Annotated in this window: 40 protein-coding genes and 3 tRNA genes (1 of these 43 running past the window's edge); 20 read left to right on the plus strand and 23 right to left on the minus strand. The window is 57.5% G+C overall.

Going from position 1 to position 57,671, the window contains the following annotated elements; translation table 11 throughout:
• Nucleotides 1–138 precede the first annotated feature (138 nt).
• From VK574_RS15700 to VK574_RS15740, 9 genes are all read right to left on the minus strand, one after another.
• Nucleotides 139–2,115 carry a TolC family protein gene (locus tag VK574_RS15700; RefSeq protein WP_472800804.1) on the minus strand — a complete coding sequence of 659 codons (1,977 nt, stop codon included), beginning with the start codon at nucleotides 2,113–2,115 and terminating at the stop codon, nucleotides 139–141.
• Nucleotides 2,112–2,816 (minus strand): ABC transporter ATP-binding protein, encoded by a 705-nt coding sequence (locus VK574_RS15705; protein ID WP_472800805.1) that lies wholly within the window; start codon nucleotides 2,814–2,816, stop codon nucleotides 2,112–2,114. The genes VK574_RS15700 and VK574_RS15705 overlap by 4 nt, the downstream gene beginning before the upstream one ends.
• Before the next feature lie 26 nt (nucleotides 2,817–2,842).
• On the minus strand, nucleotides 2,843–5,374 hold the full coding sequence (locus tag VK574_RS15710) for an ABC transporter permease (protein ID WP_472800806.1): 2,532 nt from the start codon (nucleotides 5,372–5,374) through the stop codon (nucleotides 2,843–2,845).
• Between the two features lie 12 nt (nucleotides 5,375–5,386).
• A complete protein-coding gene (locus VK574_RS15715) occupies nucleotides 5,387–7,861 on the minus strand; it encodes an ADOP family duplicated permease (protein ID WP_472800807.1) in 2,475 nt (824 codons plus the stop codon).
• Between the two features lie 33 nt (nucleotides 7,862–7,894).
• Nucleotides 7,895–10,489, minus strand: a complete 2,595-nt coding sequence (locus VK574_RS15720) for an ABC transporter permease (protein WP_472800808.1) — start codon at nucleotides 10,487–10,489, stop codon at nucleotides 7,895–7,897.
• Between the two features lie 45 nt (nucleotides 10,490–10,534).
• On the minus strand, nucleotides 10,535–12,991 hold the full coding sequence (locus tag VK574_RS15725) for an ABC transporter permease (RefSeq protein ID WP_472800809.1): 2,457 nt from the start codon (nucleotides 12,989–12,991) through the stop codon (nucleotides 10,535–10,537).
• A 1-nt stretch (nucleotide 12,992) separates the two neighbouring features.
• Nucleotides 12,993–13,712 (minus strand): ABC transporter ATP-binding protein, encoded by a 720-nt coding sequence (locus VK574_RS15730; RefSeq protein ID WP_348264820.1) that lies wholly within the window; start codon nucleotides 13,710–13,712, stop codon nucleotides 12,993–12,995.
• A 113-nt stretch (nucleotides 13,713–13,825) separates the two neighbouring features.
• Complete coding sequence (locus VK574_RS15735) at nucleotides 13,826–15,073, minus strand: efflux RND transporter periplasmic adaptor subunit (protein WP_472800810.1); 1,248 nt, start codon at nucleotides 15,071–15,073, stop codon at nucleotides 13,826–13,828.
• 202 nt (nucleotides 15,074–15,275) lie between these two features.
• Nucleotides 15,276–16,463 (minus strand): thiolase family protein, encoded by a 1,188-nt coding sequence (locus VK574_RS15740; protein WP_472800811.1) that lies wholly within the window; start codon nucleotides 16,461–16,463, stop codon nucleotides 15,276–15,278.
• Nucleotides 16,464–16,643: 180 nt separating this feature from the next.
• Between VK574_RS15740 and VK574_RS15745 the strand changes: the two genes are divergently transcribed.
• Nucleotides 16,644–18,185, plus strand: coding sequence for a hypothetical protein (locus tag VK574_RS15745; RefSeq protein WP_472800812.1), 1,542 nt, complete (start codon nucleotides 16,644–16,646; stop codon nucleotides 18,183–18,185).
• A 12-nt stretch (nucleotides 18,186–18,197) separates the two neighbouring features.
• Here the strand turns inward: VK574_RS15745 and VK574_RS15750 are convergent, their stop codons facing one another.
• The gene (locus tag VK574_RS15750) at nucleotides 18,198–18,575 is read right to left on the minus strand and encodes a DUF779 domain-containing protein (protein ID WP_472800813.1); all 378 of its coding nucleotides are present in this window, start codon (nucleotides 18,573–18,575) and stop codon (nucleotides 18,198–18,200) included.
• A 13-nt stretch (nucleotides 18,576–18,588) separates the two neighbouring features.
• Complete coding sequence (gene adh, locus VK574_RS15755) at nucleotides 18,589–20,118, minus strand: aldehyde dehydrogenase (RefSeq protein ID WP_472800814.1); 1,530 nt, start codon at nucleotides 20,116–20,118, stop codon at nucleotides 18,589–18,591.
• 548 nt (nucleotides 20,119–20,666) lie between these two features.
• Between adh and VK574_RS15760 the strand changes: the two genes are divergently transcribed.
• Together VK574_RS15760 and VK574_RS15765 are read left to right on the plus strand one after the other, a co-directional pair.
• Complete coding sequence (locus tag VK574_RS15760; protein ID WP_472800815.1) at nucleotides 20,667–21,176, plus strand: TadE/TadG family type IV pilus assembly protein; 510 nt, start codon at nucleotides 20,667–20,669, stop codon at nucleotides 21,174–21,176.
• The gene (locus tag VK574_RS15765) at nucleotides 21,173–22,624 is read left to right on the plus strand and encodes a pilus assembly protein TadG-related protein (RefSeq protein WP_472800816.1); all 1,452 of its coding nucleotides are present in this window, start codon (nucleotides 21,173–21,175) and stop codon (nucleotides 22,622–22,624) included. Before VK574_RS15760 ends, VK574_RS15765 begins: the two co-directional genes overlap by 4 nt.
• A gap of 104 nt (nucleotides 22,625–22,728) precedes the next feature.
• Here VK574_RS15765 and VK574_RS15770 read toward each other — a convergent pair whose 3' ends face one another.
• Complete coding sequence (locus VK574_RS15770; protein ID WP_472800817.1) at nucleotides 22,729–25,905, minus strand: putative bifunctional diguanylate cyclase/phosphodiesterase; 3,177 nt, start codon at nucleotides 25,903–25,905, stop codon at nucleotides 22,729–22,731.
• Between the two features lie 490 nt (nucleotides 25,906–26,395).
• Here VK574_RS15770 and VK574_RS15775 point away from each other — a divergent pair, with 490 nt between their 5' ends.
• The 9 genes from VK574_RS15775 (at nucleotide 26,396) to VK574_RS15815 (ending at nucleotide 39,439) form a co-directional block, all read left to right on the plus strand.
• Complete coding sequence (locus VK574_RS15775) at nucleotides 26,396–27,298, plus strand: hypothetical protein (protein WP_472800818.1); 903 nt, start codon at nucleotides 26,396–26,398, stop codon at nucleotides 27,296–27,298.
• A 100-nt stretch (nucleotides 27,299–27,398) separates the two neighbouring features.
• The gene (locus VK574_RS15780; RefSeq protein WP_472800819.1) at nucleotides 27,399–27,719 is read left to right on the plus strand and encodes a hypothetical protein; all 321 of its coding nucleotides are present in this window, start codon (nucleotides 27,399–27,401) and stop codon (nucleotides 27,717–27,719) included.
• A gap of 244 nt (nucleotides 27,720–27,963) precedes the next feature.
• Nucleotides 27,964–28,560, plus strand: coding sequence for an RNA polymerase sigma factor (locus VK574_RS15785; protein ID WP_472800820.1), 597 nt, complete (start codon nucleotides 27,964–27,966; stop codon nucleotides 28,558–28,560).
• 69 nt (nucleotides 28,561–28,629) lie between these two features.
• The gene (locus tag VK574_RS15790) at nucleotides 28,630–29,337 is read left to right on the plus strand and encodes a zf-HC2 domain-containing protein (RefSeq protein WP_472800821.1); all 708 of its coding nucleotides are present in this window, start codon (nucleotides 28,630–28,632) and stop codon (nucleotides 29,335–29,337) included.
• 103 nt (nucleotides 29,338–29,440) lie between these two features.
• On the plus strand, nucleotides 29,441–30,208 hold the full coding sequence (locus VK574_RS15795; protein ID WP_472800822.1) for a hypothetical protein: 768 nt from the start codon (nucleotides 29,441–29,443) through the stop codon (nucleotides 30,206–30,208).
• A gap of 391 nt (nucleotides 30,209–30,599) precedes the next feature.
• The gene (locus VK574_RS15800; RefSeq protein ID WP_472800823.1) at nucleotides 30,600–32,870 is read left to right on the plus strand and encodes a CHAT domain-containing protein; all 2,271 of its coding nucleotides are present in this window, start codon (nucleotides 30,600–30,602) and stop codon (nucleotides 32,868–32,870) included.
• 758 nt (nucleotides 32,871–33,628) lie between these two features.
• Nucleotides 33,629–37,573 carry an outer membrane beta-barrel protein gene (locus VK574_RS15805; protein ID WP_472800824.1) on the plus strand — a complete coding sequence of 1,315 codons (3,945 nt, stop codon included), beginning with the start codon at nucleotides 33,629–33,631 and terminating at the stop codon, nucleotides 37,571–37,573.
• Nucleotides 37,574–37,918: 345 nt separating this feature from the next.
• Complete coding sequence (locus VK574_RS15810) at nucleotides 37,919–38,977, plus strand: NAD(P)-dependent alcohol dehydrogenase (protein ID WP_472800825.1); 1,059 nt, start codon at nucleotides 37,919–37,921, stop codon at nucleotides 38,975–38,977.
• A gap of 66 nt (nucleotides 38,978–39,043) precedes the next feature.
• Nucleotides 39,044–39,439: a (R)-mandelonitrile lyase gene (locus VK574_RS15815; RefSeq protein ID WP_472800826.1), complete on the plus strand. Its 396-nt coding sequence runs from the start codon at nucleotides 39,044–39,046 to the stop codon at nucleotides 39,437–39,439.
• A 933-nt stretch (nucleotides 39,440–40,372) separates the two neighbouring features.
• Here the strand turns inward: VK574_RS15815 and VK574_RS15820 are convergent.
• On the minus strand, nucleotides 40,373–41,581 hold the full coding sequence (locus tag VK574_RS15820; RefSeq protein ID WP_472800827.1) for a hypothetical protein: 1,209 nt from the start codon (nucleotides 41,579–41,581) through the stop codon (nucleotides 40,373–40,375).
• Between the two features lie 2 nt (nucleotides 41,582–41,583).
• Nucleotides 41,584–42,807, minus strand: a complete 1,224-nt coding sequence (locus VK574_RS15825) for a hypothetical protein (RefSeq protein ID WP_472800828.1) — start codon at nucleotides 42,805–42,807, stop codon at nucleotides 41,584–41,586.
• A 333-nt stretch (nucleotides 42,808–43,140) separates the two neighbouring features.
• On the opposite strand from VK574_RS15825, the gene VK574_RS15830 reads away from it, so the two are divergent.
• Both VK574_RS15830 and VK574_RS15835 read left to right on the plus strand, forming a co-directional pair.
• On the plus strand, nucleotides 43,141–43,473 hold the full coding sequence (locus VK574_RS15830) for a PadR family transcriptional regulator (protein WP_472800829.1): 333 nt from the start codon (nucleotides 43,141–43,143) through the stop codon (nucleotides 43,471–43,473).
• Between the two features lie 10 nt (nucleotides 43,474–43,483).
• Nucleotides 43,484–46,240, plus strand: coding sequence for an ADOP family duplicated permease (locus tag VK574_RS15835; protein ID WP_472800830.1), 2,757 nt, complete (start codon nucleotides 43,484–43,486; stop codon nucleotides 46,238–46,240).
• A gap of 256 nt (nucleotides 46,241–46,496) precedes the next feature.
• Here VK574_RS15835 and VK574_RS15840 read toward each other — a convergent pair.
• From VK574_RS15840 to VK574_RS15855, 4 genes are all read right to left on the minus strand, one after another.
• A tRNA-Arg gene (locus VK574_RS15840) sits at nucleotides 46,497–46,573 on the minus strand.
• A 68-nt stretch (nucleotides 46,574–46,641) separates the two neighbouring features.
• Nucleotides 46,642–47,187 carry a hypothetical protein gene (locus VK574_RS15845; RefSeq protein WP_472800831.1) on the minus strand — a complete coding sequence of 182 codons (546 nt, stop codon included), beginning with the start codon at nucleotides 47,185–47,187 and terminating at the stop codon, nucleotides 46,642–46,644.
• The gene (locus VK574_RS15850) at nucleotides 47,177–48,262 is read right to left on the minus strand and encodes a YheT family hydrolase (protein WP_472800832.1); all 1,086 of its coding nucleotides are present in this window, start codon (nucleotides 48,260–48,262) and stop codon (nucleotides 47,177–47,179) included. Before VK574_RS15850 ends, VK574_RS15845 begins: the two co-directional genes overlap by 11 nt.
• A gap of 33 nt (nucleotides 48,263–48,295) precedes the next feature.
• Nucleotides 48,296–48,370: transfer RNA gene (locus tag VK574_RS15855), tRNA-His, on the minus strand.
• 63 nt (nucleotides 48,371–48,433) lie between these two features.
• Here VK574_RS15855 and VK574_RS15860 point away from each other — a divergent pair.
• A complete protein-coding gene (locus VK574_RS15860; protein WP_472800833.1) occupies nucleotides 48,434–48,982 on the plus strand; it encodes a DUF4112 domain-containing protein in 549 nt (182 codons plus the stop codon).
• Between the two features lie 60 nt (nucleotides 48,983–49,042).
• Nucleotides 49,043–49,119 (plus strand) — tRNA-Pro (locus tag VK574_RS15865).
• A gap of 132 nt (nucleotides 49,120–49,251) precedes the next feature.
• On the opposite strand, the gene VK574_RS15870 is transcribed toward VK574_RS15865, so the two are convergent.
• Nucleotides 49,252–49,587, minus strand: a complete 336-nt coding sequence (locus VK574_RS15870) for a hypothetical protein (RefSeq protein WP_472800834.1) — start codon at nucleotides 49,585–49,587, stop codon at nucleotides 49,252–49,254.
• 109 nt (nucleotides 49,588–49,696) lie between these two features.
• Complete coding sequence (locus VK574_RS15875) at nucleotides 49,697–50,686, minus strand: EAL domain-containing protein (RefSeq protein ID WP_472800835.1); 990 nt, start codon at nucleotides 50,684–50,686, stop codon at nucleotides 49,697–49,699.
• 1,030 nt (nucleotides 50,687–51,716) lie between these two features.
• Between VK574_RS15875 and VK574_RS15880 the strand changes: the two genes are divergently transcribed.
• A complete protein-coding gene (locus tag VK574_RS15880) occupies nucleotides 51,717–52,391 on the plus strand; it encodes a hypothetical protein (protein WP_472800836.1) in 675 nt (224 codons plus the stop codon).
• A gap of 296 nt (nucleotides 52,392–52,687) precedes the next feature.
• Here the strand turns inward: VK574_RS15880 and VK574_RS15885 are convergent, their stop codons facing one another.
• Entirely contained in the window at nucleotides 52,688–52,993 is a 306-nt protein-coding gene (locus VK574_RS15885; protein ID WP_472800837.1) for a hypothetical protein, read from the minus strand.
• Between the two features lie 366 nt (nucleotides 52,994–53,359).
• On the opposite strand from VK574_RS15885, the gene VK574_RS15890 reads away from it, so the two are divergent.
• Complete coding sequence (locus VK574_RS15890) at nucleotides 53,360–53,770, plus strand: response regulator transcription factor (RefSeq protein WP_472800838.1); 411 nt, start codon at nucleotides 53,360–53,362, stop codon at nucleotides 53,768–53,770.
• 68 nt (nucleotides 53,771–53,838) lie between these two features.
• Here VK574_RS15890 and VK574_RS15895 read toward each other — a convergent pair whose 3' ends face one another.
• Both VK574_RS15895 and VK574_RS15900 read right to left on the minus strand, forming a co-directional pair.
• Nucleotides 53,839–54,582, minus strand: a complete 744-nt coding sequence (locus VK574_RS15895; RefSeq protein WP_472800839.1) for a Stp1/IreP family PP2C-type Ser/Thr phosphatase — start codon at nucleotides 54,580–54,582, stop codon at nucleotides 53,839–53,841.
• Between the two features lie 54 nt (nucleotides 54,583–54,636).
• Nucleotides 54,637–55,971, minus strand: a complete 1,335-nt coding sequence (locus VK574_RS15900) for a hypothetical protein (protein ID WP_472800840.1) — start codon at nucleotides 55,969–55,971, stop codon at nucleotides 54,637–54,639.
• A gap of 273 nt (nucleotides 55,972–56,244) precedes the next feature.
• Between VK574_RS15900 and VK574_RS15905 the strand changes: the two genes are divergently transcribed.
• Together VK574_RS15905 and VK574_RS15910 are read left to right on the plus strand one after the other, a co-directional pair.
• A complete protein-coding gene (locus VK574_RS15905; RefSeq protein ID WP_472800841.1) occupies nucleotides 56,245–57,498 on the plus strand; it encodes a hypothetical protein in 1,254 nt (417 codons plus the stop codon).
• Between the two features lie 20 nt (nucleotides 57,499–57,518).
• On the plus strand, nucleotides 57,519–57,671 hold the beginning of the coding sequence (locus tag VK574_RS15910; protein WP_472800842.1) for a caspase family protein. 1,062 nt of this gene lie beyond the right edge of the window; the window shows 153 of its 1,215 coding nt (coding positions 1–153); its start codon is at nucleotides 57,519–57,521; the stop codon falls past the right edge of the window.

Consider the following 57,671-nt stretch of genomic DNA (forward strand, 5'->3'; position numbering starts at 1 on the left):
AGAAGCAGTTGCGGCGAGCGCACGCAGTCCACATGAATCCCCTGCGGCTCAAGCAGCAGCTCCACGGCCTCGAGGATGTGCGGTTGATCGTCGGCAACTAAAACCCGAATTCGTCCGTTCTTGCGAGGGTCTGTCATTCTAATGACTGTCCGCCTCTACCACGCCGGTTTTCGCGGCGTCGATCGAGATTCCGTATTCCTCAAGCACCAGCCCGGTTGAATACTTCAAGGTGATGCGCGCCTTTTCGTAAGCCGTCTGTGCAGTTACGAGAGCCGACTCAGCAACGGCTAGATCGTGCTCGGACGAAAGCGTCTGCTGGTTGGATCCGGCGCCCAGTTTCTGCTCCTTCTGCATGATATCGAGTGTGCGTTGAGCGAGGTCTCGCGCCTGTTTGGCGGCATCCACGCGGCTGGCGCCTTGCTCCAGCGCGTAGCGTGCATTCCTCACTTCAATGACAATGTTTTTCTTTAACTCTTCAGCGTACACCTGCGATTGACGGTACTCGAGTTCGGTGCGGTACTGGTCGGCCTTGGCGACGCGGTTGCGCAGAGGCATCTGCAGTTGCAGACCAACCTGGTACTCGGGCGAGGAGTTGTTCAGCGCATTTTCGAGAGTACCTCCGTAGCCGCCGGGAGCGGTGTTGCTTGCGGCGAATGCAGGGTTCGGAACTCCTCCGAATGCCGATCCGGAATAAAAACCATAAAGACTGAGCTGCGGCAGGAGGTTGTTGCGAGCAGACTTGCGGGTTAGCTCGCGGTTGCTGAGGTCGAGGGCGTTTTCCTGTATCTCAGTGCGATTCTTGAGAGCATCAGTGATGCTCTGTTGTAGCGGCTCCGTTTCCGGCTGGATCTGGGTGGCGAGGTGATCCGTAGGCACTACTGGCAACTCCTGAAGAACCGGATCGTCGAAAGAACGGGTGATGGCGTTTTTCATGTAGAGTTCCTGGAGTTCAAGGTTGGTGCGCGCGACAGTCAGGTCCTGCTGGCGCGTAGCCACTTCGCTCTCAGCTTTCAGCACATCCATTTCGGGAATAGCCTGGAGAGAGAGTTGCTTGCGGCTGGTGTCAAGAGTCTCTGTGGCAAAGGCCACCGAGCGCTCACCGACCTGCTCTGTGTCGTAGGCGTTCACAAGGTCCCAATAGATATTGCAGATCTGGGTGACGGTTGCGATGATCTGCGCCTTGAATGCGATGTCTCCAATCTTCTTGTTGGTCCTGGCAATTCGTAAAAAGCGCAGGTTCGGCCCGGTTCCGAATCCAGCGAGCAACTGTTGCTGGAAGATGACCTGTACGTTCGAATAGAGCTGCGGATTCAGACTATTGTTCGGGCTATTCGACGTCGTTCGGTTGTTGTTGAAATCAGCTTCAAAGTAGGTGCCGGTTGGAAGGGACTGTTGATAGCTGACGTTTGCAAGGTTTTCGTTCAGGTGATACGTGGAGACGCCCAATAGAGTCGTGTTCGTCAACTGTTGCGAGGTGTGGTCGTTGTAAACCTTGGCAACGATGAAGGGATCGAAGCTGGAAACATTGCTTCCGACGCCGAAGGTAGATTGCACGAGACCGCCGCTTCCGGCGCCGGCGCCGCCGCTCCCGGTGCTTGTGCCGCCGGCCCCGCTACCGGTACCTGTACCACTTGCCGCGCCACCGGGTGTGCCGGAGACTACGCCGGTGTTTACGCCTCTCGTAAATCCGCCTGCCTGGGTGCGCAGAATATCCATCTGCGCGATGGGCAGGTTATAGCGCGCAATGACGAGGTCGAGGTTGTTCTCAAGAGCGAGATCGATTGCGTTGCGCAGCGAGAGATAGAGCTTGCCGTCGCGGACGAGTGAGTTGAGGCGCAGGGAATTGGCCATGCTGGGAGGCGGCACGACCTTGCCGCGATACGCATCTAAGGGATTGTGCGAGTGGTGCAACATCTCGTTGAATGGCACTGACGGCGATGTCTGCAGCGTTGTGGTGGCCTGGGGCGCAGCTTGCGCCGGCGCGCTTGTGGACTCCGACTGAAATGCAAAGGCCATATTGGCCTGGAGGAAAATGATTGCCACGCCTGCAACAACACGCTGGCCGATAGAGTTGCCTGGGATCTTTTTCAATGCCTTCACCTGTGGGTTCTTCACTGTGCGCTGACCTCCGGTGCGGCGGCCTGCAGATTCTCATCGCGGGTCATCCAGCCATCGCGAAGCTCGATGATGCGCTTGCCGAAGTGGGCGTTCTCTTCAGAGTGCGTGACCTGCACGATGGTCGTGCCGGCCCGATTCAGTTCGCAGAAGAGGTCCATGATTTCGCGGGCCTGCGTGGAGTGCAGGTTGCCGGTTGGTTCGTCGGCCAGCAGCAACGATGGCGCGTGCACGACTGCGCGCGCGATACCAACGAGCTGCTGCTGTCCACCGGAGAGCTGGTTGGGAAATAGATCTTTCTTTGCGACGATCTGGAAGCGGTCGAGAATGTCGGCAACCATGCCTCCGCGGTCTTTCGATGGCAGGTTCTTGTATGAAAGCGGGAGATCGATATTTTCGGCGACCGTGAGATCGTCGAGCAGGTGGTAACTCTGGAAGACCATGCCAATGCGCTGGCGGGCGAGGTCGGCGCGCTGCTTGCGGTTGAGCGAGTGCACCGGCGTCGTGCCGAACCAGTATTCGCCGAGCCAACTGTCGTCCAGCAGAGCCAGCACATTCAGAAGTGATGACTTCCCTGCTCCGGATGGACCCATGATGGTAAGGAAGTCGCCCTCGCGAATGGTGAGATTGATGCGGCGCAACACCCAGGTTTCGGCGTGGCCGGTCTTGTAACTGCGCTCGATGTTTTTCAGGTCGATCATGATGACGATTTACTCCGATCTCAAAACTACTCGGTGCGTAGGGCCTGCATGGGCTCGACACCCGCGGCGCGCCGGGCAGGCAATGCGGCGGCCACACAAAGCATGAATACAGTGAGAATGACCGAGCCGCAGAGCGTGAGCGGATCGAAGGTGCTGACACCGAACAGCTGACTGCGGAAGAGGCGTCCAAGAGCAACCAGCGAAGGAAGGGCAACGGCTGTAGCTATCGCAGCAATGACCGCCATTTCGCGTACAACGAGAAGAACGATGACGGATCGCGATGAACCGAGCGCGAGGCGGACGCCGATTTCGCGGGTACGCTGCTCGGTCGAATAGGCGAGTACTCCGTAAAGACCAACTGCAGCGAGGATCAAGGCGAGTCCGGCAAAGCCAACGGCGAGAAAGGCCAGCGCGCGTTCATCGGATGCGCTGCGCTGGACTTGAGCATCCATGGTACGCAGGCCGTCCACGACCAGGGTCGGGTCAAGCTGATGGATGGTCTGGCGGATGGAGCCTTCGACAGTTGCCGGCGGGGCCGACGTCTGCACGTAAACCGCGACGCCGCCGGGGTGCTTCATCTGTGCGTAAGCCTGGTAGACCGCTGGACCGAGTGGTGTGCGCAAATCGGTGTGGCGGATATCGCCGACGACGCCGACGATGGTGATGTTGAAATTCACCTTATCGCCCGAGCCTTCCGCCAGCAGTCGGCCGACGGCATTCTGCGGAGTTCCGAAGAAGCGCTTGGCGAATGCGAGATTGATGACGGCGACTTCCGGTTGGCCCTTTGCGTCTGCTGGGGTGAATTCGCGGCCAACGAGAATCGGCTGATGAATGGTGGCGAAGTAGCCGGGAGTAATGCGCGGCTGCTCGAAGTTCATGCGCTCGTCTTCGGATGGCTTGTATCCCTGCACGGAGTAATTCGTTGATTCTGTGTCACCGACCAGTTCCGGATCGTTGTTGGCCGCTGCGGAGACGACGCCGGGAATGCGACGCAGCGATTCGATGGAGCTGTTGACGATTGCTGCGGTTCGTTCTTCGCCATACCCAGAGCTGGTGGGATCGAGTGAAAACACAGCGAGGTTTGAGGTTTCAAATCCCAGCGACTGGTGACGAAGATTATCGAGCGTGCGCAGGAAGAGTCCGGCACCGCCGAGTAACAGCACGCTCAGTGCGATCTGCGTGCCAACGGCGAATTTGCGAAAGCGCTGCGAATCTCGTGAAAGAGTCCCCGTATTTTGCCGCATCGTTCCCGCGAGATTGGGGCGGATGAAATGAAAGACCGGCGCGATGCTGAAAAACAGCGTTGCCAGAACGGATATCCCCAGCGTGAAAAGCAGCACGCGCATATCGACCGCGGCTGAGTATGGTTCTGTTCCGGGATCGGAGTTGGTGAGAACGCGCACCAGGGCGGTTGCGACGGCGGGCGCCAGAACAACTCCGGCGATGGCGCCGGTCAGGCCGAGAACACCACCCTCTATCATCAATTGCGAGAAGATGCGGCTGCGACGTGCGCCGAGTGCGTAGCGCATCGACATTTCGCGAGCGCGATTGGCAGCCCGCAACAGCAGCAGAGTTGCGACATTGATGGCGCAAAGAACCACGAGCAGGCCAGCCATGCTCATCAAGATCACGAGCGGTTTTTGGAGATCGATGCGGTTGGGGTTGAAACCCTTGGAGTCATCGAGAACACGAATCGAGGAAAGGTCGAGGAAGTTCTTGCGGAACTTTGCGGAGGTCGATTTGGATTGGGCAAATTCATTGGCACGCAACGAATGCCACAGCAGTTTCATGCTTGCTTCAGACTGCTGCCGTGTAATGCCGGGCTTGAGTCGCGCCACCAACGTGAGCCAAGTGGAGTGATGGTTATTGAGGTCATCGATCGGTGCGCGCCAGGGAATGGCGAAGTCGACCATGCTGGCGGGCACGAAGACGCTGGGGCGATAGCCGCCGATGGCGGAATCGAAGTTGGGGGGCGCGACACCGACGATGGTGAAAGAATGGCCGTTGATGAGGATCGTCTGGCCGATCACGTCGCGCGCGGAGCCGAGGTGGGTGCGCCAGTAGTTGTAGCTGAGCACGGTGACGGGATTCGCGTCTTTTGCCGTATCGTCCTGGGGCGTGAAGAGGCGGCCGGCGGCAGGCTTGAGGCCGAGAAGCTGGAAATAATTGCCGGAGACGATTTCGCCGTCGTTGTTCTCTGCCTGGTTGTGCCAGGAAAGGCCGACCTGCGCCTTGTCGGCTGCGAGGATTCCGGTAAAGACCTGGTTCTGATCGCGCAGATCCTTGTACATCGGGTAGGAGAAGTAGTTGATATGACCTTCGCTGTCGCCGCCAAAGCTGCTCATGGAGCCATTGAAGGCTCCGTTCCACTCGAAGCGAACGAGTTCCTGCGGCCGCTGGACCGGAAGCATGCGCAGCAGGACCTGATCGAACAGGGTGAAGACGGCTGCGTTCGCGCCAATGCCGAGGGCAAGTGTCAGCACCACGGTAATGGTGAAGCCCGGCGACTTGCGCAACTGGCGAAGCGTGTAACGAAGATCCTGCACAAACGAATTCATTGTGACCTCTCCTTATTCAGTGCGCAGTGCCTGTATGGGATCAATGGAAGCTGCGCGGCGTGCGGGCAGCCACGCGGCGAGAGTAATGGCGATCGCCAGCACGGCAAGCGCGCAGATGATTGAGAGCGTGTCGAGCGGACGCACGCCGAAGAGCATGGACGTTTCGAGGCGCGTGGCGCCGATTGCGAGAACGATACCCAGCGCGAGGCCGATGCAGGCCATGCGGGCGGTGTCGCGAAGGATGAGCAGTGCGGTAGTTTCGCGTGTTGCGCCGAGGGCCATGCGAATGCCGATTTCACGCCGTCGCTGGCTGACGCGAAAGGCAAGAAATCCGTAGAGGCCAACGATGGTGAGCGTGAGGCCGATGAATCCCAATGCGCTGACCAGTTCGGCCATCATCTGGTAGTTGCCCGCAGAATAGCGGATCAGTTCAGGCAACGAGGTAACCATCATGGGGTCGAGCAGTGGGTTGGTGTGAATGAGCACCTGCCGCGTAGGTTGCGCCAGACTCATGGCGTTCTGTCTTGTTGCGAGTGCGAAGGTCATCTCGCCCATCTGCGAAAAGTGAAAGGGCATGTAGATGTAGGGTTCGGGAATCTCACCGATTTGGTTAATCGGAGCGTCTTCCGTAACACCAAGAATGCGCGCCAAGGTATTTGGCAGAGCCCCGTCGCTATAGCCGATAAGTTCTATCGTCTGGCCAACGGGATCCTGGCTTGGCCAGTATTTCTGCGCCATCGAATGGCTGATCAGAATTACAGCTGGACCTGGTCGATCGTCAGCTTCGATGAAACCGCGACCCCGAAGAATGCGCGTGCCGATGACGTCGAGAAAGTCGGGACTGACGCCGTTGTACTTGATCTCGATGGGATCGTGTATCTCAGGATGGCCTGGCAACTTGACCTTTACGGCGATGCCGCCTTCGGAGAGACTGAGCGGGGCGCGAATCGCATAAGCCACGCGATCGACTCCCGGCATGGCCTTCATCCGCTGGACAACACCATCACGCATGGGAGCGTCGGGCTCTTGCGTCCAGGCAAGCAGGACCTGGTTTCGCGTGAGGCCGATGGATTGCTGGCGCGTGTTGATGAAGCTGCGCACGAGCGCGCCGGTGGATACAAGCAGGGCAAAGGAGACCGCAATCTGCAGCCAGATGGCGGCACGACGCATGAATGGGGCTCTGGCTTCAGTGCGGGTTACGGAGCCTGACTGAAGGACGGGCAACAATTCCTGCCTCGCAACCTGGCTCAAGGGAACCAGTGCTAGCAGCAGCATGGTGACGAATGCAAGCGCGGCGGCAAAGAGGAACACTCTCCAGTCCACTTGAAAGCTGGTGAAGCTCGATCCGATGGCGACCAACATTGCAGGTTCGCTGACCATCAACCTCGGCAGAATGGTGGCGATCGAAGCCGCGAGCGCGATGCCTGCGGCGAGCCCGAACAATCCGAGCAGCAGATTCTCGACCAGCAACTGGCGGGCGACGAAGATGCGGCGCGCCCCAAGCGAGAGGCGCAGGGCAACCTCAGAACCGCGGACGAGTGCACGTGCCAGCAGGAGTTGGGCGAGATTGACGGTTCCCAACAAAACCACACAGCCGACAATCGCGAACAACACGATGCCAGTCGTACCAGCCTGGGCCATCCGGTAGGTGAAGTCGCCGACCGCGCGTGCGCCACGTCCGCGATTGGCCTGCGAATCTGAAGTCTCGAGCGACTTTGCGATTGTGGCTACCTGTTGATCGACTTGAGTAGTGGTCGCTCCGGGAGCGAGGCGGCCGATGACTTTGAACCAGCGGAATTCGCGCGAAGTGAGTTCATCGGCGTTCGCAACTGCTGCCCAGGTTTCTACCGGCATCCACAGGTCGCGATCCATGCCGTTATCGATTTCACGGAACGAGGGGGGCAACACGCCCCAGATGTCCACCTGGCTGCGATGATGAGCCCCACGGAGGATGGAGATCTGGCGTCCAACGATGTTCGAGTCTCCGCCAAATTCACGCTGCCAGAAGCCGTAGCCGAGCAGCACACCGGGGTGGATGCGCAGCTGAGCAGCATCTGATGGTGTGTAAATGCGACCCAGCAAGGGATGGACACCGAGACCTTCAAAGAAATTGCTGGAGACGACGTTGGTCAGCAACAGGGCTGCCGTGCCGTCGGGGCGCTCGATCATGCTGCCGCGGCGACCGAGAGCGTAGGCGCCTTTCAGCGCCGTAGCGCGTGCCGCGATGGTTTGATACTCGGAGTAATTGAAGTAGGTATCCACACCTTCTTCGGCGGTCGGGGATTGCTGCGTGGTAGCGAAAATCCGAACCAGATCGCCAGAATGAGGAACGTGCATGGGATGAAGCCAAAGGCCGTCGATGAGGCAGAAGATCGCCGAACTGGCGCCGATGCCGAGAGCGAGCGTGAGCACAGCTGTGAATGCGAAGGCGGGTGCGCGCCACAATTGACGGAATGCATAGCGCATGTCGTTAGCCAGTCCGTTCATCTCGCTCGGTCTCCTTTCTGCTAATCGATGCTGCTAGTCGATGCGCAGAGCGCGCATGGGTTCAATGGAAGCGGCGCGGCGCGCGGGAATGAAACCAGCGGCGACGGCACAAAGAACAAGCATCAGAGGCGCACCTGCAAGCGCCCATGGATCGTAACTGGCCACGCCATAGAGAAGGCTCTTCATCAGGTAGCCGGCGTAGAGCGATGCGGGAATGCCCAGGCACAGGCCGATCAGCACCTGCAACAGCGCGCCGCGCATGACCATCGTCAAAACGCTCGAACGTGTTGCGCCGAGGGCCATGCGAATGCCGATTTCGCTGGTGCGGCGTACGACAATGTAGGACATGACGCCGTAAAGGCCCACCGATGCGAGAATGAGCGCCACAATGCCGAACAGCGTTGTGAGCCGCGCAACCAGCCGATCCTGGGTGAAGTTGTTGGCGACCTGCGCGTCGAAGGTGCGAAGATCCACGACAGTCAAATTCGGATCGATGGAGGTCAGCGTCCGCCGCAAAAGCTCATCGGCGTTCTGCTCGGGCCTGCGGAAATTAACGATGATGGCGTCGATGAACATCGATTGCGTTTCGCCGCCGACGATGGCATCGATAAATGACGGCGGCTGGCCGGCGCCGGTCCAATTCTTGTAGCCGTTGTAGTACTGCGCAAGGGGTCGAAGAAACACCGGTCGCGGCTCGCTGCGCGGATTATTCATCTTGAAGTCGTGAAAAACGCCAACGATCTCAAACGCTCCGGAATATTGCGGCAGATCGATGCCGAAGTGTTTGCCGATGGGGTCCTGATTGGGATAAAAGCGCTTGACGAACTCCTGGTTCACGATTGCAACCGGTTGCATCGCCTGAGTGTCCTGATCGGAAAGGTCGCGGCCATGAATCATGGGCACGCCAACTGTCTGGAGGAAATGCGGACTAACCCTGTCCCACGTGGATCCGCATTTATCGTTGGGGCCGGGGGCTGGGTGGCCTTGCTGAATGACGCACTCGCCCCAGTTATCGCCTTCCAGCGGACTGTAGAGAGCCATGCCGATATTCGCCACTCCCGGCAACGATGAAAACCGGTCTTCAATCTCGCGGTAGAGCGCAGGAAGTCGATCTTCGGTATAGCCGGCACCCGCCGGGTCAACGTGAATCACGTAACGATTTGCAGTTGTGACACCGAAATCCTGATGTTCCAAGTTTTGGAGCGACTTGCTCATCAGGATGGCGCCAGCCAGCAGCACAAGCGAGAGCGCAGCCTGAAAGACAACGAGCGCACGCTGCGGAATTGCGGAACGATCGCGCGTCGAACGATTGACTCCGCGCAGAACTTCTGCGGGCTGGGCATGCGACGACAGCCACGCTGGCGCGAAGCCGAATGCCACGCCGGTAATCAAAGAAACAAGGAAAGCAAATCCAAGTACAGCAAGTGACGGGCTGGCATCGATAGGTAAGTTGCGGGCATCGGGAAATGCCAGGGCTAGAATCGTGCGCGATCCTTCATAAGCGACAGCAAGACCCGCGAGTCCGCCGATGCAACTGAGCAGGATACTTTCGGTGACGACTTGACGGATAACGCGGGAGCGGCTGGCTCCCAGCGCCATGCGGACCGCTACGTCGCCGCGGTGCGTGGTGCTGCGCGCCAAGACCAGGTTTGCAATGTTGGCGCACGCGATCAGGAGCACGACCGAGGAAAGGATCATGAGCATCTTGAGACCGCTGCCGGTCTCCTGTTGCATGCTCTGGATGCCCCCGCCTCCGGGCACAATGGTCACATGCTGCTTGGGAATGATGGACGAACCGCCGTGATCTGTATAGGCAGGGCGCGTATAGAGCCAATTACGCAATGCCGCGGAGAGCTTTCCTTGAAGGGCAGCGATATTGGTACCGGACCGCACCCGGCCCAGCGGATAGAGCCAATTTTGCTCAGGGTGATGCAATATCGAACTGCTGCCGCGCCCATACGGCTCCTGATTCACGGGCATCCAGAAGTCAGGTGGGCTTTCGGACAGGCGGTCGCCGAAGAAGGACGGCGGGGCAACACCGATGACGGTAAACGGATGCGCCTGGATGGAGACGACCTGGCCGACAATGGATGAATCTGCGCCGAACTCATTCTGCCAGGAACGGTAGCTTAGTACGACCACCGGGGAAGACGTCGGTCGATCGTCGGTGTCGCTAAAGACTCTACCCGCATAAGAACCGATTCCGAGCGTGGAAAAATAATTTCCCGTGACGAACTCTCCGTGCAGTTCCCGCGGGAGCGTGTTGCCGCGCCGCACGCTCCATTGCCACTGGCCGGCCTGCACGGCGGCAAGCGACTCAAACTCAGGAGCAGATTCTTTCAAATGCTGATAGAGATCGTAAGAGAAGATATCGAAGTCGCCGTTCTCTCCGACGAAACCGCCGTTGACGCAGCAGTTGTCGGTATCGCCGATGCGATAGAGCAGGGCAGGATCGGCAACCGGAAGCGAGCGCAGCAGAATGCCCTGTACCAGCGTGAAGATCGCGGTGTTGGCGCCGATGCCGAGCGCGAGCGTAATGATTGCGGTGGCTGCAAATCCCGGCGATTTACGCAACTGGCGCAGTGCGTAGCGCACATCCTGCAGCGTGTTGTTCAGGACTTGATACATCGCGATACAGCTCCGTAGGGTTTGAGGGTCTGGATCGTGCCTTGTCTATTCGTTTCTAAGCGCTTGCATCGGCTGAATATTCGCCGCACGGCGAGCGGGCGTGATGCCGGCAATGAGCACGGTGAGCACCAACACGAAAGCGGCGACGCTGAAGCTGAGCACGTCAAAAGGCGCAACGTTAAATAGCATGGAACGGAGCAAGCGCACCGCGGCGATCGAACCAAGACCGCCTGCTCCAAGTCCAATTAGGATGACGCCGACGCTTCCCTGCAAAACCAGCCGAAAAATTCCCTGACGCGTTGAGCCAAGCGCCATGCGCAGCGCAAATTCACGGTTGCGTTCAATTACGGAGTAAGCCATCACCGCATACAGTCCCATCATGGCTACGAGGACGCTGCAGATGGCGTAGACACCAAGCAATTCGGCAGGAATACGCGACATCTGATACTGCGCGCCGGTGACGTCTTCGAGCGTGCGAACGTTCTCGATGGGAAGAGAGGAATCGAGGTCGGAAAAGGTTTTGCGTAACTGGGCTACAACTGAATCAGCTCCGCTGCGCGCATGCAAAACAATGACCGCATAGCCGTAACCTGACTTTCCCTGCAGCATCGGCAGAAATACGACAGGGTTGGGGCCGGTGTTGTCGGGGCTGTGGTAAGCAAAGTCATGGACGATGCCAACGATCTGGCGCTGGACCTTATCCACCACAATGCTGCTTCCAAGCGCATTTCCCTTAGGCCAGTAGCGGTGGGCCATCGACTCGTTGATCACTGCAACCTTGGGGGCGGTGTCGTTGTCGGATGCTGAAAAATCGCGCCCCTGCTGCAGCTGGATGCCGACGGTGCGAAAGAAGTCTGGTCCATCGAAGTCTGTCACCACGGAATTATCTTCGCCCTTAGCAGGAACGTAACCAGGGATACTGAATGCGCGCGTGTTGCCTGAGCCGGCGTCGCCCATGGGGAGGTGGGTGGTCACAGATGCGGATGCGACACCAGGCGCATTGCGCAAACGCTCGAGCGCATTGCTCAGGAATAAGCGGCCGCGCTCATCGTTGTAACCCGCGCGGGAAAGATCGATCACTGCAGTAAGGGTGTTGGCTCGGTCAAAGCCGGTGGGGCGATCAAAGATATTCAGGGCCGACCGCGTGAGGAGACCGCAGCAGACAAGGACGATGAAGCAGATACCGAGTTGCATACCTAACAGGATGCGCTGGCCGATTCTCTTGCGGCTCGACCCAGCCACCGTCACACTTCCCTCATGCAAGGCTTCGCGCTGCGAGACGCGAAGAGACTGGCGAACAGGGTACATCCCGCAAATCAGAGTGATGACAATTGAAATGGCGGCGACGAATGTAATGATGCGCCAATCACTGTGCAGATTGAAGGTGAGCGGCATTCCGAAGTCGGGCAGCAGGATGTAGAGCGCCCTTGAAATCCCGACATTCACAGCCCATCCGATAAGAGCTCCACTAACTGCCAGCAGACCGGTCTCGATAAATACTTGTGAAGCGATGCGTGCGGGCCGTGCGCCGAGAGCAGTGCGGATCGCTATTTCGCGGCGGCGGCGCGCGGCGTGCTGGCCGAGCAGTGAGGCGATGTTGATGCAGACCAGGACCATCAGCAGGCAAGAGGCGCCCAACAGTACGGGAATTACCTGGCCGATGACCGAAAATAATCCGCGCTGGAAATGAGAGGACTCGTAGAGATTCAGATCCCAGCTTTGGTATTGATCGTTATGTTGCGCGAGGGCGAAACCCCGGGCCAGAGTGTGAATCTCAGCCTTAGCGGTGGTATCCGAGACACCCGGACGCAGCCGTACTACAGCCTGCAAACCCCAACGAAGCTGGATAAGTGGATCGGGCAGCGCATCGGCGGAGAGGTCGCGCAAGGATGAAAGTGGAACCCAGGCAGCTTCAGCGATACCGCCATAGATCCCAGCGAAACCGGCAGGTGCTACACCGATAACTGTAAAGACGTGATGGTTAACGTTGATGGTGCGGCCGACCACGGAGGGGTCTGCGTTAAATCGGTCGCGCCACAAGCCATCGGAGAGGACGATCGCATCCATCGAACCGTAGTCGCGGTCGTTTGCGTCGGGCTGGAAGAAGTTGCCAACTTCCGGCTTGACTCCAAGGGTTTGGAAGTAGTTTGCAGAAACAGTTCCGGCCGTGAGTGCCTGCGGCTGGGCATTCGGCAATGCGAGGTTGAGCGTAGATAAATCAAACGCTGCCACATCGCCGAATGAGTGCGCATTCTGTCTCAGGTATTGCACCTGGTCATAGTGGATGGAATACCCATCGCTGCCGAGGACAGTTGCGGAGATGAAGCGTAATGCCCGAGCATCCCGCACCTGCGGCCAGGGGTTGAACAGAACCGCATTGGTCCACGTTGCTACCGTGGTCAATGCGCCGATGCCCAACGCCAGCGTCAGCATGGCTGTCAGTGCGAAGCCAGGCGACATGCGCAGCTGGCGTACAGCGTATCGCAAGTCCTGGCCAAACACTTTAGGCCTCCACTTCTTCCGTAAGCTTCTTCAGTTCGTCTTCCGAAACAACCTTGCCGTCGAAGAGATGCACTTCGCGCTCGGCATGCTTGGCAAAACGCGGATCGTGCGTCACCATGCAAATCGTGGAGCCTTCGCGGTGCAGGTCAGCGAGCAGGTGCATGACGGCTTCACCGTTTTTCGAGTCGAGGTTTCCAGTAGGTTCGTCGGCCAGCAGGATCGAAGGAGATCCAGCCAGTGCACGGGCTACGGCGACGCGCTGCTGTTGACCGCCGGAGAGCTGTGCGGGATAGTGCCGCATGCGATGCGCCATATTCACGCGTTCCAAGGCTTCCTTGACGCGCTTCTTGCGCTCTGCCGAAGGCATTCCAGCGCGATACGTGAGTGGCAGCTCAACGTTTTCTTCTACCGTGAGATCGCCAATCAGGTTAAAACTCTGAAAGATGAACCCGATCTCCTGGTTGCGAATGCGCGAACGCTCGCCGAAGCTGAGATTCTCAACCGGCTTGTTGTTGAGCAGGTATTTGCCGCCGGTGGGTGTATCGAGCAGACCCAGGATGGACAGCAATGTGGACTTGCCGCAGCCTGACGGCCCAGACATCGCCACGTACTCTCCACGCGAGATGGTGAGGTGAATGCCAGAGAGCGCATGGGTTTCCACTTCATCGGTGTAGAAGACTTTGGTCAGGTCTTCAATGTCAATCAGCTTGTCGTTTGCCATCCAATCCCCCTCGTGAATTCAGTTGTCAGTTATCAGTTGTCAGTGATCAGAAATGATTTTCAATCCTGATTCCTGGCCGGTCCCTGAAGATTGCTGTCCCATTCGCCCGGCAATTATTCGAGGCGAATGCGATCTACGTTGTCGTAGCGCGACATGTCGGAGAGAATCACGGTATCGCCTTCTTTCAAACCGTCGAGCACTTGAATTGCGTTGACAGAAGCGCGGCCCACTTTCACCTGAACGCGCTCCGCGGTCTTGTGGTCCGGAGACTCCTTGAACAGACTCAGCGTCGAGTTCTCGTTGCCCAATGCAGGACGCCCGACATAGAGCACATCCTTCAAATGCTCCAGGTCAATTGTTCCATCGACGCTGAGGCCCTTAACTGCGCCCGCCGGAAGGTCTCCATCCAGTTGTACGTCAACGGTACGCGTTCCGTTCAATACCGCGGGGTCGATTCGGGTGACATGTCCCGGAACGGCACCGTTGTGCGTATCTATGGAGGCCGGTAATCCGATTGAAATGTCGCGCGCCTGGGTTTCAGCGATCTGGAGGGCTGCTTTCAATTTGCCTAGCTGAACCACCTCTGCCAGCGACTGACCGGCCGTTACGTGCGAGCCCACCCCCAGAGGAACCGGAAGGGGGTCAACCTCACCCCCGATGCCAGCACGCACCTCGAGCGCCGCCGTTTGCCTCTCATAGAGGGCAAGGAGCGTCTTGGCCTGGTCGATCTTGGCCTGCGAAGAGGCAAGCTGGACTTCGATGGCTTTTTCGTTCACATCGAGTTGCTGCTGACTAAGCTGGCGCTGAGCCGCCAGTTGATCGGCCATGCCCTGCGATTTCGCGCAGGCAATTCCCGCCGTCACGCCTAAGTCGCAAAGGGCTTTGTCAGTTTTCGCCTGCAACTGATCCTGGGTGTAATCGGCGTTGATCTGGGCGGCGGCTGTTTTCTTGTCCATCAAGGCGCTCTGAAGTGTCGCCTGCAGGCTCTTGTACTCGGCTTCGGCACCTTTCACGGCGAGCTTGGCATCGAGCAGCTTCTGCTCCACCTCGGGCGCTGCGAGGTCCATCAGAATCGTGTCCGGTTTGACGATCGTGCCGGGCAGCACACGGATGTGCACAACAGTGGCATCGGTAAGCGCCGGGATGAGCTCAATTGAGTCTTCGCGGGGGACAAGCGTACCGGTTGAGCCGCGGACCTGGCGGGTAAAGTCTCCGTGCTTCACAGTGTCTGGCCAAATGGTTGACGCATCGACCGTGGGAGCTGCCGGCTTGAGCCGGGAAACCAGTACCACCGCAACCGTAAGGACCACCACCCCAATGCCGGCCCAAATATAGAGGCGGCGCCGTTTTTGCTTCTTCAAGTCTGGCCGTGCGATATCCATCACCCCACGATGGGAGCACTTGCCATGCCAAAGGTGACCGGCGGCTAGATATTCGAATTAAACGGGTTATGCGACCTAAGGCTTTGAAGCGAAGGGAGTTGAAGTGACCGGTAGCGGGGCGGATTGTCCGATATCGGACAGTTTCGGATCGCACCCGAGTCAGAGGGTCCGCAAATTTCCGTCACAGCGATTCGACGGCCAAGGCCACCGCGCTGCCCCCACCCAGGCAGAGCGACGCGATTCCCCTTTTTGCTCCGCGGTCGGCCATGGCGTAGATGAGTTTGACCAGCACGGCTGCGCCGCTGGCGCCAATGGGGTGGCCCAAGGCTACCGCTCCGCCGTTGACGTTGACCCGCGCCTGATCGAGGCCGAGTTCGCGGATTACGGCGAGGGCCTGCACACTGAAGGCTTCGTTCAATTCGAAGAGATCAACGGAGTCGAGCGACCAGCCGGTCTTGGCGATGACTTTGCGGACCGCGTCGATAGGTGCGAGCGAGAACCACTCAGGCGCGCGGCCTGCCTGGGACTGGGCGCGAATGACGACCATGGGCTTCAAGTCCAGTTCCCTTGCCCGCTCAGCACTGGTGACGACCACCGCGGCGGCACCGTCGCTGACGCCGGGCGCATTGCCGGCAGTTACGGTGCCACCCGGTTTGAAGGCTGGTTTGAGTTTGGCGAGCACGTCCGCAGTGGTGTCAGCGCGAATGCCCTCGTCGGCGTCAAAGGAGCGAGGCGCCTCGCCTTTTTTGGCGGACGGCACCTCGACGGTCAAAATCTGGGCGCGGAAGTGGCCCGCAGCGGTAGCGGCGGCGGCGCGGCGATGCGATTCTGCGGCGAAAGCATCCTGATCTTCGCGGGTGATGTGGTACTTCTCGGCCACCATTTCGGCGGCAGCTCCCATGTGGAACTGGTTGTAGACATCCCAGAGGCCATCGTGGATCATGGCGTCCACCAGGATGCCGTTTCCCATGCGGTAGCCGGTCCGAGCTTGTGGCAACAGGTAGGGCGCGTTGGACATCGACTCCATGCCACCCGCCACAACAACCTGGGAGTCTCCTGTTTGGATGGCCTGGGCGGCAAGTGAAACCGCGCGGAGGCCCGATCCGCAGACCTGGTTTACGGTCAGCGCGCCGACTTCGGGCGGAAGACCTGCAAAAATGGCAGCCTGGCGGGCCGGGCTCTGGCCCACGCCGGCCTGCAGAACACAGCCCATGATGGCCTCGTCTACCTTTGCGGGTTCAACCCCGGCTCGCTTCACCGCTTCGCGCACCACAAGCGCGCCCAATTTCGGCGCGGTGTAGGACTGCAATGAGCCTTGAGATTTTCCAATAGGCGTGCGGACGGCCGAAATAATGACCACTTCTTTCATCGATTGCCCTCTGCTAAACAGGCCTGCAGACATTCATCTTACGATGCCGAACATTGATGCGCGCGGCGATGCGAATTTTGGTTTCTTTCGGCATCGCCCGATTCCGCCGCGCTCTCTGTAAGGACGCATAGAATGGTTTTGACTCAAGTTACTTCCCATCTCAAAAGGCGGGTTACGAGGTTGCCGCGATTTAACAATACTGAGACTCCTGCGCTACATGGCAAGAGCGTGCAGTGGGCGCAGGGGCTGGTACTCGTCGTGCTTTTCACGACTTCCGTCTTTTTCGCTCTTCGCTTTGACGCTGTCACGGACACTGATGTGTGGTGGCATATGGCCATCGGACGCTGGATTGTGGAACATGGAGCAATTCCGCGCACTGAGCCGTTCTCAGCGTTTGGCGCCGGTAAGCACTTTGAAGCATATAGCTGGCTCTTCGAATTGTTCGTTTTCTGGTGTTATGAAAAGCTGGGATTGGTTGGAATTGTCGTATTCAGCTGCGCAATGACCGTCTCCATCACGGCGGCCGTTCATCACCTCGTTCGGCGGCTGAACTCTTCGTTCTTGCTGGGAGTTGTTACGACGTTTCTGGCTGTGTACACAATGGGGCGCCTTTACACTCCGCGACCATGGTTGGCCAGCATACTCTTTTTCACCCTTGAACTCGACATTCTCATGCAAGCACGCAAGACACGCGAAAGCCGCGAGTTGCTTTGGCTGCCTGTCATTTTTGTTTTTTGGGTAAATATCCATATTCAATTTGTGGATGGACTGGTGGTACTGGGGATTGCTCTTGCCGAAGCTCTTGTGGCGACGCGGTGGTCGACGATTCAAACAAACCTTCGGGCCGCAAAGATAATGTGGGTGTTCCTGGGCTGCATCCTCGCGACGCTGATAAATCCGTATGGGCCGAAGATTTACAAAGTGGCTTACGACCTTGTCGCACAAGGCGCAGCGCTCCCACAAATCCCCGAACTCTCTGCGATCTCGTTTCGAAGCCTGGACGACTGGTGTGTTCTATTCTTTGCGTTGGCTGCGGCTATCGTATTAGCGCGGAAAAATCATCCGTCATTTTTTGAAATAGCCCTTCTTGCGTTCTCGATCCTCACTTCGTTCCGCTCGCAACGGGATGTCTGGGTGCTTGCCATTGTGGGTGCTGCGATGTTGGCTACGGGATTTGCGGAGCAGCAGGCAGACCCGTTTCAATTGACGGTCGCCGCAATTCCATTCGTGGTTTTGGCTTCCATAGCGGGTGGATGGTTCGCGTTGCTCGGAAAGGGCATCAACAACACCGAATTGCAGGAGAAACTCAGTAGCTCGTTGCCCGTTCGAGCTGTCGAAACCATCAAGCAGCAACGCTGGGAGGGACCACTGTACAACGACTTTGGCTGGGGCGGATACCTGATTTGGTCGCTGCAGAAGCCGGTGAGTATGTACGGCAAGACTTCGGTGTACGAAGTAGAGATGTTACTTCGCTCCAACGCGACCTGGAGCGGTCTTGCCGGCTGGGATTCTGATCCTGATCTTTTTGCCGCAAACCTGATCATTGCACCGCGCGGCGCTCCACTTATTCAGTTGTTGAGCCTGCAGCCCTGTCTCCAATCGGCATACCGGGACAATGTTGCCGAGGTTTTTGTGTCACGCAGCTTATCAGCCGCAGATGCTGCTTCATCCACAAGCGCCTTTTGCACAGCAAGGCAAACCGCGGCAAATCGACCGCGATAATTCACCGCGATGCTAGATCCGGCCCGCAATGCGGAGTTCATTGATCTCCGTATCTGTGAAGACGCGGGACCGGATCAGGAAGCGCACCCCCTCGGGATTGTCGAGCGAGAACTGCCCGCCGCGGCCCGGCACTACGTCGAGGAGAAGCTGGGTGTGTTTCCAGTACTCGAATTGGCTGCGGCTCATGTAAAACGGCTCGCCGTCGACCTCTCCGAGCTGCACATCGGAGTCGCCGACCATGAATTCCCCGCGCGGGTAGCACATCGGGGAGCTGCCGTCGCAGCAGCCCCCCGATTGATGGAACATCAACAACCCGTGCTTTTCGCGCAGGACGCGGATGAGGTGGACGGCGAGGTCTGTGGCTTCGACCTGTTTGGGTGGATCGGGCATGCTTCTCCGCGATTTAGAAGAAGCCAAGCTTCTTCGGGCTGTAGCTGACCAGCATGTTCTTCGTCTGTTGATAGTGGTCGAGCATCATGCTGTGGGTTTCGCGTCCGATGCCGGATTGCTTGTATCCGCCAAATGCGGCGTGCGCAGGATACGCGTGGTAACAGTTGACCCAAACGCGGCCCGCCTGAATGCCACGCCCGAGGCGATGAACGCGATTTACATCGCGCGTCCACAGACCTGCACCGAGTCCGTAAAGCGTGTCGTTGGCGATCTCAAGAGCGTCCGACTCATTCTTGAAAGTCGTCACTGAAACGACTGGCCCGAAGATCTCTTCCTGGAAGATGCGCATCTTGTTGTGGCCTTTGAAGACCGTCGGCTGCACATAGAATCCGCTTTCCAGTTCGCCGCCGAGGTGGGCCCGCTCCCCGCCGGCCAGTACTTCAGCGCCTTCCTTCTTCCCTATATCGATGTAGCTGAGAATCTTTTCAAGCTGCTCTGTCGATACTTGAGCGCCGAGCATGGTGTCGCTCTCGAGCGGATTGGCCTGCTTGATGGCCGCCACGCGCTTCAGTGCCCGCTCCATGAATTTGTCGTAGATGCTTTCCTGGATGAGGGCGCGGCTGGGGCAGGTGCAGACCTCGCCCTGGTTGAGCGCGAACATCACAAATCCTTCGACGGCCTTGTCGAAGAAGTCGTCGTCTTCATTGAGGACGTCGGCAAAGAAGATGTTCGGCGATTTGCCGCCGAGTTCCAGAGTTACTGGAATGAGGTTCTGGCTCGCGTATTGCATGATGAGCCGTCCGGTGGTGGTTTCGCCGGTAAAGGCGATCTTGGCTACGCGCGAGCTAGAGGCCAAAGGCTTGCCGGCTTCGAGGCCGAAGCCATTGACAATGTTGAGCACGCCGGGGGGCAGGATGTCGCCAACCAGTTCGGCCCAGACGAGGATGCTGGCGGGGGTTTGCTCGGCGGGTTTCAGCACCACGCAGTTGCCTGCGGCGATCGCTGGAGCGAGCTTCCAGGTGGCCATCAGAATCGGGAAGTTCCACGGGATGATCTGACCGACCACTCCGAGAGGCTCGTGGAAGTGGTAGGCGACCGTATCGTGGTCGATCTCGGAGATGGTGCCTTCCTGCGCGCGGATGCAGCCTGCAAAGTAGCGCCAGTGGTCGATGGCGAGCGGAAGGTCTGCGTTTACGGTTTCGCGGATCGGCTTGCCATTGTCCCAGGTTTCGGCCAAGGCCAGGAGGTCGAGGTTATCTTCCATGCGCTGGGCAATCTTGTTCATCAGAATGGCGCGGTGCGTGGGGCTGGTATGGCCCCAGCTCTCGCGGGCAGCGTGGGCAGCGTCGAGTGCCCGTTCAATGTCCTGTGCGGTGGAGCGGGGAATCTCGCAGAATGTCTTTCCGGTAATCGGAGTTACGTTCTCGAAATACTGGCCGGTAGCGGGCTCAACCCACTTGCCGCCAATGTAATTGCCATAGCGCGGGCGGAAGCTCACCTTATCGCTGAGCTTGCCCGGAATCGGTTCGGTCATTGTTGCCATCGAAATTCCTCCGGGAGATAGGCCGCGCGAAATGGGTGGGGCGCGCAGCGCAGGAATCATACTCCCGCAGGCTAATGGATGGGGAGCCCGGCATTTGAGAACATTTGCGTAAGACTGCAAGTCCGGATGAGGAAGAGCCCGTGGTTACGACAGATCTCCCGGAAAGTGCGCGGGTACAGCCACTTTGGCATGCCGAGTAACCTTGTCACCAAAGTCGGCAGCTTTAGTTCGATGTGATCAAACTGCTTCGGAAAATTTTGGCCAAATCACTGAGACCACTAGACTTGGATTACCAAATGTTACTCGCGCATGGTGACTTGTAGAGGCTGCGGGGTAACCTCTTCGCGGTCACGACAAGGGGATGGCCTCCACACCTTATTGGCATTGTCGGTGATATCAACGCGGCCTATGGTTGCTTTCACGGCAACCTTCAGGACAGCGCCGCATCCCGAGGAACTCTTTTGGCGCTGCAGTCGACCTGGCGGTCATCAGACAACAAGAACCTGGTCTGAGACTGACTCCATTTGCCGTAATACAGGAGGGCTCCCTTGATCAAGGCATCGATTCTTTCCCAGATCTTCAGCATTCGGTTCTCGGCTCGCAAGATTCGCACGATGGTAAGCTCACAGAGTGAAGGAAGCGCACTGGTCGAAATGGGCATCGCGCTGCCTGTGATCCTGCTCCTCATGACAGGCATCTTCTCCTTCTCGGTCGCCCTTTATCAGAAGCTTCAACTGGCTGAGTCCGTGAGCAACGCCGGACGCATGCTCGCAGTCGACCGTGGCGACAGCGATCCCTGCCAGACTGCAACCTCGGCGCTTTACTCTGCGGCGCCCGGGCTCAGCACAAGCAATATCTCTCTTACCTACGTTATTGGCGGCGTCAATTATGGGGCGGGGGTAACGTCTTGTCCCGGTTCGAGCGGCGCGGCCAACGCCAATATGACGGCGGGCGGATCGGCCCAGATCATCGCCACGTATCCCTGCTCGCTCCAGCTTTACGGCGTCAAGTATGGGAGCTGCAACATGGCAAGCCAGATCACGGAGGTCGTGCAATGAACGACCCGATGAATTCAAGCCTCAACCGCCTCTACAGGGACGACTCCGGGCAGGTACTGCCATGGATGGCCTTCCTGATGGTGCTTTTCTGCGGCATGGCCGGCATTACGATTGATCTTGGGCATGCCTACGTGTGCTACCGCGAATTGCAGAGCTCAACCGATGCAGCCGCATTGGCGGGCGCTTATGCCATGACGCTATCGGGAGCGACCACCGCATCGGTGACGAGCCAGGTCGATGCCACAAGTTCGTTAAGCAACAGCAGCAACGCAAATCCCAATTTGAAGAGCGTCACGGTGACTCCGACCTTCCGATGCGTGATGGATTCGAGCATCATCCAGGCGCCGTGTTCCGCCTCGCCGACTGGCAGCAATGTCCTTCAGGTCGTGCAGACTTCAGTCGTGCCAACCTACTTCATTCGCGTGCTGGGAGTTTTTGGGATCAAGGCTGCACAGTCCATCCCGATCAATGCGATGGCAACGGCAACCCCGCTGAGCGGGAAAAACACACAGGTCAACGTGGCCATGGTGGTTGACACCACCGCCTCCATGGGAACGCAGGACAGCGATGTTAATTGCAACAATACGAGGATCCATTGCGCTCTGAACGGAGTGCAAACACTGCTAGGACAACTCACGCCGTGCACGGCCTCGAGCACCAAGACCAACTGCACCGGATTCGATCAGGTAAGCCTGTTTACGTTTCCCAATGTGATTGCCAGCACGGCATCCAACGACACGACCTGCCCATCCGGCAACCCATCGGCTGTGCCGTATTCCACTCCGACGCCCGGTGCACCCTGGAGCGCGCCCAAGGGGGCTTCGGCCACTTACCAGATCAGCGACTATCTTTCCGACTATAGCTCGAACAATCAGAAAGGCGGATCACTGAACACCTCCTCGTCGTTAGCAATCGCGACCGGGGCCTCGGGCTCACAGAACTGCAATGGCATGCAGACACCGGGCGGTGAGGGAACATATTACGCCGGCGTGATCTACGCGGCGCAGTCCTCACTGGCTTCAGCATCCGCCGCGAATCCGGGCTCAGAGAACATCATGATCATCCTGAGCGATGGCGATGCGAACAGCACGAAGATCTCCGGCGGCCAACACTCGGGAAATGTGTATGGGTCGCTCGATGACCAGTGCCAGCAGGCGATCTCCGCAGCTCAGTACGCTACAGGGCAGGGCACCACGGTTTACACGATCGCTTATGGAGCTTCCTCTTCCGGGTGTTCCTCCGACAAATCGGGTCCGCTTGCGGGGCTCTCACCTTGCACTGCGATGCAGGGCATGGCAAGCGCTCCAGGCGACTTCTATTCCGACGCGACGGCATCACAGAACAAGGGACAGTGCGCATCGGGCAACAGTTTTTCGCTGGACTCAATCTTCACCAGCATTGCCGCCAAATTCACGAATGCCCGACTGGTTCCCAACGGCATTGTTTAGAACCAGAAACCATTGTGGGGTGCGGGCCGGAGAGAATGGATCTCCGGCCCGCTGTTTTTGCCTGCTTGTTTCGCGAACACGCAGAGGGTTCGGCGCGAGGAGGATCAGCTGGCTGCGCCCATCGACAGGATCTCGAACAGCGCGGATGCCTTCCGATTCTGGAAGTCCATCTGATCGGCCTTCAACGGCTTGCTGAAGAGGAATCCCTGCACGTCGTCGCACTGCTGTTCGCGCAAGAACTGCAATTGCCGTTCATTTTCGACACCCTCGGCTGTGACCGTGAGATTCAGGCATTTTGCCATTTGGATGATCGCGGCGGTGATGGCCTCTTCATTGCCGTTGTGATGCAGGTCATGGATGAAACTGCGATCGATCTTGAGCTTGCTGACGGGGAGTTGCTTGAGGTAACTGAGGCTGGAATAGCCGGTGCCAAAGTCGTCGATTGCCAGGCGAACACCAAGCGCCTTCAGCTGGCTGAGAACTTCGAACCGCATATCCTCGGTGGCGATCAGAAGACTCTCGGTAATCTCCAGTTCCAGGTGCTCGGGATCCAGCCCTGTCTCCTTCAAGACTTTTCTGACCAGTTCGCAGAATCCAATCTGTCGAAATTGAACAGCGGATACATTCACCGCGACTGGAACCCTGCTGCCGATATTGTGCCAGGAGCGAGCGTGATTGCACGCGGTGCGCAAGACCCACTCGCCAATGGGAACGATCATCCCGTTTGCCTCGGCAATCGGAATGAATTTATCCGGTGGAACCAGGCCGAGTTCCGGATGCTTCCATCGAATGAGAGCTTCCCAGCAGGATACGGCGCCGGTTTGCAGGTTGAACTCGGGCTGGAAGACAAGGTAGAACTCTTCGCGGTCGAGGGCGCCGCGCATGGTGTTGTCGAGTTGGAGGCGCTCAACTGCTTGCGCCGTCATTTGTTCAGAGAAGAAGCTGAATGTGTTGCGGCCCCTGCCTTTGGAAGCGTACATGGCCGCATCGGCATTCTTGATGAGTGTCTCGACGTCATTGCCGTGGTCGGGAAAGATGCTGATTCCGATGCTGCACGTGACGTTGAGCGAATTTCCATTGAGATTGAATGCCGGCTTTAGCTCGTTCGCGATACGCTCCGCAACAATGGCCGCATCGGCGGGCGAATTGATGGGCCCGAGAGTGACAAGGAACTCATCTCCTCCCAACCGGGCAACTGTGTCTTCTTCGCGAGCGCATGCCTGCAGTCGTTGCGCGATGGACTGAAGCAACTCGTCGCCCCGCGAGTGACCGAGGCAATCATTAATGACCTTGAAGCTGTCGATGTCGAGGTGGAGCACGCCCAGCTTTTGCCGTTCGCGTTTCGCGACGGAGATAGCCCTGGAGAGCCGATCGTGCACGAGTGCTCGATTGGGCAGGTTGGTGAGGGAATCGAAGTAGGCCAGAAACTGGATTCGGTCCTCGGCAAGTTTCCGCTCCGTAATGTCGACCAGCGAACCCTCGAAGATTCGGGCCTCGTCGTTCTGCCCGCCCGCTGCTTTGAGGCTGCACAATGCCCAGCCCTGTGTTCCATCCAGCCGCTCAAACGATTGTTCGGTTGCGCTTGTGAAACTTGAATCGGCCACGGTTTCGTGGAATTTCTGCACGATTTGCTCTGCCCGGGCACTGTCTCCAAGCAACTCGTGACGCCCGCGGTATCCAAGCATGCGGGCGCAGGCATCGTTGCAATCGAGAAGTTTGCCGTCAGCCTCGGCGATGTAAAGCCCGGTCAGGTTGCGTTCGAAAATGTTGCGATAGCGTGCCTCGAGCGCCATCTCGTTCTTGAGCTTTGCGGTAATGATGTCGGTCTGTCTATGTACGCGCCTGCGGAGAATGAAGACCCATCCGATGACGGCCAGCGTAGCCATCGTCAGGCCAAAGAGCAAATAGACTGCTCGCTCCGGAGTGAGCCATGTCGGAGAGGAAAGTACCTGAATATCCTGGGGCGACCGGAGAACAACTTCAAATTCCGAGGGGTTGCCGTTCTCATCGGCCTTAACAGCGCAAATGCCTGTCAGCGATATCCGGCTTCCCTCCGCAATATTCAACGGTGATGAGCCGGAATGAGCAAGGTCGGCCTCAAATATCACATGGTCATCGGACTCAACAACCAGAATTTGCTGATTGAGATGCTGGAGATGGTTGGTGAGCGTACCGGTGATGCTGATGAGTTGGGCGTCAAATTTTCCCTTCAGAGCGACTCGGCCGATGATGGGCGTGATCGTTGGCGAGAAATGCTGGCCGGTAGGACGAAAGCTTGCAGACTTCAGGACGGGGCTGAAGTTGCCGGCCGCAGGAAATCCAATGACTTCGACCTGGTCGCCTTCCCTGATCGGGCTTCCGTCCTGGCTCTCCGCATAGAAGCCGCCAGTGCCATCGGTCATATAGATGCCTTGCTGAGGGAACCGCGCAGTGACAGTGCCAACGACCTTCACGCGATGCTCGACAGGAAGATCGGCGGAAAAGCGTCGGACGTCCGCAATCGGAATTGCCGGAACCGCGAAGGGATCTTTGGGAGCGGTCTGGAGGACCTTGAGATTATCGAGCGAAGGCATGAAAATGTGAAACGAGACGAATTGATTCCGGCTGTTGAACGAGGCTCCGCACACTCCGCTGAACCGGACCTTCGCATCAATCAGTTGGACAGGAAAGGGCCCCTGATATCCGGGAACCCTCACCTTGAAGGCTCCGGTGGGCGTAGCGACATCGATCACCAGGACATTCCCTTCAGCCTGCTGGACAAACGAGCGCACAACGCCGTCCAGTTGCACCCATTGGCCGTCGAAGGAACCGGTAGCCGCATCGTCGTAGGAAATAAGCCGTGGTTTCGGCGGTGCCGACTTCCCTGTGACATTCCAGTGCGGATTCTGGATGTAAGGGCTGAAGCCGAAATTCACAATGCCGCGAAGATCGAGTACCTGGCCCGGGGATGGCGGCTTGGCAGTGGATCCGTTCAGGTCGACCCAGATACCGCCAGTGGAGTCTTGCACGAACAGGTTGGGCGCGACCGTGTCGTAGTAGGTCACCACACCCTGCAGATGCGCGCTGAAGCCATTGTTTGTTGTGGCTTTGAGCAGACGGATCTGGTGGACGGAGGTGAGCTCTACGGGACGCGGAGTCTCAGCGATCGTGGGAAGCGCGCCGGCGAAAAGGGCTGGGAAGACAATTTCCAAAAGAAGGATGCGCCGCAAGCGAGGGAAAGCAGGTGCCTTGGCTGGTGTCAATTCCGGTTCCAACTTCCGGTCAACAGCCAGCCGTCTCATCTCTGCTCCCTAAACAATCCAGCGTCACGGTCGAGCAAGATCGCCTTCTTCGGGACCTTGCCTTCAAGAAAATCACCCAAAAGTGTGGTTAGGCTAGCACAGGTTAACTCGTGGGTAACTTCCTCTCTGGTCCAAAGTGGTTACGTTCGAGTACCAGGTCCCACGTGCAAGTCCAGCCTTTGAGAACACTTGGCTCCGTGCGCCAGTAAGTTTCACAGGGTTACTCCGCTTGTCCCGCCCGTAGGGTCCTGGCCCGCCACGAGCGCATAACATTGCTTGTTTTAACGCGATTAGCCCTGATCCGGTGAGGCAAATGGACCGATTTCGCCCCATTTTTATCTGATTTAGAGGATTCATCTCGACAATTTTTGGGTTCTGGTGAAACGGCGCACTGGGAGGCCGCACTATTCCTCGTAAACCGACGCCCTATGCCGACGCCGGGCTCGAACGAGCATGGCTCATTGGGGCCACAGATCGAGAGGAATGGAAAATGAACTCCCCTGCTGTCAGACCCATCGCTCCATCAACTCATCCCGCTCTCGAGTTGATAGCGCTCGCGCAGCTTTCGCCGGAAGAAGCCGGGCAAAGGCTTCGGGCGCTGCTGCTGGCAAACCCGAAATATTTTGGAAATATCCCACCTACGTCCTTTAATGCTGTCCTCAAGATCCAGGAAGACACCACCTACGAGTGCATCTCTTCTGTTGCCTACGACGCCCAGTTCGAGCAGCTCCGCGCCACCATCGATATCAAGCAAACCGTTGGCTACTCAGGCGTAGCGCAGACCAACGGCTCTGAAGAGTTTGTACGCTTTTTTGTTTCTTACGACGGCGGCGCGAAGTGGCTCGACCAGGGGATGCGTTCGGTAAACGTGTCCGACGCACTTGTGCCGAGACCGCTTGCCTACGAGGTGATTCTGCAGATCGTTTCCGCCGGGAAATCCGGTTCTCCGAAGCTGCACCCCAAGGTGCGAGCTATTCTCTCGTGGAACTCACCGCCGCCTGCGGGCGCCCCCACTTGGATCCCGGTCTGGGGAAATGTTCTGGAATCCGATATGGAGATCAAGGATTCGCGGGTGAGCTTCTCCATGGGCATGAAGACCACCGCGGAGATTGAGCTGCCGCAATCTACAGTGCAGGCAACGAAGCTGGAAGAGCGGTCGGGACCGGGTTCTGCCGAGAAACAAAGGCATGTCTCCGCGCCGACATTTCCCTCCTCCAAAACCGATCCGCAGCATCGATTTCTGGCGTACTTTTTTGCCAGGGCGGCTCGACACACTTTGCTGGGAAGTCCGAATCCTGCATTCACGGCATTTGAAGCGCCACTGCGCGCCGTTGCGGCGCCATCGTTTCCAATTCCCAATGCAGCTGAGGCACGATTTGCAGCAGCTTTATGAACAGCATGGGGACTGCGCAAGTTTGAAGGTCCTCCCCCAAAGCAGACGGAGTTCCTCAGAGACTGGGCTCCGTCTGCACCCCAACTACGGAGTGACACGAATGCAGGAAGGTACCAACATCCTGAGCGTTGCCGCACTCACACCCGACGTGCGGCGAGTGAGACGCGGCGCCTTTGAAAATATGCAACCAGGTCGTTGGGGACAACTGCGCCTGAAGATCCGCACCAGTGCAGTTGCCGGTTGGATAATTTGTTTCTCTGATTTCAGCCTTTGGTTCTCTCTTCCTTTGTCGATCTGGCTCAGTACTGGCTGGGTCGGGTTGATCTTCCACTGGCAGGCTATTGCGAGAAGGGCCTGCCAGGCGGAAGTCGCAGCCGGCGATTTGATGTCGCGTCAGCAAACAGAAGGTAATGTCTCTTGACGACGCATACCGATGCAGCGGACACACGAACTGGGGAAATCCAGGAAAATCGAAACCCTCAACGATAGGAAACAGGCTCCGCAACGAGCAGCAGGTGATTCACGTGCCTATTTCAAAACCGGCCTTGCAGATCGCGGGCCCGACCCGAAAGCACAACAATTCGTGCGCACGCCATCCCCGACGCCACCTTGCGCAAGTGACGCCGATGCTATACTTACGTCCTCTCGGGTTGGCGGAGAACGCTTTGCAATTTCGTTCATTCGATGCAAATTACATCGAAAATCTTTGCGCTGGAGACCGGGCTACCCAAGACCATTTCGTCGGGTATTTCTCCGAGCTTCTCCATCTGAAATTGCGCTCGCGGCTCCAGTCCCCGCAGGCGATTGAAGACGTGCGCCAGGAGACCTTTGCGCGCGTCCTTGCCATTCTCCGCAAGGAGAACGCCCTGCGCCAGCCTGAACGCTTCGGCGCTTTTGTCAATACGGTGTGTAATAACGTCCTACTGGAGCACTACCGGTCATCGAGCCGCAGCCAGTCGCTCGACGAAGAGGGCATGCCGGAACCGCAGGCCAAGGGCGCGGACGTCGTAAGCGTAATCGCGTCAAGCGAGTTGAGCGCGAAGGTCCGGGAGATCCTGCTCGACCTGCCGCCGCGCGATCGCTCACTGCTGAAGGCCGTGTTTCTCGACGAACGGGACCGGGATGAGGTCTGCCGCGAATTCGGAGTCGAACGGGAATATCTTCGCGTCCTCCTCCACCGCGCCAAGCAGGACTTCAAGGTCGAGTACCTGAAACGCATGAATCTGGGAATGGGCGCAAATCATGCTGAAACGATTTGGTGATTGAATTCACCATCTTTTGACACCGAGATCTGCCGAAGACCAGGGCGGGTCACTTGAGGAACTGATTCGATGGATCATAACGAAGCAACACAACAGATGGCGGTAGAACGATACCTGCTGGGTGAGCTCAAGCCGGATCTCCGCGATGCATTCGAGGAGCATGCATTTGATTGCCCGGAGTGTGCGGTAGACCTGCGCGCGGGAGCAGCCTTTATCGGTGCCGCCAAAGTTGAGCTACCTAAAATTGCCGAGGCTTCCGCGGCGCTGAGGAAACCGGAGATCATCCGACCAACGAAAAAGAAGATGGATTGGCAATCCTGGCTGCGGCCGGCCTTCGCCGTTCCCGTCTTTGCCGCATTGCTGGCGCTCGTGGCCTACCAGAACCTCGATACGATCCCCGCGCTTCGGAAAGCAGAGAGCGAACCGAGCATACTTCCATCAACCGCTTTCCATGCCGGAACGCGCGGCGCGGCTCACGCATCAGTTCAGGCGGATCGCACAAAGGGCGCGGCACTTTCGATTGAACTTCCGCAGGAATCCGGCTATGCGTCGTTTGCCTTCGATTTGTACGATCCTCAAGGTAAACAGCTTTGGACGCGGACGGTAACTGCCTCCAGAGCTGGATCCGATGGCGATGGAACCGTCTCACTCGTGATTCCCGGCAGCGGATTAACGCAGGGATCGTATCCGCTTGCTATCATCGGCATCGATTCCAAGGGAGCGCGTACCGAAATTGACAGACGCATTCTCGATGTACACTTTGACGACGAGCGTTAACTTTGTTTTGGAAGGTGATAAAAGCATGCCCCCTGCACCACCGAGATATCACGAATATGACGCAGAAGCTGTAGCCCTGTCTGGCAGTCTAAGGTTGCCGCTCATGCAGGAGGTAAAGCCTCCAACGTTCGTGAAACTCAACGAGCGGGGCGGATACCGCTCCCAGCATGCGGAGAATTACAGGCTCGGAGGAGCAGTATCTTTCCGGTCTGCATACACGCAGGTGGCGGGGAACCCCTCCGACAAACCCGGTCACGGGTGGAACACCCTGACCACTGCTGTCCTCGAAGGCCTGAACGTGCTCGACATCGTGACGGCCGATCGCATCGTTTGCCAGATCTCTACGGATCATCCGCCCATTGGATACGTTCCGACCGTCACGTTCCTGGGCACACGATTCGAAAACCTGCGCATCGCGGGCCACACACTCAAGGTCGATCTCGATCTGAACATACTGGGCGACAAGCCGAAGAACGATGGTTCCTACACGAGCAGTCGCGATTTCATCAAGCGCACCGCCGCACAACGCGATCGCATCCAGAGCCAGAAGAATATTCCGACCGAGATCTCCTCGCGTTACAATCGACTTCCTGCGATATCAGCTAAACAAGGGAAGATCGAATGTTCGTTGGTGAACCAGTCGGAGGGAGGCTTTCCGGGGCGGTGCTTCGGAAACGCGCTCGATGTGCCGAACTTCGGCAAAATCTTTCTCGCGACGCTGCTTCTGGAACAAGCGGACTTCGACCCGTCCACTGGCTCGCCGAAAAAGACGACGATCACACTGAACATGATAGAAATGGCGATGGGCTGTGTGGGCGGCGGAGACCTTACGGGCGGCGGCGGCAAGACGAACGGAGGGACGAGACCCTAGTTCGACTCGCGGATTTCGCTTGACAGTAAATTCAACCATATCTACAAGTGGAAGAGGGATCACTCTTTTATGCTCAGTGGGCACTCTTCCGCCCGGCGTCAGGAGTCTGCGAAACAGTTGATTGCTAAGACACGCCCTGCTAACTGACACGATGATGCAGATTGGCAACCCATGGCGAAGTGCTCCACTTTGCCGTTTTCGCTATTCGTGGCTGATCCTCTTGCTATTTGCGCTCCCGCTGCGGGATGTGCGCAGTTTCAATGCAGCAACAGAGTATGACACTGCTCAGCAGCTTTTTGTGCATGGCTTCCTCGAAAAAAGCCAACAAAAAGCAGAACTCGGGTATGAACAATCTCTTGTCTCAAGACCCGAATGGGCATGGAAATTCCGCTTGCTCGATGCACAGTCGATGGTATGGCGCGGACTCTATGCCGAGTCGCTATCGGTCCTTCACGAGCTTTCCGTTCCTTCGAGCGACCTGAACAATACCATCCTGAAGCTCACTCTTGAAGGCATTTCGTTTGCGCGCTTGGGACAGTTTCCAAATGCTGACCAGATGCTCAGACAGAGTGAGGACATTTGTTCGCGCACAACCTCCGCGGCTTGCGGCGAAGTTCTCAGGGCTCGCGGACTGCTGGCTGACGAGCGAGGAGAGCCTGAGAAGGCAAAGGGATTTTTCTTTCAAAGTTTGAATTTTGCGCGCGCACATGGCGACCGTTGGCTGGAAGCTACAGCAATCTTGAATCTGAGCGCAACCTCCCTTCAACAGGAACACTACGACGAGGCAGCGGACTGGTCGCGTTCTGCCTATTCGATTGCCTTGGCTCTGGACGGGGAAGACATCGGCCAGGTTGCATTGGGAAATACCGGGTGGGCATATTTTGAAATGGGCGACCCCGAAAGATCCTTGGAATTCTTTGTTGAGGCAGAGAAAAGCGCCACAAGGCTCGGGGACAAGATTTATCAAGTTCGGTGGCTTACCGCCTTGGGTGATGTGTATTGGAGCACAGAGGATTTTGTTCGAGCCACCCAGTCCTATAGCCAGGCACTCGCCTTTGCGAAGCAGATTAAAAGCAATGAAGACATTGTTAATACCTTGGAAGATCTAGCACATGCCTCGGTCGACGCCGGCAAATTGGAGGAAGCGAACACGTACCTCGCACAGCTCGACCCATTGCTACGTGCCAACGGAAATCGTCTTGATGTGCTCTATGTCGTATTCGCGAAAGCAAGAATTTCTGAAGCGATCCGCCAAGATCAGAATGCAGAGGCGCTCTTTCGCATGGTCGAGAAGGACCCCGCCAGTCAAACTTCTATGCGCCTCGGTGCGGAGCACGCTCTCGCGCAGCTCTTTGAAAGAGAAGGCAACACTACCGCCGCCGATCGCATGTACCGGACATCGCTCACAACCTTCGAGTCCGCGCGGGCACAGCTCAAGAATGAAGATTCCAAATTACCCTTCCTTGCCAATGCCACCGGCATCTACGACGACTACATTCACTTTCTCGTGGCTCATCACAAGACGGACGAAGCGCTTGCGCTTGCCGACCGCAGCCGCGCTCGCACACTGGAGCAGGGACTCGGGGTTGCATCCAGTTCTCCGTCTGTTTCGTATGCGTCCTTCCATCCCCGCGAGATCGCACACCAGACGAATGCGACGCTTTTGTTCTACTGGCTGGGCCAGCGCGAATCCTACCTTTGGGCGATTACGCCGGCGAAGACGAACATGTTCACGCTGCCTGCACGAGGCCAGATAGCGCCGGTCGTTGAACGATACAGCAAGGCGCTGCTCGGGTTGAGCGATCCGGTCGAGACGTCCAATGCGGATGGCGTCGCCCTTTATCGGATGCTTGTCGCGCCGGTTCGCGCATTGATTCGTCCCGCATCGACGGTGGTAGTCCTGAATGACGGCGTACTCAGCCAACTGAACTTCGAAACGCTGATCGCTCCCGAGCCGACTCCGCATTACTTCATTGAAGATGCGACGCTCGTCTCCGCATCGTCTCTTGATTTGCTTGCTTCCGCAAAGCCGCCCGAGCGAACCGGAGACAAGCTCTTGCTGGTGGGCGACGCTGTCTCTCCCAACTCGGATTACCCCGACCTGCCAAAGGCAGCAACGGAAATGGAGCAGATCGAACGGCACTTCTCCACTTCGGAAGTGACTGCCTTTGCTCGAGAGCGGGCAACCGCTGCGTCTTATCTCACAAGCGCGCCGCAGCAGTTTGCCTACATTCACTTCGTGGCCCATGGTGTCGCCAGCCGAACCGATCCGCTCGACTCGGCAATTATCCTCTCCCGCTCGACGGCGGAAGCAGACTCCTTCAAACTGCACGCCCGGGACATCATGAAGCATCCCATCCATGCCCGCCTGGTCACTATCTCAGCTTGCTATGGGAGTGGAACCCGCTCCTACGCGGGGGAAGGGTTGGTGGGTCTCGCATGGGCATTTTTGCGGGCTGGTGCGCACCATGTAATCGGTGCGCTCTGGGAGGTGAGTGAGGAATCGACTCCGCGCCTGATGGGCTCAATGTACCAGGGCCTCGAAGACGGAAAGAGTCCCGCCGAAGCCCTGCGCCAGGCGAAGCTCACCCTGCTGCATTCCAAGGGAGAGTTTCGCAAGCCGTTCTTCTGGGCGCCGCTTCAAATCTACACGGGCGTTTAGCAGAATCGATTTATGAGATTTCTGGGTGGTCAACGGCCATCGCCGGAGCAAGCCCCTCCAGCAACCCTTCCAATGTGGCCTCTCTGGATTCTCCTTCTTCGTTTCAGCTTCGGTGGGCACTCCAGCGCCTCGCTGCGAAAGCGGACTACCTTAATTCCTACGAAAAACAGGATTTCTTTTGTGAATCTTCCTTGAATAGAAGACAATTCCGTGATACTTTGGAGCAACTTTCGGCAGCCTCCCCGCCATGTTCCGAGGCGACTGGCCGACGGAAAACGGTTCCCCGCCGTTCGACAACAACGTTCGATCTACTTCGAATCAACAGATTCACAACGACGTTTCCCACGCATGAAATGGCATTTGCAGTTCTGACATTTTCCAGCGCACCAAGCGTTCGTGTGCAGTAGATCAAGGCTGATCGTGAAGTCCCCGGAACCGTATCACTTCCGCGGTTCCAATTAAGTAACGAACCTCAAAGACTCCGGGGTACGACCCGCGAGCAAGATTCGTTATTTTCGCGCATCAGGCTTTGTAAGCGGTCATTTGGAACGGAATATCTCAGCGATTCAGGATTTTTGCGCGTTTCCCGGACTTCGGTTCAAAGCTCTCGACCTTCGAGACGGGCCAAATGGGGAGCGCCGGAACATCTTTATCGTTGCGGTCATATGCAGAGCCGCCGATTCACTTGAATCGTCGAGCTTTTGCAATTTGTGTGTCCCGGCATGGGACTCAATTCAACTACCTGGAGGGGCAGCTTCATGACGCAGCTTCAATTACGATTCTCAATGCGAGCGATCGCGCTCGTATTGTTTCTGTGTTGTATCGGCGCGACATTCGGATTAGCGCAAACAAATGCGGGTACAGTCGTCGGTACGGTTACAGATCAGAGCGGTGCCGTAGTTCCAGACGCAACCGTCACTCTCACCGATCCTTCAACGAACGACACCCGAACAACGGTCTCAGGGCACACCGGCCAGTATGCCTTTGTCAACGTTGCGCCGGGCAATTACATCATTACCGCGAGCAAGTCCGGATTCGAACTCAACAAGATTGCGAATCAAACCGTACAGGTTGGCACCCAAACCACTGCAAATTTCAAACTGCATGTCGGCAGCGCGCAGCAAACCGTTGAAGTGCAGGCTGCCGGAACCGATCTTCAGACTCTGAACGCGACGGTCGGCAGCACAGTGGAGCAGGAAGCGATCGCAGAGCTTCCCAGCCTCCTCCATGATGCCGGAACTTTCACAACGTTGCAGGTGGGCGTCAGCCCGGACGGCAGCGTGGCGGGCACGGTCGTCGACCAAAGCACGTTTTCACTGGACGGCGGAAACAACACCAATGACATGGACGGCAGCATGTCGGTCTACACGGGATCGTTTGCCGGAGATCCAACAGGTATCGCGAACCAGAATCGCAACGTCGCGGCAGGGGCAACCGGCGTGATGCCGACGCCCCAGGATAGCGTGGAAGAATTCAAGGTGAACGCCACCAACCAGACCGCCGACTTTAACAACTCGGCTGGCGCGCAGGTTGAAGTTGTGACCAAGCGCGGCACGAACAGGTGGCACGGCACCGGTTACGAGTACTACCTCGACAACAACTTCAGCGCCAACACCTGGGATAACAACTCGCATGGAGTTGGCGACTCATATGCGCCTCCTCCCTCTTTTCACTACAGCAAATTCGGCGGCGGCGGGGGTGGACCCATCCTTCCACACTTCATGGGCGGCAAGACCTATTTGTTCGCGCTTTACCAGGGATATCGCTACCCAAACTCCACAATCTACAAGCGCGCAGTGCCCTCGCCAAATCTGAAGAACGGACTCATCACGTTTGGTGGCACGACCTACAATCTCGCCGACATCGATCCGCGCCACATCGGCATCAACCCGATCGTCCAGCAAATGTGGAACAAGTACGAACCGGATGGGGCCGCCGGCTGTCCCGCTTTCGTTTCGGAAACGTGCGATGGCGTAAATCAGTACGAATTCAAGGGCAACTTGAATCTCCCGACAAAGGATAACTTTCTCGTCGGCCGGCTCGACCATGACTTCAGCGACAGGTGGCACTTCATGACCAGCTATCGCTATTACAAGCTGACACAGGCTTCGACCAGCCAGATTGACATCGGAGGATTCTTCACCGGCGACAAACTGGGTCAAGCGACTTCCGTCGCCAGCCGTCCGCAGCAGCCGTGGTACTACGTGGCTGGACTCACTACGAACATTACGTCGTCTCTGACGAACGACTTCCACTTCAGCTATCTCCGCAACTACTGGTCGTGGGCCGACGAGAATGCGCCCCCGCAGATCTCGGGACTCGGCGGAGCCCTGGAGCCGGGCGGTGAAACGGCCACTCCGCTTGCGCCGTTTAACGTCAACACACAGTCAGTCCGCACCCGCTTCTGGGACGGCCAGGACCAGTTCTACCGCGATGACCTGACCCTGGTTAAAGGCAACCACCTGATCACGTTCGGTGGCCAATACCAGCACAACTTCAACTTCCACCAGCGCTCTGACAATGGCGGCGGCATTAACTTCACCCCCACCTACCAGCTCGGGTCGAGTGGAGGAACTGGCGCGGGGAGCGTCGACCTTTCAGACTTGTCAGGCGGCTATCCCACAACCAGAGGGGCCAATCGCCTTGCGGCTGAAGCGCTCGGAATTGTGACTGCAGCCCAGGTGGCTTACACCCGTTCCGGACCAACGCTGGCCCTGAACCCGCCGCTCACGCACGCATTCGATCAGAGCACCATTCCCTACTACAACGTGTACTTCAGCGACACCTGGCACATGAAACCCTCTTTCACTCTGAGCTACGGCCTGGGGTGGACCCTGGAGATGCCGCCGACGGAAGCCAGCGGCAAGCAGACCGTGCTGGTGGATTCAGCCGACGAACCGGTCAAAACCCTCGACTACCTCGCGCAGAAGAAGGCCGCCGCCCTCAAGGGCCAGGTCTATAACCCTGAACTCGGCTTTGCCCTAGTCGGCAACGTCGGCAAAGGAAGCAAGTACCCATACAACCCGTTCTACGGATCATTCAGTCCGCGCGTCGGCGTGGCATGGAACCCGCGCTTCGCGGGCGACGGACTGGGAAGCAAGCTTTTTGGTCACGAAGGTACTGTCATTCGTGGCGGGTATGCCCGCGTCTACGGGCGACTGAATGGTGTGGATCTGGTCCTCGTGCCCCTGCTGGGCGTCGGATTGATCCAGCCAGTGCAATGCACCCAGGCACTGGCAACCGGAGCCTGCGGTCCCGACAACCCAACTGCCACGACAGCCTTCCGCATTGGTGTGGATGGAAACTCAGCCCCCCTCGCGGCAGCCAGCCCTACACTCCCGCAACCGGTCTATCCGGGTTATAACAACGGCGAGAGCTCGGCGGCGGAGGGTCTTGATCCAGACTTCCGGCCAAACGTCTCTGACACTTTCGATTTCACCATCCAACGCCAGATCAACCGTCAGAACACCTTGGAAGTTGGTTACATCGGGCGCCGGATTCAACATGAATACCAGCCTTACAACCTCAACGTCGTGCCCTACATGATGGTCTCTGGCGGCCAGGATTTCAAATCCGCTTATGCGGCTTTGGAAACAGCATTGGGATGCGCCAAATCAGCAGCAGCATGCGGAGCCGCGGGCGTTCCATCGGGCGTCCCCGCGCAGCCGTTCTTTGAAAGTTCACTCGCGGCCTCCGGCTATTGCACCGGATATGCCAATTGCACAGCGGCTGTGGTCGCCAAAGAGTTCGACAACCTCACCTCCCAGTCTGTTTGGGGTCTGTGGTCCGATCTTGACGGCGGCAACTTCAACTTCGGCGCCCCCACGATGCAGAACAATGGGACCGCGACCCACCCCGCCATTGCGTCAAGCGGTCTGGCTCTCAACGCCAGCACCGGTTACGGCAACTACAACGGCTTGTTCCTCACCTTGACGACCCAGAACTTCCATGGGCTGCTGATGCACAACAACTTCACCTACAGCAAAGCTCTTGGAACAGGCGCGTTTGTGCAGGCAACCAGCGAATACACTCCCAACGACGCCTTCGACCTCTCGAAGATGTATGGACAACAGGCGTTCAACCGCAAGTTCGTCTACAACTCCTACATGGTTTGGCAGGAGCCTTTCTACAAGGGCCAGCAGGGCATCCTCGGCCGAGTGGTCGGCGGATGGTCGCTTGCCCCGATCTTTACCGCAGGCAGCGGCGAGCCACTTTATTGTGACACCATCAGCGATGGTCAATCCTTTGGCTCCGCCGACGCCAACAACTACTTCACAAACGAGCAATGCGTCTTCACCAGCAAGTACACCGGCGGCAATTCTTCGCACTATAACGTCGCAGGGTCGAACGGCGTAGGAACGGCAACAGCTGGTTCGGGCAGTCGCGCCGTCAACATGTTCAAAGATCCAGAAGCGGTTTGGAACCAGGTTCGCGCTCCCATCCTGGGCATCGACTCCAAGAATCCCGGAGTCGGTCCAATCTCCGGAACGCCTTACTGGAACGTCGACATGAGCGTCGAGAAAAGCGTCAAAGTCTACGAAAGCGTTGCGCTCAAGTTCTCAGTGATCTTCACCAACGTTTTCAACCACAATGTCCTCGGCGATCCAGCAATGAACCTGGGTGACTCAACCACATGGGGCGTTCAGAGCGGCCAGACCAATATTCCTCGCAAGATGGAGTTCGGCATGCGGGCTAGCTTCTAAACTCCAACTGAACCGAAACGGGCCGGGAGGCACTCTCCCGGCCCGTTTTATTTGTGGCGCTTGACCGGCGAAGAAGAACGAAGAGGCGCCATCCCTTTCAGCCTTGTGCACAAAAATCCACCACGGACAGGATCAGGCAATAATTAGGAAGGATTGAGATACCGCTGCTTCCGCTCGGTCGCATAGTCTGTTCAACGTGCGGCGTTGCTTGCCGGATTAGCTCGTTGTCGCGCATGCTTGTGTTGGGCGGACTCAACGAAGTCCGGGCGACGAACGTTTGCGCATCTTTAATCCAAATCGCGTATCTTCGATTCGACGTGATTCCAAACATGCAAAGTGAGGTCTATGTACAACGCAAAAGCATACTCTGCTGCCAATGCAACATCACCCCTTGCTCAAGCCACCATCGCACGCCGCGATCCGACTGAGACCGACGTTCAAATTGAGATTTTGTTCTGCGGAATATGCCACTCCGATGTTCACCAGGCGCGCAATGAGTGGAGCGGCGTGATGCCCACCGTTTACCCATGCGTTCCGGGTCACGAGATTGTTGGCCGGGTGACCAAGGTCGGTTCCGCAGTGAAGAAGTTCAAGCAGGGCGATCTCGCGGCTGTGGGTTGCCTCGTCGACTCGGACCGGACCTGCCCCGAGTGCCGGGCAGGCTTGGAGCAGTTCTGCCCAAATCTGATTCTCACATACAACTTTCCCGACAAGCATCTCGGAGGCGTGACGTACGGTGGTTATTCCGACAGCGTCGTCGTAGACGAGAATTTTGTCCTCTCCGTTCCATCGAATCTCGACCTTGCGGGTGCGGCGCCACTTTTGTGTGCCGGCATTACCACCTATTCACCCATGCGGCACTGGGGCGTGACGAAGGGCAAGAAAGTTGGCGTGGTCGGTCTCGGCGGGCTCGGCCACATGGGCGTGAAATTCGCGCACGCTCTCGGCGCTTACACCGTTGTCTTCACCACATCCCCCGGGAAGAAAGACGATGCACTGCGCCTTGGAGGAGACGAAGTTGTTATTTCGAAAAATGCTGATGAAATGGCCAAACATGCGGGGAGCTTCGATTTCATTCTCGACGCCGTAGCCGTCGAGCACGATGTCAACGCCTATATCCAGTTGCTTCGCCGTGACGGCAACCTCACCATGGTGGGCGCACCGGAAAAGCCGCTTCCGGTTTCGGTCTTTGGCCTGATCTTCGCACGCCGCAGCTTCTCCGGTTCGCTCATCGGCAGCATCGCCGAAACCCAGGAGATGCTCGACTTTTGTGGACAGAACAACATCATCTCCGACGTCGAGGTGATCCCGATTCAGAAAGTCAACGAAGCCTACGAGCGTGTCATCAAGTCCGATGTGAAGTACCGCTTTTCAATCGATATGGCTTCACTGAAATCGGAGTGATTGCAGACCAGGGGCTCGCAATCCGTGATTCGAGCCCTGTTATCCAAAGGACGAGGAGTGAAGATTATGGAAATCGTACGAAGCGGCGCGCAGCCTTCTGGTCAAGGGCCGGCCGACTGGTTTACCGGCACCGTGCGCGTCGATCCGCTCTTCAATGCGCCCGATCCTGCGCGCGTGGTCGGAGCCAGCGTCACGTTTGAGCCCGGCGCGCGCACGGCCTGGCATACGCACCCGCTTGGGCAGACGCTGATTGTCATGTCAGGGTTTGGCAGGGCGCAGCGCGAAGGCGGGCCGGTCGAGGAAATTCGGCCGGGCGACATCATCTGGTTTGCGCCGGGAGAAAAGCATTGGCACGGCGCATCGCCTGCCACGGCGATGACACACTTCGCCATTCAGGAAAAGCTCAATGGCAAGACAGTCGATTGGCTCGAAAAGGTGAGCGACGAACAATACCAGGGTTGATGCAGTCGCCAGACTGCATTACGACTCCGTGGACACAGGATTCGCAGAAATCTCAAGCCTCTCGGAATCCTGTTGTCCCAAGCGTATCGCGGTGAATTACAATCCCTACCACCCGGACAGGAGAGGATTCGATCGGTTACATCGCCGCGTGTGTTTCGCCTCGCTGCTGCCTAAGATCGGTCCAGAAACCCAACGGAGCGGAGACTTCAAAACTACAAGAGGAGCTACCCATGGAGATCGTTTCAGTTGGCCCCGAGTGGGCACAAAAGGTCGTGTGCGGAAGCTGCAAGAGCACTCTGAAAGTGGCGCAGATCGACCTCGGTTGGTACAAGAAGACGACCTGGGACAGAGGACACCTTGGGTTCCGATGCGGGCATTGCAAGACAGTAATTCTGTTTGATGGAAATCTTGTCGATGGGAAGGACAGGGAGTGGGTTTTCGCCGAGTGCGATTACCCCCCGATTCACATTGGCCAGTCGCTCAGAAACAAAAAAGTGGAAAGCATTTAACGGGGCGCAAGCCTGGCCTCCTGCCTGGATTGACAACGCCAATCGCATTTAGGGCGTCGTCCAATCGAGCCGCTTTACGTTTTGCGGAAGACTAAACCTGCTCTGCCGGAGCGGAAACCAGGCTGATCTCGATTTTCTGCACACCAAGGCGAGGATGTTTTGCGGCGAGTTTGAGAACGCCAGGCACTTCGCCTGCGCGCACCCACACGGCGCCTGTTCCGCCACTTGGGCAAGTGCTTGCGAACGGGACAATGCGGTTGAGGCCAACACCGCGCCTGCAATCTTGATAAAGTCGCGTCTGATCAGTGGACGACTCCCTTCTGAGATGACACATTTGGCAATGAGAAAAGCCCGATTCCAACCCATGGGAAATATACCAGCGGAAAGAGGGACTAACAGTGCATACACCACTGAAAGCTTGGGCTTAGCTGACAGCCAGTGCTAGAAGCTGCCCAAGGTCCAGCGATGAGCTTGATTGCGTTCCCCGCGGTAAGGTAGGAGCGATCACGAGAGCCTGGCTGTGGCCTTCGAACCACACCAGGAACGCGGATCGGTCGTATCCCTGAAGCCGCTGCTGATTGATCCAGTGATAGTAGGCGCCCATGTCAGCATCGATGAGCGAGCCCGCTGGGTCGAGCTCGGGGGTTCCGCCAGCATTTGAGAGCAACTCGTTCATGGGGCGCTGCCGCTGCCTCGGCGCAAAGCGGACCAGTAAAGTAAGCGGCTCGGCCCGGCGCAAGGCTTCGCGGGTTGCCCACTGGGCAAATGTAGTGGCAAAGATTTGTGTGCCCGAGCCCTCGGTGAGGATTTTTAGCTTGAAGCGCTCCAGGACTGCACTGCCAGTATCGCGCGAGCCCAGATCGGAAGGATTCATCCGGGCAAGATGTGTACGTAACTCTTCAGGGCCCATGCCTGGGCGATTGATCTGCCCTTGCATATCTCTCAACAGGGCCGCACGCATGGCCTGCATGCCCTGGTACGAGACGCAGGTCAGAGCCGGACTGTGTTCTGCTTCAGCTCCGCCATCGATATAGCAGTGGCCGAAAGAAACGGGATGGGCGTCGGCGCGCGCGGTTGCCGCCGCAAGAAGGAGTTGCAGACCATTCTCGGGTTTGATTTGGTCGAAGTAGGTGCCGTGTGAGCGCAGGTTGCGAAACAACGGCTCATCGTAGTTGGAAACACCCTGGCCAATGACTGCAACGCCGAGTCTCTGTGTAACAAGCGGTTTCTGTGCGATGGCTCCTTGCAAGCGCGCGCCATACTCGGTCGCAGCTTTGCGAAAGGCATCGAGCTGGTGCGTGCCCCAGAGGTAAGCGGATTGTTGCTCAATGAATTGCGCGGGTGAATTGATCCAATCGAAGTTTTCGAGCTTTGAAGAGATCGAGATGGACTGGAACGCCTGAAACCAATCCCTGGATTGCGACGGAGAGAGCGCGGCCATTGTCGAAAACTCCTCATCGATTCCGGCGCGTTCCGCTGGGAATTTGAAGTCGTACTCAATGACCTCACGCAACAGGCTGGGCAGGAATGTGATGGGAAGTTGCCGGATGACCTCGATGTGATCGATAACAAGTTTTCTGGCCTCCGGCGGATACGCCGTGAAATTCTCGGGCTGGAGATTGCGCGGCAACATGGCTACAAGAGTTCCTTGATTGGTTTGCCCTGCGACTGGGCAGGTGAAAAGCCCATGATTGCGCCGAGGCTCGGCACCAGGTCGATGGACTGCATGGGCTCATTGAAGATCACACCCTCGCGAACGCCTGCTCCGAGCGCCATCATCCATGTAGTGCGGCTCGCGACGTCGCCGGTGCGATGATGCTGGAATCCGTTGCCGCCGGCATCGTAGTCAGAGTCGCGTCCGAAATCAGGAAGGATGAAGAGTGTCGTGTTGCCTGCGTATTCGGGATTCTCCTGAGCTGCCTTCCACAGTTCTGCGCAGAGGCGATCCGTACGCCGAATGCCTTCGATGTAGAGCGAGTACGCGCCGGAGTGGGCCACGTCGATGTCGTGCATCGTGATCCACAGAAGGCTTGGCGCCTCCTGCTGCATGAGGCGCTTGGCGATGTATACGGAAAGTTCATCGGGGCTGGAGAGCGTTCGCGCATGCGCCATGAAGTCTGTGACAGAAAGCCGAAGGATGCCGTCGAGTTGTTGCAATTCAAACTCGCCGCCGCCGAGTTGGGGCGTGTAGAGCGGATTCTCGTAGTTGTCGCGGAGCAAATGGTCAAAGTCCGCGGTGCCGCCGGAGTTTGCAGCGCTGAGCAGATGCTTTGGAAGGATGACGGTGGCGCCTGTTCCTGGACCATATGATCGGCAATCGCTTTCGCCGATGCGGTTGAAACCGTTGCTGGGTGCGACGACCCACGTATCGGAAGCGGGACGCTTAAGGTCCTTGCGAAAGTATTCGAAGACGGTGGGATGCTCCGGGGCAACAGCGGAAAAGTTATTGAGAGTTTCGTAGACGCCGGTCGTGAGGCTAGCCGTCGCAACGTAGTGTCCGAGGATTCCGTCATTGGTGACGTGCGTAAAAAAGCTCGACTGAGGAACCAGCTCGTTGAGCATGTGGGGAATGTTTTCCTGGCCTTCGGGCGCGAAGGTCTCCTGGTCTCTGGCGCCCCCGCCGAAGGTAACGACGATAACCTTTCGCTTTTTGCGGGCGGTCTCTCCGTGCAGGAAAGGACTTGCACCGGCGAGCGTGGCCCCCAGAGCAAGCCCGGCTGTATTGCGCAGAAATTCGCGCCGGCTCCAGCTCAAGCCGGATGCGGTCTCGCCGGGACTTAGTCCCGCACCGGGGGGAAAGCCAGAAGCGAATGTCTTGCTCAGTGCCGACCTGTTCATCAACTCAACTTGTCCAATCATTTGCGTATCTGTGACGCAACTGTTGCCTGTCTCGATTACCGCACGAATCGGACCTGATTTCCAGTTCTTTCTCAGAGCCGGGTGCCCCGGTTCCCCTGGCATCGAAGCGGTCGTTGAGCGACGAATTGTTGGGCGCATTGTTTGCGCCGCTTCCTATGCCGCATTGCTCGTGGCGTAATCAGGGCTTTCATCATGATCCCTTATATACCGCGAACCGACGCCAGTCACCCAATTGCTTCAGCACAGCGAAAGATCCATTTCAAGAATATCGATCGTTCCCCTTGCACTTCTACAAGAAGTGCCGTACCGTTCATGTAGAAGCGAAAGGGAAGCATGACCGGCGAGCATATTGATCTTCCACAAGGAACACTGGATCTTCTGATTCTCAGGGCGCTTGCCCTCGGCAGCCAACATGGGCTGGCCATTTCTGAGCGTGTCCAGCAGCTATCGAGTGACGCGCTGCGGATTCAGCAAGGCTCGCTGTACCCTGCGCTTCACCGGCTGGAGCGTCGCGGCTTGATCAAGGCTAACTGGGGAACGTCGGAGAACAACCGCCGTGCTAAATACTACGAGCTTTCGAAGAACGGGCGTCAGCAACTTGAAGTAGAGACAGACGCCTGGGCGAAACTGACGGCCGCTGTTGCCCAGGTTCTGGGAACGGCTTAGGAGAATCGGCATGCTCAGCGATTTGATTTTCCGTTTTCGATCTCTGTTTCGGCGGAGCGCCGTTGAGAACGAACTCGACGACGAACTGCAATTTCATGTTGAGCAGCAGGTGGAGAAGCTGGTTCGATCCGGCCTCACGCGCCAGGACGCCTTGCGGCAAACCCGGCTCGAGTTCGGCGCCATGGATCATGTCAAAGAGGATTGTCGAGAATCACGTGGCATTACATTTCTCGAAACGACAGCCCGGGATATTCGCTATGCGCTGCGGCAGCTAAGCAGGACGCCGGCATTCACAATTACAGTGCTGCTCACCCTGGCATTGGGAATCGGAGCAAATGCTGCGATCTTCACGCTCGTGAATGCAGTGCTCTTGAAAAAGCTGCCTGTTGCCGATCCTGGATCGCTGGTGCGCCTTGGCGATAACAACGATTGCTGCGTCGGTTCGGGGAATCGGCAGGATGGCGACTTTGCCATGTTCTCGACCGACACGTATCAACAACTGAAGAAAAATGCTCCGGAATTTGAAGAGCTTGCGGCGATGCAGGCCGGTTTTTGGGGTCGCACGATTATCGCGAGGCGCGACGGCACGCAGGTCGCCGCACGCTCAGTTGCCGCCGAGTTTGTTTCCGGCAACTACTTCCGCACATTTGCGCTTCAGGCGCGGGCAGGCCGCTTGCTGATGGATGCAGACGATACCCAGGGCGCGCCCACCACAGCAGTGATGAGCTTCGAGGCCTGGCAGCGCAATTACGCGGGCGATGCCTCGGTGGTTGGAAGCACATTCTGGATAAATACAAAGCCGGTTACGGTTGTTGGCATTGTGCCCGAAGGCTTCTACGGCGACCGCATGTCGGTCAATCCAGCGGAATTCTACCTGCCGATCGAGGCGATGCCGGTGCTGGCGAATTCCCCCTATGTTCACGATCCCGAAGAGGATTGGCTATACATCATTGGTCGCATCAAGCCGGGGGTCGCGATCGCTCCCCTGCAAAAAAAGGTGACGGCACTGTTGCAGCAGGCACTGGCAACGAACGGAGAGTTTTCATCGGAGCAGGGAAAGAGAACGCTGGCGAAAGTGCGCGTCGTGCTGACGCCGGGCGGTGCGGGAATTCAGGCGATGCAGGAGTGGTATGGATCCAAACTGCATCTGTTGATGGGGATTGCAGGTCTCGTGCTATTGATTGCCTGCGCCAACGTTGCAAACCTCCTGCTGGTGCGTGGCATGGCTCGGCGCGCGGAGATTTCAATGCGCGCCGCACTGGGTGCCATGCGCGGAAGAATCATTCGTCAATTACTTACAGAAAGTATCGTGCTCGCGGGAATGGGCGGCATCGCCGGACTTGGCGTCGCCTATGCGGGGGCGCGCATGCTTCTGATGTTGGCTTTCCCCGGAGCGGAAAACATACCAATCCACACTAGCCCCTCGCTCTCAGTTCTGGAGTTCGCGTGTGGTCTGTCGCTGCTGACGGGGGTTCTCTTCGGTGTGGCGCCGGCGTGGATTGCAGCCCAGGCGGGTCCGATCGATGCGGTGCGGAACAGCAGGCGAACGACTGCGGCGAGTGCCTCGGTTTTACAGCGCGGACTGGTCGTGGTTCAGGTTGGACTTTCGCTGGTGCTGCTGGTTGTGGCTGGGTTGTTCCTGCAGAGCCTGAAAAAACTTGAGGGCACAGATCTCAAGCTCGACGCGAGAAACCGCTATATCGTGCACATCAATCCTCAAACCGCGGGCTATACGCAAATCCAACTGGAGGCGCTGTACCGGACGATGGAGGAGCGCTTCCATGCGCTGCCGGGCGTGATGAAAGTGGGCATCGCTTCGTACACGCCGATGGAAGACAACAACAACGGCTGGGGCGTACAGGTACAGGGACAGCCCTTTCTTAATGTTGGAGCGTCAGTCATTCGCGCGAATGCGGAGTATTTCGATTCTGTCGGAACGCGAGTGGTGATGGGACGCGGGATCAACGCGCGCGATTCGCCGGCCTCTACCACAGTCGCCGTTGTGAACCAGACATTTGTCAAAGACTTATTCAAGCCAGGAGAGAATCCGATCGGACGCCATTTTGGACATCCTGGACCAGATTCAACTGGAGATTTTGAGATCGTCGGAGTGGTGGAGGATACGGTCTACACCAGCGTTCGCAAGAAGGATCACCTGATGTACTTCGTCCCGATGATGCAGCGGCCGAGAAGCGCGAAAGCGCCGATTGAAAAAGACGATTCGCTCTATCTGGGATCGATTGTGATTGCTACTGATCATCCGATGAACGACATGGAAAACATTGTCCGGGCCACGCTTGCGGCCATCAATCCAAACCTGACGGTCGCGCAGCTTCAGACTTTCAACGAGCAGATTGCCGATCGATTTACCGAGGAGCGCATGGTCTCGCGACTGTCGACGCTGTTTGGCGCATTGGCGCTGCTGCTGGCAATCATTGGCTTGTACGGCGTGACTGCCTATTCCGTTGTGCGGCGGACACCGGAGATTGGTATCCGCATGGCGCTCGGTGCCGAGCGCGGCGGTGTGATTGCGATGGTGATGCGTGGAGCGATGATGCAAGCCGCGCTTGGGCTGGCGATCGGAATCCCTTTTGCCTTAGTCTGCGTACGATTTGTGAAGTCTCAGCTTTACGAGATCACTAGCGCCGATTTCAACGTGATGGCTGGCGCAATTGTGATCCTGGCTGTGGCGGTATTCGTTGCTGGAATCATTCCCGCACGGCGTGCGGCCTCCATAAATCCCGTGAGGGCTTTGAGGATGGAATAATTTGATGGACCTGGAAGCGTCCTCGGACCGGCGTAAGATCCCGTTCGGCGCGTTCCGGGTGGATTACAGCCTGCGCTATCGTGCGGACCTCAGCAGCATTCGGCCTGGTGTGGTTCGCCGGAGTCGGCGTGTCACATTGTCATTGGCTCCCGCCACGCTTGTGGAGTTTTGCACGATTTTTCGGCCAACGGTCAAAAGCCAGAATGATGATTCAGAATATAGCTAAGTAATTGAAAAGGAAGGGAGTGCGATTTAGTGGTAGGCGAGGCGGGAATCGAACCCACAACCCCCGGCTTAGAAGGCCGGTGCTCTATCCGATTGAGCTACTCGCCCGCGTTTCCTCCATTGTAACTTTGAACGATCTTGCCGGGAAACTGCAACATCCTCACCATCCGCAGCGATCACTCCGGCAAGGTCACAATCGCCGCGGCGAACGCTGCCAGGCACTCTGCGAGGCGAGCCCTCGCATCAGCCTTCGACCGACCGCACGCGGTGAGATATGCAGTCGCGCCCAGGTCATTCACATCTGGCCGGATATGCGCCTGGCGAATCACCAGGTCGACTCGGCAGCACCGGAGCGGTATCTCTTGCAGTCGGTCACACAAAGCCCTGCAGGACCGCTCTGCCTTGAACGGGAAATTCCATTTCTGATCGCTGCGCATGAGCAGGTCAACGTAACAGGCGATCGCATGTTGCGCTTCTTCGCGCGTAGCGTCGAGTTCGTCTGCATCCAACGGGCCCGGGTCGAAAACATCGGTCTTCGAGGTCCACACCGGGGAATTCGTCGCATTCATGCGCGCGAGCGCATCCGCAAGACCCTGAAGCTGCTGCGCTTCTGGCAGTTCAACAACTCGGCGCGGATCGGCGCGCAGATTGACGAATCCCGGCCAGTGCGCCTCGATGATGGGTGCATCGCCCCCAACCTCGAACTCCCAATCAGCCTCCATTCGATCCGTCTGCTATTTGGGCGGCCGGGGCAAACTGCATCACGTAGCGGATAACGCTGGCCTCGGCCCAATGGATGTCATCGCCGCGATCGCGCGATAGATACGCACAGTGGCCTCCATGCCGTGTCTCGACCAGCAGAATATTGGGATTTGCATGCAGCGCAGCGCGCGTCTCCGGTGTCAGGCGAACAAAGGGATCATCCTCGGCGCGGATTACCAGCGTGGGGATCGCTATCTTGTCGACAACGCGCGCGCTTGCTGCACGGTAGTAATAGTCGTCAGCATCGCGAAACCCGCAGTGGCGGGCCACGATCGTGTCATCAAACTGCCGCAGCGAGCGAATCACTCCGACGCCATCAATCTTGAAGATTTGAGGAAATATCGCCGCCTTGCGCCGATATCGCCGCATCAGCCCGCGCAGGAAATGCCGCTCGTACAACCGGTTCACGGGCTCATGCAACGCATCGGAACCAGCCGCGAGATCGATGGCCGGGCAAACCGTAGCGACCGCGCAGAGCGGCGCGGCGCTTCCCCACTCCCCCGCCAATTTGAGCACGAGGTTGCCGCCCATCGAATAGCCGATAAGCGCCACCCTTTCCAATCCAAATTGCCCGGCATAGTGGCGCATCACCGCGGCCACATCCGACGAAAGCCCGGAATGATAGAGCGTCGGAGTCAATTCGTCCGTATCGCCGCAATTGCGCATGTTCATGCGAATCACGTTGCAGCCCACAGCAAGTGCTCTCGCCGCCAGCCCCCGGATGTATTGTGACTGCGATGACCCCTCAAGCCCGTGAACGAGGATCACCGTCAACCGATCGGCTCGCACCGCGAGCGGCTGCCAATCGCAATAGCAAACCACGCGGCTGCCATCCACAGGGTCAACCTCCACCGTTTCTGCTACTGCGGTGGAGTGAAACCGGGGGCGCGGCAGATAATTGCCGACAATGGTCTGCAGGTGCCCGTTGGTAAGTCCGCGCCGCGGCTCAAAGGGGCGCAAACCCGCCTTCCGCATGGCAGCGGCCACGGCATCCATTACTTTTTGGGAAGAGTCAGCGCTCACGGGGCTCGTCAAAGACTATCCAGGGGCTCCTGGGCGAGTGCAACTTGGGGCGGCTAGAGGGGATCGAACCCTCGACATCCTGAGCCACAGTCAGGCGTTCTGCCGCTGAACTATAGCCGCCATGTGCCTCTCCGATTGTAGCATCGAAACAGTTGTCTCAAGGCGCGTCAGGTCCGCCCGCTTATGCCCGATTCCGACGCCAAATCGCCCCGTTTCGACCCGCCCGGCTCGTCCATCCGGGAAGGCAATGTCCTTCCGCCCGGCCGCTGGGGGCGCGGGACCTGGCTCTTTCGCGACGAGACCCTGCACAGGCTTGAAATCCTGCTCGATGAAGCCTTCCGCATTCCCTTCACAAGGATCCGATTCGGCATCGACGGCATCATCGGCCTCGTTCCGGGTCTAGGAGACGTGCTCGCCGGACTGCTATCCCTCATCATTCCCATCGCCGCGTGGATTCGCGGCGTTCCCTATGTCACCCTCATGCGAATGGGCGTCAACCTTGGCATCGGTGTGCTGGTCGGCTCCATCCCGGTTCTTGGCGACGCATTCGACATTGGATGGAAGGCCAACCGCCGCAACTATCTGCTCCTGCAGCGCCACCTCGGTGAGCCACGGCGGCATACGTGGAAAGACTGGACTTTTCTCATCGGGCTGGCGTGCGCGATGGCGCTCATTTTCGCCGTACCAATCCTGCTTGTAATCTGGCTTCTCGCGTGGCTTATTCAGCACTAGGGCCGCAGATTCGCCCATGTTGAGTCGCGCGCGTTCCGCGATACAATCAGAAAGCAGCGTCGGGGCGTAGCGCAGTCTGGTAGCGCATCTGCTTTGGGAGCAGAGGGTCGGGGGTTCGAATCCCTCCGCCCCGACCATTATTAGAGTCAGCGGTGATCTCACCCCTCCTGCCTGGCGCGATTTCAAAGCGAGACTCAAATCAGCGCTACGAATTGCTCCGACCCAATGAAACAGCGACCATAGCAAACTCAGGCCGTTGTTGACGCGCTTCAGTCTACAGTCTTCTTCAGAGTCATGGGCATCCCTAAGGCAACCAGGTTTTCATGATGTTGCGCGGATTCCAGTTCGAACGATGCTCTGAAAACAGGTTCATGCGTTTCCAATTGTTGGCGGCGATTGAGTTCGTGAAGCGTCGGAGCATTGACGTCAGCGGCGTGCCCCAGAACAGGTCGCTGCTGACACCGGACGATCTTTTCCGCGACAGCCAGACTGATAAGTTGATTGATTGAAATCCCCTCCCTCTTGGCTAATGCGGTGAGTTCTCGACGCATTGTTTGCGGCAACCGGAGGGGATAAGAACTAGCTTTTCCGATTTTTGAAGGCATTGCGATTCAATCTCCCTTAGTGTCTACGAGCGTTATGTCTTTGAAATCCTAAAGAGTCAACGACATTCTTTTCTATCTGCCCAACTTCAAAGCGGATGAAGCGAACGCCTCACGTCGTACCATCGTTGACGGCAGATGGCATGTATAGAATTGGTCCCTTTTTCCTTTTAAAATCTGCAATTCCCTGTGCATCTTCGGTGAGCGAACGATTCAGCACTTCAGCCGAAACGGGACGTCCGAACAGCCATCCTTGCGCAAGAACTGTCTTTCCCATATCGACAAAATAGCGAGCTTGCAGAAAGGTCTCGACGCCTTCCACAACAACTTCCAGCTTCAAGGCTTCGGCGATGGATAGAATCTGCGGCAATATGGCGAAGATGACAGAGTCCGTGCCGATGGCCTGAACAAAGGTTTTGTCGATTTTGATGGCATCGACGGATAGTTCATGCAGATAGGCCAGATTGGAGTAGCCGGTGCCGAAATCATCGATGTGGACCGCATGGCCTTTCTGACGTAGACGATGGATTGTCTCTATCGCAATTCGCGATCTGACTGCGCTTGATTCGGTGATCTCGATTACTAGTCTGCTTGCCGGAACACTCGCCAGTTCGAGAGATCGGTCCAAAGCAGGCAAGAAGGTCGGATCTGCCAAGTCGGCAGCCGCAACGTTGATGCTGAGGCGAAATGCAGGGTGGGTGCATAGCGTATCGCGAAAGTCGCTCAAGGCGTGCCGCAACACAAACTTGGTAATGGAACCAACGAAACCGCGCTCTTCGGCTAGCTTGACAAACACATCGGGGCCAACGTCGATTCCCGATTCGTTGGTCCAACGCACGAGCGCTTCCGCACCAACGATTCGTCCGGTTGCCAGATCCACAATCGGCTGATACACGAGGCGCAACTTGTCTTTGCGAATTGCCCGACGAAGTTGCTGCGCCATACCTCTGCTGCGCTGGTAGAGTAGCGAAACCAGAAACCCCAGAAGGCAGCCAGTCAGCCCGCCAATTGTCACGTAAACAGGGAAAAGATTCCGTTTCGCAAGCAATACGTCGGGAATTGAGATAAGGGTGAGGACCTGCAGTAGCGGATGAACAGTCATCTCGCGATCTCAACCGATATCGACCTGATCGGTCTGACCACCTTGGATAGAGATGACCTGTAGCCAGAGAAATTCGCGATATGTTCGAATCGACCAGAGACCATTTTCCGCTTCCTTATGGCATCTGGATCGTCGAGGGGATAGAAACACGGTTGTACCTGAAGCAGCCAGGGTCCAACTCTTTGCGACGAGCATGATGCTGATTGAGAATGAGGACTAGCCTTCGCTAGAGTCCCAATGCTCGCAAAGAAACTCCGCAAGGGGCAGGTGGTTTTACTGTAATTTCGCCGTTAAAACCTCATAATCTATTGATTCTTCAGGAGGATGCAAAGGAGGCTTTGCAATGCTTCACACGCCGTGAACTGTTCATTGAATGTGCAGACACCGAGAGATAGAATCGTGCTACTCCAAGAACGAGCGCCATGACCATACGCGAGAACCGAATGACTAGTTCTCTTGATGAGGACCCCAGGTGGCAACTCGTTCAGCGAATCGTGGCCAGTCCCGGCTTCATGAACTCGTCACGTCTCTCAACATTTCTCCTGCATGTCAGCAAGCAAACTCTCATCGGAGAAGGCGAGACTCTTAATGAGCGAACCATAGGAGAAGCCGTCTTTGAGCGCTCGCCGGGCTACGATCCCCGTGATGACAATATAGTTCGCTCCCATGCAAGCAGGCTGCGACTTCGTCTTCTGGATTACTTCAGAGAGGAAGGCGCCCTGGAAACGCTTCGAGTGAGCATTCCGCGGGGAAGTTATGTGCCGGTGTTCGAACCGGCAAACTCCGATCCCTCTGTACCTGTCGATGGGCTTCCTGATGCGGCAACTGCGCCTCCCCAAGTGCCTTTGGATGCTTCAAAAACATCTTCGAAGCCAAGATCGACAGTTGCGGTGATGCTGATCTGCCTTGTAGTTCTGAGCGTGGCAATCGCGGCGACAGCTCTTTATCTTCGACATCGCTCTTCGCTTCTTGAGACACCCTCTCACAAGCTTTGGTCTCAAGTCTTTCGCAGCGACCAGCAGACACTCTTGTGATCGCGAGGCTTCTGGTTGGACATCCAATACGGTTGCAGGAATACGCTGGCGGTCTTTACAGACAAGCTGCCAACTGCGATAAGCCCTGTGACCTCGGCTTGGTGAAGACGGTTGAGGGTCTTCGCTATACGTCCATGAGCGATCTGGAGTTTGCGGTAAAAGTCACGCATGTTCCCGAAGCGATCCCTCTCCGAACAGAAATCCGTTTCGCACGAGATCTTGAACTGAAGGACCTGAAAGAGTCGAATTTAATTATGGCCGGGTCGCAAGAGGCCGATCCCTGGATAGCAGCAATCAGCGGCCAGATGAGCTTTGTCGTTCATGACGATCCCGCCAGTGTTTTGCGCGTGGAGAACAGGCAACCGCAGTCGGGAGAAAAGAGTGAGTACGTCTACGATCCTCACGACCCGCAACACAGAGGCTTGGCCGCGATTGCATTTCTTCCCAATCTAAGCGGAAGCGGAAATTTACTGGTAGTCCAGGGTTTTTCTCTCGCCGGCACTCAGGCTGCAGCCGAATTCGTAACGAACCGGCGAGACATCGATGATCTCTTCCGTGCCTTCGCCGGCAACCAGGCCAAGCTTCCGCACTTTGAGATTCTGCTCAGTACCATGGAAGTGAATGGCATGGCGTCTCACCCCGTCTTATTAGCGTGGCATGTCCAGAAGTGATTGCAAGAAGCGCTTGCAAATTGCTGGTCCGCGATGCCTGTAGCAGTGAACATCCAGAGGTCCTGCATCAGACCAGCGGTTCGAATCTTAGTGAGAATCCCTGGATATTTCTCTGAAGTCCCTCTCCGCCCGAAAGCCAATCGAGCAGAAAACCGGTCTCTGGAAGTTTCGGACGAGCAATCGTTCCCGTCTCCGGCTCAGAGCGAGCCGTCGCGAGCTGAGCGGATCCGGTGTGCTTCCCGTTCACGCTTCTCCTGGATTCTGAAATTGAGTGAAGTCTCTCGAATTTATGCATATTAACGCCAGAAATATCCCGCACTCCGCAGATAGTCGTATTCCGCTGTAAGCGCGGTGACAAGCAGGGCAAGCGCGATCGCCAGGAAAGTGAGACGCGGAAAGCGTTCCGGCAGAGTTGCAGGCGCTCGCTCCACATACTCGAAGAGATGGATGAGGTCCGGAGGAATCGTCATCGTTTCACCATTCGGACCACCGCCCAAACCGGACACCGGATGGATGACACGCTCGGAATCGTTGATATGAATAGAGATCGAACCGGTTCTCCCGGTATATACGCGGCCGTCGTGATTTCCAGATGTGTGCATAGTGTCCTCGCTCGCGCGCATCTCATTCCCTCTGTGATCAGCGCGCTCGATGCTTGAACCTTATGCTTTCTACGATAGCCAAGCAATGCTGCAAATGACGTAGATTGAATGGTTTAGAATCACACCTTCGAGAGTGCAAGACCGGCAAAACAGTAATTGGCATCCATTACCGGGAACCAAAAAGTAAGTACCGCGACTTCGGCGATGCAAATCCTGGGGCCAGCGAGACCAGCAGTTGAACACGTTGTGTTTATTTCGAGATACCCGCGGTGAGTGGGTCCTGAGCAACCAACCATCGACGCTGAACGCAGCATCCTCACAACAGCAGTGGGCCCGCACGCCGTCTTCCCACCGGAGAGGCTATCTATGCCCAAAGAAGTGGGAGATCGAAGGATTCTCATCGTTGAAGATGAAGCGGTCGTTGCCGACACGCTCCGGCAGATCCTGTCTTCATGCGGTTACGATACCCACGTCGCCTACTCGGCGGAGACCGCCTTGAGCAGCCTCTCGCGTTGGTCGCCGGACATCGCCATCCTTGACGTGATGCTCCCGAAAATGAACGGGATCGATCTTGCAATGGCTCTGAAAGAGGGTTTTCCAGAATGTCACATCCTGCTGATCTCCGGACAACCGGCCGCGGACGGGCTGCTGCAGAACGCCGGAAGCAAAGGTCATGACTTTGAGATTCTTGCCAAGCCCGTTCATCCTACCGAGATCCTGGATACAATCGCCGCCCTGTTCAGCACGAACGGCTGCCAGCCCTGCAATCAGGATTGAAAGCGGGCGTCTCGTCTAATCGCAGCAAAATTTGAATTGATCTGGATTCGCGACAACGGTTGCAGCGCCTAGCCTTCTGCACGGACCAGCAGGCAGGTGATGTTGTCGTGGCCTCCCGCCTTCTTCGCAGCATCGACGAGCCGGGCCGATTGCGTTTCCAGCGATTGGTCTTTGTTCAGCAGATCCTGAATGACGGAATCGGATAACTCGCGCGTCAATCCATCGGAGCAGAGAAGGAAGAGATCGCCAGGTTCTGCATCGAACTCGAATACATCCGGCGTCACTTGCGACTGGGTTCCCAGTGCGCGGGTGATCACATTCCTTAAAGGAGAATGCAAAGCTTCGCGCGGTGTCATCCGGCCAAGCCTCACCTGCTCCTCCACCAGCGAGTGGTCGCGGCTGAGTTGTTCCAGATTGCCCTTCCGAAGGCGATAACAGCGGCTGTCCCCAACGTTCAACACCCATACGCGTTGCTCGCGTGTGGCCAGCGCTACCAGGGTTGTCCCCATACCGCTCAAGCGATGATTCCGTTGCGCACGGGTGAAGATGGCTTCATTGGCCTCGCAGATCGCACTCTGCGCCGCGTCCGGCAACGAAGTTTCCTTTTCTCCGCTGCGATGGGTCAGCAACCGAAGTATCTCGTCGACCGCAATCGTACTGGCCACTTCCCCCGCCGCTGCTCCCCCCATTCCATCGCAAACCAAATACACACCCGCCTCGATGGAGAAGCCGTAGGCATCTTCATTCGAGGGCCGTTTGCGCCCGCGGTCTGAGACCGCCGCAGCCGTATACCGGACAACAGCCGTGGCCAAGAAAAACCTCCGCAGGCAAGTTTACACGTCGATGGCAAGCCCTGAACAACAGCCTTAACGCACTGCGGGGATACCAGCCGCCGGCGCGGGCAGTTCATACACTTGGATGGCGCCCGCATCGAGAATGGCCACCCGACGCGCCGACGGCGAAATCGCCACATTTCCGCCTCCATCCAGGATCGGACTGGCCGGAGCCGTCAACTCCACCCTCCCGGTGATAGCGTCGTAAACTTCCACAAGCTGGCCGGTCACATCGTCAAAGCTGAGCGGCGCAAATGTATCTATTCCATGCGTTACGGTCAGCGTCTCCCGCGCAAAGCGCAGGCCGTTGGGAGCCATGATCAGGCGCGGCCAGATTTGAGTTGGCGGCTTGGCTACATTCCAAAAGCGCTTGCCGTCGGTCGACATGGCCACCATCCAGCGGCTGTTGTCGGGATTGCAGGTGGTTACCAGGACCTCCGGATTCGAGACAAACTCGACCGACGGCGCGCACATCGAGTCGAGGCTCCCGATCACGCGGTCCCCTCCCTTGAAGTAGTTCAGGTCCAGCACCCACTCGCGCCCTTTTCCACGCAGCGATTCGACGAATCCTTCGGAGTTGATGGGAAGATGCACCGTGGTTCGCGTGCGGCTGACCAGCATCACCTGTCCCGTGGTGCGGCGCACGATCCGCAGAACGATGTTGGGCTGCGCATCCGGCTTCACCTCATCCGACGCTATCCAGGCGGAAGTCGTTGCCGGGCTCGTCACGGCGCCCGTCTGCGGTTTTGCACCCGCCAGTTCGCGCGAATCCGTTGCAATCAGGTCCTGGGAGGGATCCAGTTCCAGCCACAACAGCGGTCCCTGAAACAATAACGACGGCTTCAATTCCAATGACGCATCGCCAAGCTGCAAGTCGTTCTGATTCCGCAGCAGGAAATGCCCGTCGTTCAACATCCATAGATACCGTCCCCGGTCGTGAAGCGTCCATAGGGCTTCGGCGTTCAAGGTTCCCGAGGGAAGCGCCAGCACCACCGCACGGATCTGGCGCTCGTCGTCTGCCGATGGATTACCTTCCCGGCGGATCAGCCCCGGAGCATGAAACGTAAACAGCAGATGGTCTTCATCCAGAAAATCCAGCGAGACAAGGCTGTCGCGCTGGCCCTGATAAATCGCGCCCGGCGCAAAAAATCCCAGCGGCTCGACGGGAATCCTGAATGCAGCTGGTTGCGACGGGGGATGTTCAGGTTTCGCTGGTTCAGCTGACGTAGTGTCCGACTTACTTTTTGCGTGATGTCCGAAGAGCTGGCCCTGCGCCGCCGAAGCAGATAACACTGCAGCGATTGCCAGAACCTGGCCCAGGCGCGCAAAAGGAGCGCATCCATCAAACCCGAAAAAGCGCTTCACCATCTCTACGTATTCTCGCCGATCCTCACGGCTTCACCGTGTGACAACGTCAATTTCTTGCGGCCGATAGGTTACCCAATTGCTGTTGCATTCTGTTCCGCATCCGCTTTACCCTGACAAGACTCCTCATCTGAGGCCCGATCGACAACATTCCCCTCGCGAACCTCTTCTTTCCGGGATTTCCCTGCCCCGGAAAGCGATGGTCCAGCCATCGGTCGGCGCTCTCTAATCCGAGGTAAAGCACGAAGCGGACTCAATGACCCCGGGGGTTCAAACATGTCGGCCAAGTCGTTTGCGGTGCTCGGTTCCCTTACAGTTCTGTTGTTTTGCCTGCCAGACACACACGCACAGAGTTTCGGTGCGGCCAAGGAAAAAGTGCTCCTGCAACGCAAGCTTCCCGCTCTGACCCATCTCTCGGGCAAAACGATCAAAGTGAAAGTCACGGCCCACAAAGAGGACGCCAGTCTCGCGCCCGACCTCAGCGCCCAACTCGAAACCGAACTTCTCAAGAATGACCCTCGCCTGACGACGACCGAAAACAATCCTTCTTCCATCATTGTTTGCCAGATCACCGACTACTCCCATCCGCAACCAATCGTTACGACACAGCAAGCGCTCTCGATCGGAAAAAAGGGAACCAAAACCGAAGCGGCTACGCGCATCACCGGAACACTGAGCGTCGCATTTCAGGCCAAGACTGCCGCCGGCCAGACGTTGATCTCAGACAACATAACATCCAAATACGATCAGACGTTTAGCGGTGGAAACACCACGGTTAGCGGAATCAAGAACACGGTGACAGGCGGCTGGAAGAAACTGACGGGAGGTGGCAGCAGTGAGGACGTGAATCCGCCCACCGACGCCGAGTTGCGTTCTCGGCTCATCGGGGATGTCGTCCGGCAGATTGCCTCCCACGTCGTGAATACCAACGAAACCATCGACGTCTTTCTCGCCCGGGATAAGGGACCTCTTGAAGCAGGCGACAAGGACGCCATGGCTGGATTGTGGCAGCGTGCATTGGAGACGTTTGAGACCGCGCCCCAACTTCCCAAGCGAGAAGACGACGCCTATCGCCTCTACGACATCGGCGTGGCCTATGAAGCCCTTGCATATAAAGCAGAAGATCCGAAGTCGGCGATGAAGTTCCTCGATGAGGCGGCCATCAACTACGGCAAAGCCATCGATGCCAAACCCGCTGAGAAGTACTTCCTCGAGCCCCAGAAGCGCATTGAAACCGCGATCTCCCACTACAAGAGACTCGAAGGCGAAGGACGTACCGCAGAAAAAGCCGAGGCGCCTGCGGTGGGCAAGTCAGACGACGCCAAGGCTCTCACCAACGAGAAAGTCCTCGCCATGGTCAAGGCTGGTGTGGATGACGAAACGGTTGCTCAGACAATTCGCAATGCCAAGCTGGCGCGCTTCGATCTGAGCGCTTCCGGGCTCCATGCTCTTTCGACAGGCGGTGTCAGCGACCAGGTCCTCAAAGCCATGAAGGCACGTGCATCTCATAAAACCGTGGCAGCGAAATGATCCGAACCGCGAAAATCGGCATGCTTCCCATTGCCGTGTCGGTGTTTTTGCTGGGCGCATGCATCTCTGCGCAGGCGCAGGACGACCGTTGCGGCGCGGGCAAGGATCTCGTTGTGCAGGCGCTCGAACGGGTGACCCCGCAAAGCGGCAACGACGCATTTGGAGATGCGCTC

The sequence above is a fragment of the Occallatibacter sp. genome (assembly GCF_035317045.1).
Lineage (GTDB): Bacteria > Acidobacteriota > Terriglobia > Terriglobales > Acidobacteriaceae > Telmatobacter.

Excerpts from the sequence above, each read along its gene's own strand:
- VK574_RS15705 (WP_472800805.1), bottom strand. The coding sequence starts at position 2,816 with ATGATCGACCTGAAAAACATCGAGCGCAGTTACAAGACCGGCCACGCC.
- VK574_RS15710 (WP_472800806.1), bottom strand. The coding sequence starts at position 5,374 with ATGAATTCGTTTGTGCAGGATCTTCGTTACACGCTTCGCCAGTTGCGC.
- VK574_RS15715 (WP_472800807.1), bottom strand. The coding sequence starts at position 7,861 with ATGAACGGACTGGCTAACGACATGCGCTATGCATTCCGTCAATTGTGG.
- VK574_RS15720 (WP_472800808.1), bottom strand. The coding sequence starts at position 10,489 with ATGTATCAAGTCCTGAACAACACGCTGCAGGATGTGCGCTACGCACTG.
- VK574_RS15730 (WP_348264820.1), bottom strand. The coding sequence starts at position 13,712 with ATGGCAAACGACAAGCTGATTGACATTGAAGACCTGACCAAAGTCTTC.
- VK574_RS15740 (WP_472800811.1), bottom strand. The coding sequence starts at position 16,463 with ATGAAAGAAGTGGTCATTATTTCGGCCGTCCGCACGCCTATTGGAAAA.
- VK574_RS15750 (WP_472800813.1), bottom strand. The coding sequence starts at position 18,575 with ATGCCCGATCCACCCAAACAGGTCGAAGCCACAGACCTCGCCGTCCAC.
- adh (WP_472800814.1), bottom strand. The coding sequence starts at position 20,118 with ATGGCAACAATGACCGAACCGATTCCGGGCAAGCTCAGCGATAAGGTG.
- VK574_RS15765 (WP_472800816.1), top strand. The coding sequence starts at position 21,173 with ATGAACGACCCGATGAATTCAAGCCTCAACCGCCTCTACAGGGACGAC.
- VK574_RS15770 (WP_472800817.1), bottom strand. The coding sequence starts at position 25,905 with ATGAGACGGCTGGCTGTTGACCGGAAGTTGGAACCGGAATTGACACCA.
- VK574_RS15775 (WP_472800818.1), top strand. The coding sequence starts at position 26,396 with ATGAACTCCCCTGCTGTCAGACCCATCGCTCCATCAACTCATCCCGCT.
- VK574_RS15780 (WP_472800819.1), top strand. The coding sequence starts at position 27,399 with ATGCAGGAAGGTACCAACATCCTGAGCGTTGCCGCACTCACACCCGAC.
- VK574_RS15790 (WP_472800821.1), top strand. The coding sequence starts at position 28,630 with ATGGATCATAACGAAGCAACACAACAGATGGCGGTAGAACGATACCTG.
- VK574_RS15795 (WP_472800822.1), top strand. The coding sequence starts at position 29,441 with ATGCAGGAGGTAAAGCCTCCAACGTTCGTGAAACTCAACGAGCGGGGC.
- VK574_RS15805 (WP_472800824.1), top strand. The coding sequence starts at position 33,629 with ATGACGCAGCTTCAATTACGATTCTCAATGCGAGCGATCGCGCTCGTA.
- VK574_RS15810 (WP_472800825.1), top strand. The coding sequence starts at position 37,919 with ATGTACAACGCAAAAGCATACTCTGCTGCCAATGCAACATCACCCCTT.
- VK574_RS15815 (WP_472800826.1), top strand. The coding sequence starts at position 39,044 with ATGGAAATCGTACGAAGCGGCGCGCAGCCTTCTGGTCAAGGGCCGGCC.
- VK574_RS15820 (WP_472800827.1), bottom strand. The coding sequence starts at position 41,581 with ATGTTGCCGCGCAATCTCCAGCCCGAGAATTTCACGGCGTATCCGCCG.
- VK574_RS15825 (WP_472800828.1), bottom strand. The coding sequence starts at position 42,807 with ATGATTGGACAAGTTGAGTTGATGAACAGGTCGGCACTGAGCAAGACA.
- VK574_RS15830 (WP_472800829.1), top strand. The coding sequence starts at position 43,141 with ATGACCGGCGAGCATATTGATCTTCCACAAGGAACACTGGATCTTCTG.
- VK574_RS15835 (WP_472800830.1), top strand. The coding sequence starts at position 43,484 with ATGCTCAGCGATTTGATTTTCCGTTTTCGATCTCTGTTTCGGCGGAGC.
- VK574_RS15845 (WP_472800831.1), bottom strand. The coding sequence starts at position 47,187 with ATGGAGGCTGATTGGGAGTTCGAGGTTGGGGGCGATGCACCCATCATC.
- VK574_RS15860 (WP_472800833.1), top strand. The coding sequence starts at position 48,434 with ATGCCCGATTCCGACGCCAAATCGCCCCGTTTCGACCCGCCCGGCTCG.
- VK574_RS15870 (WP_472800834.1), bottom strand. The coding sequence starts at position 49,587 with ATGCCTTCAAAAATCGGAAAAGCTAGTTCTTATCCCCTCCGGTTGCCG.
- VK574_RS15875 (WP_472800835.1), bottom strand. The coding sequence starts at position 50,686 with ATGACTGTTCATCCGCTACTGCAGGTCCTCACCCTTATCTCAATTCCC.
- VK574_RS15885 (WP_472800837.1), bottom strand. The coding sequence starts at position 52,993 with ATGCACACATCTGGAAATCACGACGGCCGCGTATATACCGGGAGAACC.
- VK574_RS15890 (WP_472800838.1), top strand. The coding sequence starts at position 53,360 with ATGCCCAAAGAAGTGGGAGATCGAAGGATTCTCATCGTTGAAGATGAA.
- VK574_RS15900 (WP_472800840.1), bottom strand. The coding sequence starts at position 55,971 with ATGGTGAAGCGCTTTTTCGGGTTTGATGGATGCGCTCCTTTTGCGCGC.
- VK574_RS15905 (WP_472800841.1), top strand. The coding sequence starts at position 56,245 with ATGTCGGCCAAGTCGTTTGCGGTGCTCGGTTCCCTTACAGTTCTGTTG.